We start from the raw sequence: 55,814 nt of genomic DNA on the forward strand, positions 1-55,814 counted from the left end.
ACTACATCGGCTGGCTGCACTTCCAGACCATCTGGAACGACCTCGTCGCCACGCAGCCCGACATGTTCGACTGATCCGCGCGCAGCGAGCGGATTCGAGCAATCCTTCGACACCGGTGCTGCGGGAAAGCGGCTTACAAAGCCGCGGGCGGCCCGACAGGCGCGTCCACTCGCCGCACCGCACATCACATGATCAGGAGACAGAACATGAGTTCCCACAGTCCGGTTGCGTATCTGGCGGGCGACGAATCGTCCACTTATGCGAAGGTGACATGGCGCCTGCTGCCGTTTCTCTTCGTGTGCTATCTCTGCGCCTATCTCGACCGCATCAACGTGAGCTTCGCGAAGTTGCAGATGCTGAGCGACCTGCATTTCAGCGAAGCCGTCTATGGTGCGGGCGCTGGCGTGTTCTTCATCGGCTATCTGCTGTTCGAGGTGCCGAGCAACCTCATTCTTCTGCGCGTGGGCGCGCGGCGCTGGATCGCCCGCATCATGGTGACGTGGGGAATCATTTCCGCCGCGATGATGTTCGTGAGGACGCCGGCGAGCTTCTACGTCATGCGCTTTCTGCTCGGCGTGGCCGAGGCAGGCTTCATTCCCGCGATCCTGCTCTATCTCACGTACTGGTTTCCGGCTTCGCGCAGAAGCAAGGTCACCGCGCTCTTCATGACGGGCATCCCGATGTCCGGCGTAATCGGCGGCCCGCTGTCGGGCTGGATCATGACGCACGTGGGCGGCGCGCACGGCGTCGCGGGATGGCAGTGGCTCTTTCTGCTCGAAGGCATTCCGACGGCGATCCTCGGTGTCGTCGCGTACTTCTATCTCGACGACAAGGTCGCCGACGCGAAGTGGCTCACCGATTCGCAAAAGGCCATGCTCGAAGCCAATCTGCGGGAGGAAAGACCTTCGCACGCGCTGCATTCGGTGAAGGACGGGCTGATGCATCCGAGGGTTCTGCTGCTCTCCGTGACCTACTTCTTCTTCACGATGGGGCTCTACGGCGTGAGCTTCTGGCTGCCGACGCTCGTGAAGGCGAGCGGTGTGACCGACCCGCTCAACATCGGCCTGCTTTCCGCGATTCCCTATGCCGCGGGCACGATCGCGATGCTGGCGGTGGGACATAGCTCGGACAAGCGTGGCGAGCGCCGCTGGCATCTCGCGGGCGCGGGCTGCATCGGCGCGCTCGGGCTCTACATGAGCGTGGTATTCGCGCATTCGACGCTCTTTGGCATGATCGGCCTCACGCTCGGGACGATGGGCGTGGTCACGACCATCTCCCAGTTCTGGGTCCTGCCGCCCGCGATTCTCAGCGGCGGCGCGGCGGCCGCGGGTCTCGCGCTCGCCAACTCGGTCGGCAGCATTTCGGGTGTCGTGAGCCCGTGGGTCATCGGCGTGATCCAGACGCATTCGGGCTCGACGGGAAGCGGCGTGCTGGGCCTCGCGGTGAGTTGCGTGATCGGTAGCCTGCTCGTTTTCACCGTGCCTGCGGCGCTCGTCAACAGCCGCCGCCGCGAAGACTGACGGCCGCGCACCGTGACGAACGGCCCTGTGAGAGCGGGGTCGTCGTCGGGGATGATGAGCGCGCGCGGTGCAAGTTATCACGTTGCTTCCGCGTCCCGTTCGCGTCGTTCGCTCAGCACGAGACCGAGCCGTTCGACGAGATTCTTGCGCGCGTTCGCGGTGTGCAGGTCCGTGAGCTCCGCCGCGCGTTTTCCGTCGCCTTCGGCAATGGCCGCCGCGATCGCCGCGTGTTCGTCCCAGATCGACTTGCGCTGTCCCGATGCCTGCAGTACCGCGCCCATCACTCGACGCAGATGCACCCAGTGCATCTGCGCGGTCTCGGCGATCAACGGATTGCCCGAGGCCGCATAGATCGCGTTATGGAAAGCCATGTCGGCATCGATCATCGCTTTCACGTCGTCGCTCTTCGATGCGCGCCGGCCATTGACGATGAGCGTCTTGTCGAGCTTCGCGCCGCGTTCCGCGGCAAGACGCGCGGCGAGCGAGTCCAGCGCGCCGCGAATCTCGTAGAGATGGCTGATCCATGCGGGATCGAGCGGCGTGACGAGCAGGCCGCGCCCCGGGGCGTCGACCACGAGGCCGTCCTTCTTGAGCAGGCGCAGCGCCTGCAAGACGGGCGAGCGCGATACCGCGAGTTGCTCGGCGATCTCTTCCTGCGTGATGCGCGTTCCGGGGGCGAGCGTTCCGGAGCTGATGGCGTCCAGCAAGACCTTGTAGACCTCGTCCACATAGTCCGTGCGGGCCTGAAGCTTGAGAAGTTTGGCGGGCATGATCTCGACCGTAATCTCTGGATACAGAATACGGCAAGGTTACAGCGCGCCAATACGGCGCGTCAACGCGCGAACTGCACCGTGCCAGACCGGATTCACGTTTACCCATAGAGACAGCGCTTACCGCCGCGATTAATCTTTGTATACAGAGTACGGAGTTCGGTAACCGGAATTCTGTAGCGATAGTGAAACAGGGCAAGGCGCGGATTTCGATGACAGCCGTGCCTGGCTCGAAGCGTCATGCAGCAAATGCACCCATCCACTTCAACCCCACTCAGAACAGGATTTCCCATGACCATCAAGTCGGACAAGCTGGAAGGACAGAAGAGCAGCGGCGGCGCAGCCGCGACGGTCAAGAAGCTGGTGCCGTACGGCGGCTACTACGTGAACAGGGTGCCGGGTCACGATCCGGAACTGACGGAAACCGGTCCGGGCACGCCGATGGGCGAATACATGCGCGCGTTCTGGCATCCCATCTGCATGTCGGTCGAGCTGACCGACACGCCGCGCTTCCTCAAGATCCTTAACGAAGAACTGGTGGCGTTCCGCGACGGCAGCGGTCGCGTCGGCGTGCTGCATGCGCATTGCGTGCATCGCGGCGCCTCGCTGGAATACGGCGCGATTCAGGAGCGCGGCATCATGTGCTGCTATCACGGCATGGTGTTCGACGTGGACGGCTCGTGCCTGCACGTGCCTTTTCCGAAGGGCGAAGAGAAAGAGGCCGAAAAGTACGCATGCTCCATTCGGCAGGGCGCATACAAGGCGGTCGAGCGTCATGGCCTCGTGTTCGCCTACATGGGGCCGCCCGAGAACGAGCCGCCGTTTCCCGAGTGGGAAGGCGACTACACGGTCCTGCCCGGCGACGAGCTCGTGCCGTACAGCAACTTCCAGCATTGCAACTGGCTGCAGGTGCAGGACAACGCGGCCGACAACTTTCACCCGACCGCCTTGCACGCCGCGAAGAACGTGGTCAAGGGCCAGTTCCAGGGCACGACCTTCGACGAAGTCGGCGCCGCCTCGATGGAAGTGGCGCCCGACATGCATTTCCAGCCGGTTCAGCAAGGCCGCAGCCTCGCTTGCGCGGGGGCGCGCCGCGTCGACAAGGACCGCCTGTTCGTGCGCGTGCAGCATCAGGTGCTGCCGAATCTGAGCCTGCATGCGTACACGTCCGAAGACGGCGCGAAGAAGAAGCTCTTCAGCCGCTTCCATATCATCCGCTGGACCGTGCCCGTCGATGACGAGAACAGCAAGATGATCGGCTGGCGCGTGATGGGCCCGGGCATCGACACGCGCGGCATAGGCAGGAAGGAACTGGTGGGCTACGAGTCGATCGACTTTCTCGACGGCCAGGTCGCGATGCGTCGTCCCGAGCGCTTCGGCGACTACAAGCTCGAGGACATCGTGCCGATTCCGCCGAATCATCGCGAGCGTGCGAACTACAAGCTGGCGCAGTACGCGCCGGGCGACTACGAAGCGATCATCAGCCAGCGGCCGATCGCCGTGCATGCGCTGGAGAATCCGACCAAGTTCGATGCGGGCCTGTTCATGTTCCGCAAGATGCTGCGCGACGCGGTGCGCGGCTCGAACCCCGCGGCATCCGCGCAGAACTTCGCTGAATGGTTCCGCGAGAACGCGGGCGCGCCGAACAGCTTCTGCTCGGGCAACGTGTTCGAGATTCCCGAGGGCGGCACCGTCGATGAAGAAGTCGTGCGGCGCCGCAAGGTGACGAGGCAAATCGTCGCGATCCTCGCGGAGAGCGAGACGCTGAAGGGTGAGGCGCGCACAGCGTTCGTGCGCGAGCGCTTCGAGGAACTCGAGCAATCGATGAAGGAGTGAGCGAGGCAAAGCGAGGGCGCATCGTGCGCTCTCGCGATGTCGGATCATCGATCGAGGACAGGCGACCATGTCAACCCAACCCATTTCAACTCAGGCAGATCGGGACACGCTCGATCTGCTCGTCAGGCAGATCCGCTTCGAAGGCCGGGGCATCCATTCATACGAGCTCGTCGATCCTGAAGGCGCGCCTTTGCCGCCCTTTACGGCGGGCGCACATGTCGACATTCATCTCGCGGGCGGCGTGGTGCGGCAGTATTCGATCAGCAACGCGCCGCGCGAGCGCCATCGCTATGTGATCGCCGTATTGCGCGATGAACGCGGACGCGGCGGATCGAAGGCGCTGCATGAGCAATGGCGCGTGCAGGACATCGTGCGCGTGAGCCGTCCGCGCAACAACTTCCGTCTCGTCGACGGTGCGCGCCGCGTGCTGCTGATCGCGGGCGGCATCGGCGTGACGCCGCTCAAGGCGATGGCGCATGAACTCGAGGATGCGGGCGTCGACTACGAGATGCACTACTGCGCGAAGGATGCGAGCTGCGCGGCATTCGCCGAAGAGTTCGAGCCGATGCGCGCGAACGGCCGCCTGCATTTTCATTTCGACGGCGGCGACCCTTCTGCCGGCCTGGATATACGCGACTTGCTGAACCAGCCGCGCGACGGCGAGCACGTCTACTACTGCGGGCCGGGCGGCTTCATGAAGGCGTGCGCGGAAGCGGCCGAGCACTGGCCTTCGGGCACGGTGCACTTCGAGCACTTCAAGGCGCCCGAGCGCGGTCCCGGCGAGCAGGCCGCCAACGATGCGCTCGACAGCTTCACCGTGCGCATCGCGAGCACGGGGCAGGACATCGAAGTCTCGAAGGAAGAGAGCATCGCCGATGCGCTCGCGCAGGCAGGCGTGGCGATGGAGACATCGTGTTGCGCGGGCTTGTGCGGTACATGCAAGGTGCGTTATCTCGAAGGGGAGGTCGAGCATAACGACTACATTCTGAGCGACGAGGAAAAGACCGGGTACCTGACGGCGTGCGTGTCGCGCGCGACCAGCAAGGTGCTCGTACTGGACCTCTGACGGCTGCCCGGGCGAAATGCTTTCGAAAGCTGAAGCAATGCCGGCATCGGCCTTTGAGCAGATGAATGAGCGATGCCAAACACAGGCCATGCGATATGCGCCAATTGATAGCTTCTTTAGGCATATTTGCCACGGCAGACCTCGTTACGTAGGGCACGCTTAATATAATTGCCGCAATACCTCGCGAACCCGCCGTGAGGAAGTCGAGCGGCTCGTAAGACAAGGCTGTCCATCTTGCCCCGTCATTCAGGCCCCGACATCGCGCGGGGCTTTTTTGCATCCGGGAACGTCGCTTGCGGCCACGCACTTCCGCAACTGAGTGCGCTCGGACGTTGACGGCCAGACATGGCAAGGCGAGACTTGCGGCAGGGGGATGTCGTTGCCGATTGCGCGCCACCAGAGACGAGGAAAATATCTAATGAGACCGGTTGTATTCGGGAATCGCTTCGGATGGCTGCACGCGGGGAACGGCACGCGCGGCGTGGTGCTCTGCAATACGTATGGCCACGAATACGTATGGACATACAGCGGCATGCGTCATCTCGCCGAGACATTGTCCGCGCGTGGCATCTGGGTGCTGCGCTTCGACTATCACGGCACGGGCGACTCGGCAGGGGCCGACTGCGCACCGGATCAATTCGCTTCGTCGGTCGACGACATAGAAGCGGCCATCGAGTGGTTCAGGAACGCGACGGGCATCGGGCATCTGACCTTATGCGGCTTTCGCGTGGGCGCGGCGTTTGCGCTCGAGGCCGCGTTGCGCAAGCCGGTCGATGAGCTCGTATTGCTCGCGCCGGTCGCGAGCGGGCGCATCTACATGCGCGAGCTGAGCATCGTGCGCAAGACCTGGCTCGAGCAGCTCGCGCCGCCGTTGCGCGAGATGCAGCAGAGCGATGCGCCCCTCAACGTGCTGGGCCAGGTCTATAGCCACGAATTCGAACGCTCGCTGGAAGAAATCGATCTCGTGGCGAGCGTGAAAAACGCAGCTTCGGTGCCGGCGCGCCGCGCATTGATCATGAACGCGCGCGCGGGCGGCAAGGATCCGTTGCGCGAGGCGCTGGCGGAACGTGGCGTCGAAGCGGAGGTGCGTCCGTTCGAGGATCTGATCGGCTTCATTCAGGAGACAGCGTTCAACGCATTGCCGCGCGCCGCTTTCGACGAGGCGGTGCGATGGATGGCGGGCAGCGCATCGCAAGAACCGCAGGAAGCGCCGGCCGTTGCATCGGCAGAGCCGGAAAGCTGGCCCGATCTGACGATCGAAACGCCTGAGGCAATCGAGCGTCCCGTATCCATCGGCGACGAAGCTCTCTTCGGCATCCTCTGTGAGCCGCGCACGGGCTCGGCGCGCGGTTCGGTATTTCTCATCGCGAATACGTCGGCGAGTTCGCGCGTCGGCGATAGCAGGCTCTCGGTGCGCATCGCGCGTGAGCTCGCGCGGCGCGGCGTGGCGTCGCTGCGCTTCGATGCGCGCGGCCGTGGCGACAGCCCCGCGGCGCCGGGCATCGTGCAATCGGATACCGCGTTCGGCCGCATTTACAACGCGGTCGCGACCGAAGACACCGCGTGCGCCGCACGCTGGCTCGCACGGCAGGGCTACAAGTCGATCTTCTCGCTCGGCGTCTGCTCGGGCGCCTATCACGCGCTCAAGGCCGCGCTGATCGAAGACTCGATTACGGGCGTGGTCACGGTGAACATCCCGACGTTCAAGAAGCCCGTGGACATCGCACCCGACGCGCTGCGCCAGTCGACGCGCAATTCCATGGCCGGCTATGCATTCTCGATGCTCGATCCGCAGAAGTGGAAGGCGATTCTGCGCGGCGAAAAGCATCTGACGCGCGTCCTGCGCTTCGTGATTGGCTACATGGTGACGCGCGCGCGTTCGCGCATCGTCGACATGTTGAGGCTCGATCGTCTGAGCCAGACGCCGCCCGAACTCGCGACAGAACCGGGTCCGATCATTCGCGCACTGGATGCCAGGCATGTGAAGACCGTGCTCGTCTATGGCGCTTACGATGCGGGCATGGATCTGATCGCCGCGCATTTCGGCAAAGGAGGTGCACGCCTGTCGCGCTTCCCGTCCGTGCGGATGGAGATCTTCCCGGATGTCGACCATTCGCTCTTCATGACGGCCGGTTCGGCGCAAGTGATTGCGCTGTGCGAGAACGTCGCCAAGGAAACGAGGGCCGCCGTTACGGACCCGATGTTTCCGGGCAGAGAGCCGGTCGTGCTCTGAGCCTTGATCGCTTCACGCGTCATCTCTTCGCCGTTTCGAGCCTCGGCTCGAAACGGCCATGATCCAATCGTGCGTTGCGCCAGCGCGCTTCGCGCGCCTTGAGTATCCTTCCATATTGGAGCCCGCCCCATGCGGGGCAGCGTTCCATCGAGAATCCATAGCAGGGTGCCCCGGCCGGCTCACCCGGGCCGCCAGGGCCGCTTTACCCCAACACACAGGAGTCTGACGATGTCGATTGAAAAGGTTCTATATCGCGCGCATGCTCATGTCACCGGCGGCCGTGATGGACGCGCGACCATCCCCGAAAGCAACCTGGATCTCAGGCTGACGACACCGAAGGAACTGGGCGGCGGGGGCGGGGACGGCACGAATCCCGAACAGCTTTTCGCAGCCGGCTACAGCGCCTGCTTCATCGGCGCGATGAAGTTCGTCGCCGCACGCGACAAGATCAATCTTCCGAAGGACGTGGCTATCGATGGAAGCGTGGGCATCGGCCAGATTCCCAACGGCTTCGGCATCGAAGTCGAGTTGAAGATCTCGTTGCCCGGCATGGACCGAGACGAGGCAAAGGCGCTGATCGACAAGGCTCACATCGTGTGTCCGTATTCGAATGCGACGCGCAATAACGTCGATGTCAAGCTGACGCTGGCCTGAGCCTGTCAAACGTTTGAGCGTCCGCGCTTCGGGACGCTCGAACACCGCCGTTCACCACGTTTCGCGCATCACCATCAGTCGCGCTTCGGTCATGTCCTCGATCGCATGGCGAATGCCTTCGCGGCCCAGCCCCGAGTCCTTCACGCCGCCATATGGCATGTTGTCGACGCGAAACGAAGGCACGTCATTGATCACGACGCCGCCCACTTCCAACCGATCCCACGCTCGATGCGCATGCGCGAGCGAATCCGTGAAAATGCCCGCCTGCAGGCCGAAATCGCTGTCGTTCACGGTGTCGAGCGCCTGGTCGAAATCGTCGAATTTCTCGAGAATCGCGACCGGGCCGAATGCTTCCTTGCGGTACAGATCGGTATCTCGTCCGACATTTTCCAGCAGCGTCGCCTCGAACATCGCGCCGTCGACCTTGCCTCCCGCGATGATCCTCGCCCCTGCCTTGACGGCGCTTTCCATCCAGCCGGCGAGGCGCTTCGATTCCAAACCGGAAATCATCGGACCGACGAAAGTCTTCTCGTTCTTCGGATCGCCCATTTTGAGCGACTTCGTTTTCGCGATCAGCTTTTCACGGAGTGCGTCGTATAGGGACGCATGCGCGAGAATCCGCTGCACGCCGATGCAGCTCTGCCCCGATTGGTGAAACGCGCCGAACGCGAGGCGATCGACGACATAGTCGAGCTTGCCTTCCTGATCGCTGTCCACGACGGCAGCCGCATTGCCGCCAAGCTCCAGCACGACCTTCTTCTTGGCCGCCCTGGCCTTCAGATCCCAGCCGACCGCAGGCGAACCCGTGAATGACAGGAGCTTGAAGCGTTCGTCGGTCGTGAACAGATCGGCGCCGTCGCGATGAGCGGGCAAGATCGAGAAAGCGCCTTTGGGAAGATCCGTTTCCGCGAGCACTTCGCCGATGATCAGAGCGCCCACCGGCGTGCGGCTCGCGGGCTTCATCACGAACGGCGTGCCTGCGGCGATGGCGGGTGCAATCTTGTGCGCCGCAAGATTCAAAGGGAAATTGAAAGGCGAGATGAACGAGCAGGGACCGATCGGCACGCGTTTCACATAACCGTGATATCCCTTGGCGCGCGGGGAGATTTCGAGGTTCAGTATTTCGCCGTCGATGCGCACCGATTCTTCCGCTGCTACCTTGAACGTATCGATGAGGCGCGTAACTTCGCCGCGCGAATCGTTGATCGGCTTGCCGGCTTCGATGCATAGCGCCATCGCCATTTCGTCGGCGCGCTCGCGAAAACGCTTCACGCAATGTTCGAGCACCGCCTGACGTTTGAATGGCGCGAATCCGCCGCGCATTTCGGGCATTGCAGCCACGGCGAGACCGATTGCCTCGTCGATGGCTTTCGCATCGGCGAGCGCGACGCGCGTCGCGACTTCACCGCTGAACTTGTCGGTGACCTGGAGGTCGGTATTGGCTGCGACCGGCTCGTTGGCGAGGTAATACGGGTAAGTCGTCTTTCGCATGGAACGCTCTCCTGGCGGGACGCCTGGTAGACAGGAACGAGATTACCGCTTATGGGAAGTGCGTGCAGACGAAGACGAGCAAGCCATGCGCCTGCACACGGCTGGCATGCGCATGGAAGCTTCATGAGAGGCGAGTGCTTCATATTTCAGCGCACGGAAAAGCAAGGCGCGCGATTGATGGTTATTCTTTGCTTCACGGGCATGCGCCCGTTTCGCTGGATCATTCCAATGTTCGAAGAAAGGAGGCTGTCGTGAGAATTCTCGTGGTTCTGACTTCGCACGATCAATTGGGAAATACGGGCCGCAAGACCGGCTTCTGGCTCGAGGAACTGGCAGCACCGTATTACGTGTTCAAGGATGCGGGACACGATCTTGTCCTGGCTTCGCCCAAAGGCGGGCAACCGCCTCTCGACCCCAAGAGCAATGAACCTGATTTCCAGACGGACCTGACGCGACGCTTCGAGGCTGACCCAGCGGCCAGGCAGGCATTGGCCAATACCGCCAGGTTCGCGGACGTAGCGAAAGATCAGTTCGATGCAGTGTTTTATCCGGGAGGACACGGGCCGTTGTGGGATCTCGCCGAAGACCGCGACTCGATTGGCCTGATCGAACGCACGATTGCCGGGGGCAAGCCGGTGGCGCTGGTATGTCATGCGCCGGGCATGCTTCGGCACGCCAGGACGCAGGACGGCAAGCCGCTGGTTGAAGGCAAATCCGTGACGGGCTTTACCGATAGCGAGGAGGAAGCGGTCGGACTGACGAAGGTCGTGCCTTTTCTCGTCGAAGACGAACTCAAGGCAAAGGGCGCGAATTTTTCGAAGGCCGGCGACTGGGAACCGTATGTGCGGGAAGACGGCTTATTGCTTACCGGACAGAATCCCGCATCGTCAGGTCCGACGGCGAAGGCGCTGCTGGCGAGGCTCGGCGCATCGTAATTCGACGATTGCAAAAAAGACCGGCGGAGTTGTCGATAAGCTGCGCCTTCGATAAGATCCGCCGCCACGATTTCCCGCAATGCCGACAATCAAGCTATGGCCTGCCCGCCCTCAGGCGATAAGAAACGGCGTGCGGTCTTCGACCGATGCCAGCCATGCGGGCGCGCGGCCACGGCCGCTCCATGTCGCGCCGGTTTGCGGATCGAGATAAAGAGCCGGTTGAGGACCGCGCGGCTGGCCCTTTCCTTTGCGCTTGCCCGCGACGCGTGTCTTTGCTTTGGCCTTGCTTTGGGTCTTGCTTTGAGTCTTGCTTGATGCCTTGCCCACATTCACTGCATATTTGCTGCGGTCTTTGGCCTTGGCGATCCATGCAGGCGCGCGCCCGCGTCCGCTCCAGGTCGCACCGGTTTTCGGATCCTGATAAGCCACGGTGCCTTGTTTGCGTGACGAGTTCGTCCGTCCTGATTTCTTTCCCGAACCCGTGTACTTCTCGATGTCCGAGATCGTCAGGCTATGGCGCGACATCAATTCATGGATCTTTTGCAACGCACTCTCGGATTGCTTTGCGACGAGCGCGTCGGCTTTCGCTTGAAGTGCTTCGATACGTGCCTGAATGCTTTCGAGCGTCGACATGATTTACCCCTATCGATTGTTGTTTCGCACTATGCCATGCACATGCGAGACGCGCTAGAGGTAATTCTTGTAAATGCGCCGAAAACAAGCGGCTAAAGCAATAGATAAGACTTTCCTGAGAATGTAAGCCGGGACACACATGATGGCTTTTTTCCATTCTTCATTCAAAGATGCGATGATCGCCTCAAGAGTGCTTTCGAATCTTCATCGCATGAATGGGTTCCGTTGGCTTTCGGCCAATTCTTCCAAACAAGCCAATCGAATCGGGCGCAATTCGAAAACATGGCGCTATTTCATGTTGGAGATCGAGTTTCGTTGCGGAGCAGGAAAACCGCGGGCTAACTTCCGCGATACGTCCCGAAGCTCCACGGCGAACACAGCAGCGGCACGTGATAGTGCTGCGTCGCATCCGCCAGCGTGAAGCGCACGGGCACGACGTCAGCGAAAACGTCCGGCGTCTTGAAGTAATCCGCCACCCAGAACCTCAATTCGAAATCTCCCGCGCGAGCCTGCGCGGCGGGCAGAATCGGCGCGTCGGTGCGTCCGTCGCGATTGGTGCGTGTGCGGGCGATGAGCGTCGGGGGCTGCGTGCCGATGTCGAACAGTTCGATCTGCATGCCGGCTGCGGGCTTGCCGAGCGCGACGTCGAGCACATGAGTGGTGATGCCTGCGGCCATGATGTTGAGTCTCCTGATCGAGCGTTTCGTTTCGTTCAACTGCCGCGGTAGTAGTTGTAACTCCACGGACCAAACAGTACCGGCAAATGAATGCGCTGACTGACATCGGTAATGCGAAAGCGCAGCGGGATCTTCGAGAGAAAGAGCGGCTGCGGCAGATTCGCCTTGCGCGCGGCGAAGTATTCGTCCGCGTGCAGCAGCAGTTCATACGTGCCGGCACGATACGTATCGCCGATCAGCAGCGGCGGCTCGCTGCGGCCGCTTGCGGCGAGCGTGATCGTCTGCAGGAGCTTCGAGCGGCCGTCTTCGATGGAGAAGAGTTCCACGCGCATGCCTGCCGCGGGCGCGCCGTGCCAGGTGTCGAGCCCGTGCATGGTCAGACGCGGGCTGAGGCCGTCCTGCTGCACCGGACCCGAAGTCTGATTCGGCGCGGGCGACGTCGGCGCATCGGCTGCCAGCGCGCTTTTTGCCATCAGCATGCCGCCGCCCAACGCGACCGATTGCAGGGCAAAGCGGCGGCGGCCGAGATCGAAATCGGGGAAAGTGTTCTTGTCGCTCATGTCATGCCTCCTGCCTGTTGCCGAGCTTGCGGACGCCCACGATCACGAGCACCGCGGCCATGATCTCGATGACGGCCACGATATAGAGTCCCGTCGTGACCTTGCCCGTTGCGTTCTTGATGAGGCCCATCACGTAGGGTGCGCCGAAGCCCGCGAGGTTGGAGACCGAGTTGATGAGCGCCACGCCGACCGCCGCCGCGCTGCCCGCCAGATAGCGGTTCGGCAACTGCCAGAACACGGGGATCGCGCTCATGGTGCCGACGAGCGAAGCGGTCATGGCCAGCAGTGCGATGACGGGCGATACCGTATCGGCACCCATCAGCACCGCGAGCACCGCCATCGATACGCCGCCCGCGATCGCCGCGCCGCTGAAGTGCCAGCGCACCTCGTTGCTGCGGTCGGAATGCGCGCCGTTGACGATCATGCCGAGCGCGCCGCACAGATAGGCCAGCGCGGCGATCCAGCCGACCGCCATCGGCGTGCCGATGCCGACATCCTTGATGACGGTGGGAATCCAGAACGTGAGCGTCGAGTTGGCGCAGAGCAGGCAGAAGAAGATCGCGATGAGAAGCCACACCTTGCGGTTGGTGAACAGCGTGCGCCAGTCGTGGCCGCGTTCGCCCATGGCGGCGTTGTCGCGTTGCAGTGCCTCGAGCACGACGCGCTTTTCATCGTCGCTGAGCCAGCGCGCCTGCTCCGGCTTGTCGGTCATGTAGAACCACGCGAAAATGCCGGCGAGTACCGAGGGGATGCCTTCGAGCACGAAGAGCCACTGCCAGCCGTGCATGCCGTGCACGCCGCCCATCGACGTCATGATCCAGCCCGCGAGCGGGCCGCCGAGCACGCCCGCGATCGCCGACGCCGACATGAACGTGCCGAAGGCTCGCGCGCGGCGCTGCGACGGATACCAGTAAGTGAGGTAAAGGATCACGCCCGGATAGAAGCCGGCCTCGAACGCACCGAGCAGAAAGCGCAGGATATAGAACTGCGTGGGCGTGGCGACATGCGTCTGCAGCATGCAGATGACGCCCCAGCAGATGGTGATGCGCATGATCGTCTTCTTCGCGCCGATCTTCTGCAGCAGCATGTTCGACGGCACTTCGAACAGGAAGTAGCCGAGAAAGAAGATGCCCGCGCCGAGACCATATACCGCCTCGCTGAAATGCAGGGTGTCCAGCATCTGCAGCTTGGCGAAGCCGATGTTCACGCGATCCAGCCACGCGAGGACCCACAGCACGCCGAGAAACGGCAGCAGGCGCCATGAGACCTTGCGATAGACGCCTGCTTCGGCGCTTTCCGCCTCGCTCGCGAATGCCGGCATCTCCTGTTTGATAAGCGACATGGTTTCTCCTTTCCAGTCGGATTGGGTCGCGCGGGGCAAGCCGTGCGCTCGGTTGCAAGCAAGTATAGAAACGGCCAAAAAATCGGGAACGGGGGACGGGCCAATAGGCCCCATAGCAACGCGTATATAGCTTGCAAAGCCTTGTGCGGCGCGGCTTCGCGGGTTCCTGAGCGGGGCCTTTCCGGACCTATGGATTACCCTAGCGTCGTGCTTGCGAAGCGGCTCGAACCGCGCCGGCTGGCAGAATAGCGGCGCATCCTTGCGCATCAACCGGGCACGGAACTCATCATGAATCGCACCGACGATCCATTCGATACTTATCTGCTGCGCGTGCTGTGCACGCTGATCGCCGAGCGCAGCGTGTCACGCACGGCGATTCGTATGAACCAGTCGCAGCCGGCCATCAGCTCGGCGCTCAAGCGGCTGCGCGCGATCTTCAACGACCCGCTGCTCACGCGCGAAAAGAACGTGATGGTGCCCACGGAGCGCGCCATTCAACTGGCACAGAGCGCGCAGGCCGCATTGAGCGCGCTCGACAACCTGCTCGTATCGGATGACCATTTCGATCCCGCGACCACGGAGCAAAGCTTCACCGTGGGCATGCCCGACTATCTGGCGCCGCCTTTTTTCGCCCATGTAGTGCGTGAATTCAGGCGCGTTGCACCGCGTGCGCGCCTGATCGCGGTGCCGCTCTCGGCCGCGTTCAACTACGAACAGGCGCTCTCGGAGGGTTCGCCCGATATCGTCATCGGCAACTGGCCCAATCCACCCGAGCATCTGCATCTGTCGGTACTGCTGGAGGACGACGTGGTGTGCGTCGTCGCGCGCGACAGCGTCTACGCCCAAGCGGGCAAGTTCGATGCCGATGACTATCTGAGCGCATCGCATATCGTGCCGGTGCCGTATTCGCGCGATCAGCGCGGCGTCGTCGAAACCGGGCTCAGCACCATGCGCGTGCATCGGGACAATCGCGTGAGTTGCCCATACTTCAATCTCGCGCCCAGCCTGATTCCGGGCACGGACCTGATCCTGACGACGGGGCGGCACTTCGCCAACTATCACGCGCAGCATCTGCCGCTCGCGGTGCTCGATCCGCCCATCGAATTTCCGTTCATGCGCTTCTATCAGCTGTGGCATCCGTCGCGGCATCGCACGGCTTCGCATGTATGGCTGCGCGGTATGCTGACGGCAGCCGCGCAGGAATTGCGCGCGCTGCGGGACATGCATCGCACGTAGCGGCGCCTCAATGCGTTCGCCGGCGCTATCGCATTCTGTTATGCGGCCAATAGGACCGGGGTTCTCGCCGCCGGGCCACGCGCTTCCTATACTCGGCACGAATCGCCTTCGACGCCAGGCGAATGCGGCGTGCCTTATAGGAGAGAGCAGTTCATGTCACAGTCGATCAATCTGGAACCGGTCAACGCGCTGGATCACACGGCCTTCGTCGGCGCGTTTGCAAGCGTGTTCGAGCATTTTCCGCGAGCGGCGGAAGACGCGTGGAACGAGCGGCCATTCGCATCCGCGACGGCTTTGCATGATGCGATGATGGACGTCATCCGCAAGCTCGATACTCAAGGCCAGCGCGATTTCCTCAACCTGCACCCGCTTCTGTCCGGCGCGAACATTCGTGCCGGAACGATGACGGCGGATTCGAACGCCGAGCAAAAGAGCGCGGGACTCGACGCCATGTCGAACGAGGACGAAGCCACGCTCGACAAGCTCAACGCGGCCTATCTCGAGCGGCATGGCTTTCCGTTCATCATCTGCGTGCGGCATTACACGCGGGAAGGCATATTCAGCGCGCTGGAACGCCGCATCACGCGCAACACGCAGCAGGAGATGGATGAGGCGCTCGCGCAGATCGCGGCGATCACACGGGCGCGCCTGAATGCGCGTCTGAGCACGCTGAACCTAATGGAGCTCAGGCGAGCCTGACGGCGGCTCAGGCTCGCTTTCACGTTATTGAGCCGCGTTCCAGGTATGCGCGGTGGTTCGCCACTTGCCGTCCGCGCCCTTGATCATCACCTTGAGCAGCACGCCTTTATAGGGCGTCTTCTTGCCGTCCTTCTCCACGACGGCGGTCCAGTTCGCGGTTTCATACATGACGTTGCCCACGCGTTTCGCGTGAACGACGTCGATCGTATGATCGTGCGCGCCGGCATCGAAGTAGCTTTGAAAAAGCTTTTCGATATCCGCGCGTCCCTGAACCGTCTTGCCGTTGCCCGGCGAAACAACGGCCTTCTCGTCGTACATGACGGCGAGTCCGTGAGCGTCTCCCTTGTTGAATGCCGCATTCCAGCTAGTGTTCGCCTCGTCGACTGTCTTGTCGTGCTGGGCGAAAGCCGGTTGCGAAGCGACGAGCGCGAACAGCACGCACGCGCCACAATGCCTTAAGGACTTGTTCATCACGTATCTCCAATGGCGAAATCGCAGATCCGGACGATGTGCGGAAGCGCGCGCGGGCGGCGAAAAACTCGAGCACCGCGTGGCCGGCGCGGGTATTCGAGTTGGTTTCAGTCGCCCGTCTGCGCGTGGAGTATAGGAAGCGGCGTCGCCGTAATCAATTAACGGAGAGATGTCATTCGCCCTTGCAGGGAACGTCACCGAGCGGCGCACACGCGCGGCACGCGATGAAAATTGCGATCGAAATAGATGAGGCCGTCGCCATCGTCGCGTACGCGGACCGCCCTGGCTTCGACGAACATCACCGAGTGCGATCCCACTTCCTTCGCTTCGACGATGGTCCCTTGCAGGCTCGCAAGCGCATCGCGCAAAACGGGTACGCCGTGGGTGCCTTCTTCCCAGACGGGCAAGGAGAAGCGCTCCTGCATCGACAACTGCGTGAGGCCGGCGAAGTGCCGCGCGATCTCTTCGAAGTGGCCGGGCAACACGTTCACGCACACGTGACGATTGCCCACGAACGCCGCGTGCATCGTGCTCGAGCGATTGATGCACACGAGCAGCGTGGGCGGCGCATCGGTGACCGAGCACACCGCACTCGCGGTGATGCCGCAGCGTCCCTGTGAGCCGGCTGTCGTAATGACATTCACGGCGGCGCCGAGGTGTGCCATAGCCTGACGAAACTGCTTGCGCACGGGCTCGATATCATCGCGTGCTGCGTGGCTGGGCTTGGCGGACATCGCTTCGTCTCCTGTTCGTTTCATGTTTGTACTGTGTATATCAAGGCTTGATTCAAGCGTACGCGCGAGGCCGCACAAAGAGAATCGGCACGATCCGCAGACGTGCCTGGCGTCGTTACCGAGCGCACTAAAGGTTTTACCGATCCGGCGCATTCGCGGTAGGAAAGTACTTTCTCCGCGAATTTCGGCCGATGGTCCGGGCGCATGAGCTCACGATCGGCGCTACGATCGCGGCATGAAGAATGAACTCGACGCACAAGCCGATTTGTTCGGTGTCGACGGTTGCAGGGCGGGCTGGTTCGTCGCGAAGCAGTGCGGGCGCACCGGCTATATTTCGACGCGCGTCATCGGTCGCTTCGAAGACCTGCTCGACTGGGCGCGCGATCGTGCGGTCGTGGCCGTCGACATTCCGATCGGCCTTGCTTCCAACGGCAGTCGCGCCTGCGACACACACGCGCGCAGGCTGCTCGGGCGTCCTCGCGCGAGTTCCGTTTTCTCTCCGCCGACGCGCGCGGCGCTCACCGCATCGACCTACGAAGACGCGTGCGCGATCAATCACGCCGAGTCCGGCAAGCGAATCTCGATTCAGGCCTTCCACATCAGAAGCAAGATTGCCGAAGTCGATGCCGTGTTGCGCATGCGCGCCGGCTCGCGTGCCCGTGTGTTCGAAGCGCATCCCGAGCTGAGCTTCATGCATCTGCGGATGCAAGAGGGCGGACCCGCGCACGGACTTCGCGAGAGCAAGGCGCACGCATGCGGATTCGCGCTGCGTCACGCGATGCTCGTGCGGTGCTTCGGCAGCGCGATCGACGCGGCGCTGGCCACAAGAAAACCGGCGCAAGCCACTCGAGACGACGTGCTCGATGCCTTCGCGGTGCTATGGAGCGCGCGCCGCATTGCCCTGAGAGAAGCGCTCCACGTTCCCGAAACGATCCAAACCGATGCGGCGGGCATTCCAATGGCGATCTATTGCTGACTGCTCGCGCGGCGATAGTCCTTCGCGACCAGCATCGAGCCGAACGGCTCGTCGCCATCGTCGAGCGCTTCCTGCGCCAGTTCGATGCAGCGCATCAGGTGCTTCCCGTCGGTATCGTCGATCATTCCGTGTCCTCCTTGTTTGACTGCCGGAGCATGATGCTAGCGGACTAGCGAAATGCCCGCATCTGCGCCGTCATGAACTGCAGCATCTTGTTCGATGCGACCGACAGCCGGCGTCCCGCGCGCGTGACGAGATGCGCTTCGGCATCGGCCAGAATCGGATGGTTGATGTCGATCGCGAACACTTCGCCGGCTTCCATCTCGCTCGTCACGGCGAACGCGGGCAGCACCGTGATGCCGAGCCCCGACTTCACGAACTGCTTGAGAATGGCGATCGAATTCGTCGTCACCACCGGATCGAGCCTGAGCTTCTCCGCATATTCGACCGCCTGAAGCATCTGCCGCGTGCCGTATGAAGCGTGCGTCATCGCGAGCGGATATTGCGCGAGCTCCTGCACGCTCATCGATCTGCGTTCCCTGCGCGGAAAGCTCGCGCCGACGATCGCCATCATCGGCTGGCGCTTGATCGCGCGCGAGACGAGCTTCGGCTCCTGCGGCGGGTTGTAGACGAGGCCGATCTCGCCCTCGTCCTCGGAGATCTTGCGGATCACGTCGTTGGTGCCGCCGAGGTCGAGATTCACCTTGATGCCGGTGTATTGCCGGCAGAACTGCTGCATCGGCCCGGAAAGAAGATCCGACACGAAACCCTCGCCGAGCACGATGTTCACCCGGCCCGTGCGCAGTCCGCGCAATTCCTGAAGGCGCGAGAGCAGGTCGTCGCGGTGCGCGAGTTGTTCGCGGAAATATTCGATCACGCATTGGCCGGCCTCCGTCGGCGTCACGCCGCGCGCGTGCCGCTCGACGAGCGCCGCATCCAGCTCTTTCTCCAGCAGGCCGATTTGCCGGCTCACCGCCGAGGGCGCGACGTTGAGAAAGTCGGCCGCGGCGCGAATGGTCCCGCAGCGCACGGCCTCGAAGAAATACACGATGCGGCTGTCGGTGAGATTGTCCGTCATGACGATCCAGTGTTCTAAAAATTAGAACAATTTCAATATTGGCGTTGATTGATTGTACGGCTTCACGAGCCGAATATGACGGGAACGCACAACGCGCGGCGCGGCGGGCAGACGGGCTGCCTCGGACCGCTCCGCGCACGGGAAGGAGAGTTTGCTGATGAAGACGGTGGGTGTGATCGGTTTGGGGAACATGGGGCGCGGCATGGCGCGCTCGGCGAAGCGCGGCGGTTATCGCGTGCTTGGTTTCGATGCGGCGCCGGGCGTCGCACAGGCGCTTCAGGCGGACGGCGTCGAGGCGCGCGCGTCGATCGCGGCGATCGCGAGCGAAGTCGACGTGCTGATTCTCTCGCTGCCGACTTCCGCGATCGTCGAAGAGGTCGTGCTGGGGCAGGGCGGCGTGGCGTCGAGCGGCAAGCGCGGCCTGATCGTCGTCGATACGACGACCGCCGATCCCGACAGCACGAAGAAGGTAGCCGCGGCGCTCGCGGAATGCGGCATCGGTTTCGTCGACGGCCCGGTGAGCGGCGGCCCGAAGGGCGCTGCGACCGCCACCATGACGATGGTCCTCGGCGGCTCGGAAGCGGATATCGCCGCGGTCGAGCCGATCCTCGCCGTGATCAGCGCGAAGCGCGTGCATGTCGGTCCGGTCGGCGCGGGGCACGTGACGAAGATCATCAACAACATGCTGACGGGCGTGCATCTGCTTGCAGCCAGCGAGGCGGTGCGCGCGGCGCAAGCGTCGGGCGTCGATCCGGAGAAGCTCGTCGAGGCGCTCAATGGCGGCTCGGGACGCAACAGCGCAACGCTCACCAACTACCCGACATGGATCTTCAACGGCAGGTTCGACTCCGGCTTCACGATGAAGCTCATGCGCAAGGACGTGCGTCTCGCGATGGCGCTGCTCGACGGCGTGCACGCGAGCGCACCGATCGCGAAGGAAGCGGGGCGGCTGTGGGCGGCGAGCGAGGCGAGCATCGGCGACGCGGAGGATTTCAACCGCATCGTGCAGTTCACTGAATCGAAGTAAGGGGAATCTCCGGACATGGAATACAACGCAGCAGAACAGCTTCTTGCCGCCTTCGCGCATTTCTTTCCGGGCGCGAAGACCATCGGCTCGTTCGTCGGCGGGGAACTGGTCGAAGGAACGGGCGAGACGATCCAGCTTTTCGACGCCGCCACCGGCAAGCCGAGCCTCGCCTACAAGGACGGCGGCGCGGCGGTCGTCGAGCAAGCGGCCGCCGCCGCCACGCGCGCGCAGAAGCAATGGTGGGCGCTCACGCATGCGGCGCGCGGGCGCGTGATGTTCGAGATCGCGCGGGAGATCCGCAAGGAAGCGGAGCCGATTGCCCGGCTCGAAGCGCTCGGCTCGGGCAAGCCGATCCGCGATTGCCGCGGCGAAGTGGCGAAGGTCGCCGAGATGTTCGAGTACTACGGCGGCTGGGCGGACAAGTTCTACGGTGACGTCATCCCCGTGCCGACGACGCATCTGAACTACACGCGCCGCGAGCCCGCGGGCACCGTGCTGCAGATCACGCCGTGGAATGCGCCGGTCTTCACCTGCGGATGGCAGGTCGCGCCCGCGATCTCGATGGGCAATGCCGCGCTGCTCAAGCCGTCCGAACTCACGCCGTTCACCTCGCTCGTGATCGGCTTGCTGGCGGAGCGCGGCGGCGCGCCGAAAGGGCTCATCAACGTGCTTGCCGGGCTCGGGCATACGGTCGCGCAATCGGCCATCGCGCACAGGGCGGTCAAAAAGGTGGTGTTCGTCGGCTCCCCGGCGACGGGCGCGCGCATCGCCGAAGCCGCGGCCAGGCGTGTGCTGCCGTGCGTGCTGGAACTGGGCGGCAAGTCGGCTAACATCGTCTTCGCCGATGCCGATCTGAAGCGCGCCGCACTGACCGCGCAAGCGGCGATTTTCGCGGGCGCGGGGCAGAGCTGCGTCGCGGGCTCGCGGCTGCTCGTGCAGCGTTGCGTCTACGACGAATTCGTCGCAATGGTCGCGGCGGGTGCGAAGAAGATCAGGGTCGGCGCGCCGCTCGACGACGCGACCGAAGTCGGCCCGATCAACAATCGCAGGCAATACGAGCACGTGATGTCGATGATCGAGAAGGGCGTCGCTGCTGGTGCGACGCTCGCGGCGGGCACGGCCGGGCGTTCGGACGGGGGTTACTTCGTCCCGCCGACGGTGCTCGCCGGCGTCACCAACGACATGGACGTGGCGCGCACCGAAATCTTCGGGCCGGTGGTCGCGGCGATTCCGTTCGACACCGAAGAGGAAGCCGTCGCCATCGCCAACGATACCGAGTTCGGACTCGCCGGCGCCGTGTGGACCAACGACGTCGCACGTGCGCATCGCATCGCGGGGCAGGTCGATGCGGGCACGTTCTGGGTGAACGGCTACAAGACGATCAACGTCGCGTCGCCGTTCGGCGGCTATGGACTCTCCGGCTACGGACGCTCGAGCGGCGTCGAGGCGCTCCATGAGTACACGCAGACCAAGAGCGTGTGGGTCGAAACGGCGAAAGAGCCGGCAACCACGTTCGGCTATCTGTGACCGAAGCGCCCGTGCCTCGTCATGCGGACTGGCACCGGCGCAAATCAAGGGGAGAAGGGAATGGAAGGCACGTTGAGCGCGGAGAGCGCACAAAGCAGTGGCTTGAGAACCGCGAAGCTCTTTTTCTATGCCGCGGTCATTCTGCTGATCGCGGAGTTCATCGGGTCGTATACGTTCAGGATCGGCCCGGGCAAGGTCATTTTGCTGCCGATGATCTGGGCACTCCTGCTCGGCGCCGCGCTCGGGCTCGTTTCCGAGCGCTGGAAGAGCGGGGCGCGGCTCGACGTGCGCAGCCAGTTCTACGCGGCGGCCATTCTCCAGCCCGCGCTGCTCCTGTTCGTCGCGAAGCTCGGGCTGATGGTTGGCAGCGCGCTGCCCAAGCTCGCCGCCGCGGGCTGGGCGCTCGCGTTTCAGGAGCTGGGCCATTTCGTCGGCACGATTCTGCTCGGCCTGCCGCTCGCGCTGCTGCTCGGCATCAAGCGCGAGGCGGTCGGCGCGACGTTTTCCGTCGGGCGCGAGCCGAGCCTTGCGATCATCGGCGAGAAATACGGCATGGACTCCGCGGAGGGGCGCGGCGTGCTCGCCGAGTACCTGACGGGCACCGTGTTCGGGGCGGTGTTCATCGCGATCTTCGCGGGCTTCGTCGCGAGCTTGCATATCTTTCATCCGCTCGCGCTTGCGATGGGCTCCGGCGTCGGCTCCGGCAGCATGATGGCGGCGGCATCGGGGGCGATCGCCGCGCAGCAGGATCCGGAGACGGCCAAGTCGGTGCTGACGTTCGCGGCGGCGAGCAATCTCATCACGACGACCATCGGCACGTACTTCACGCTGTTCATCTCGCTGCCGATGGCGGTGTGGGGCTATCGTCTGCTGGAGCCGCTCATCGGCCGCACGACGAAGGCGTCGAGCACGCGCGACGAGGCTTCGTCGGCCCCGAAGCTCGGCGACGTGAAGACCGAGGCGCCCGAGCTCGGCTACGGTGGCAAGCTGCTGGCGTGGGGCGCGACCGCGGCGATGGCGCTCGTCGCCGACTGGATCACGCACGGCACGACGCCGCTGCAGGCCTTGCCGGGCATGGCGGTGATGGTGCTCGCGACGATCGTCGGCGACGCCATTGCGCAGGCGACCGGCCGCAAGATTCCGGCGGTGTGCTGGGTGTCGATCGTGGCGATGTTCCTGACTTCGCCGTGGTGCCCGTGGGGCGCGCAGATCGCGACGCTCAGCGCACAGAACGACTTTCTCGGGGTGACGACGCCGATGCTGACCTTCGCCGGACTCTCGATCGCCAAGGACATTCCGGCGTTCAGGCGGCTCGGCTGGCGCATCGTGCTGGTGTCGTTCGTCGCGAACGCGGGCACGTTCCTGGGCGCGGCGCTGGTGGCGCAGCTTTTCCACATCTGAAGACCCATCGAAACCCGGGACACGGCGGCGGGCCGGGCGGTATAAAATTGAAGCGTACCTGTCTCGCGCTCGAATGCGCTCGCCGCCATGGAAACTTCTTCGGGCAAGGAAACCTCCCGCAAGCGGATGTCGCCCCGCACGCTCAACGTGCTGACGGCGCTCATCGGCATTGCCACGCTCGCGCTGGGCGTGGCCTGGCTGATCTACACGTGGCTCGTCCACCTGGAAGTGCCGTACTTCGCCATTCCACTCGTGCTTACCGTGCCGGTGATCGTCGCGGTGGCATTCCGCAATTGCTGGGACTGAAGCGCGACAGAATCGCAATCGAAGGTCGCGCACCAATGAAAAACGCATCGTCGCGATGCGATTCGCGACGATGCGTTCGAGAGAAATGCGTTGGTAGGCTCGATTGGACTCGAACCAACGACCCCCACCATGTCAAGGTGGTGCTCTAACCAGCTGAGCTACGAGCCTACGGAAGCCGCGCATTATAGGGGAAAGTTTTGCGTTGTGGGAAGCCCCGCGCAAAAATTTCTTCGAGCCGCGCTTTTCGGGCTACTTGGGCATCGGCGTGTTTCCCGCTTGTCATGCTCGCTTCGCTTCCGCCTTTCCCTCGCTTCCCGGCGACAGCCCAAGGTAAGAATGCTGTCGCCTGCGTGCAATTCGTGCGATTCGACATCGGTTCTGGCGTCGAATCGCCGGGCGCAACGATCAATATTCCCTTGAATGCAGCTTGCCGATAGGCCACTCGAATTATTTCGGCTTCCAATCTTCGTCGCTAGATATTCTCCCGGTTGGTATCACCGGACGCTTTTCACTTCATTTTCATAGTCAGAGCGGCGAACAGATTGAAGTCGCCACGATCGAGATATCCGAATGACTAACTGACGAACGCGATTCATAAAGGAATCCAAAAAAAGAAGGAGATACCGATGCAATTACGGAACCGGTTAGCGATCGCGATGTTCGCTGCCGCGGGTTCCAAGCTGCGGCAAGGGGACACGCCGGAGACGGGGCATCACAACGATGCGCTCGATGAGAGGGGAGTTGGAGGACATCGTTTTGTAAGCGCGCTTATGTTATTTGACATAACGCTAATTATCAACATATTTCATTGTAGCGGCTAAGTTGTAATGTCCGCTTTTAGCCAAAAGTTCAAATGTCCGCTTCGCGTTCATCGTAAGCTTGCCAGCCCGCTGGAGGTCCAGCTTCAGGAACTTCGATGGCAGACGCAAGAGAACGGATAACAATGACCACGCGCGAACGAGACAGACTGAAGATCATTGCGCCGGCCCGGACAACGGCTTCGTCGCCATCGCTCTGGTGAGGCCATGTACGGGACGACGCACGGCCACATCGAACGGATTGATCTGCGGACCAATCGTCTCCGCCTGGCGCTTCAACAGTTCGACCACCATCGGCAGGCGGTCTTCGCCGAGGCGCGTCGACAGCGTGCCCACGCTCAGCGCGCCGACCGCATGCCCCGAGCGATCGAGAATCGGCACCGCGACGCCCGCCATTCCATCGATCAACCCGCTGTTGCGCCCCGCATATCCCTGCACGCGCACACGCTCGATCTCGGTGCGCAGATAAACCTCGTCGAACACGCCATAGCTGTACAGCCGCGGCACGTTGAAGCGGATGATCTCCTCGCGCTCCGCTTCCGGCTGAAACGCGAGAATCGCGAGGCTGCCCTGCCCGACGCCCAGCGCGACGCGTCCGCCCACATCGCCGGTGAACGAGCGGATCGGATACGGGCCCTCGCACATGTCGAGACACACCGCATCGAAGCTGCTCTTCACGAGCAGGAAAATGGTGTCGCCGAGACTCGCGCACAGCCGCAGCAACGCAGGCCGGCACAGTGCGCGCATCCGGCTCGGGTTGCCCGCCTGCGCCGCCAGCGAGAAGAAATCGACGCTCAACCGGTAGCGCTTGCTGCTTTCATCCTGTTCCACGACGCCTTCCGCGATCAGCGCATGCAGAATCCGATGCACGGTGGCCTGCGTGAGGCCGACGGCTCTCGCCAGCGCGGTGACGCGGCTGCCTTCTCCCTGGTTGTCGCCGAGCGCGCGAATCACCGCGAACGCGCGCTGGAGCATGCCCGCGCCGGGCGCGTCAGGGGGCGTTCCGTTTTCTTCGTCCAATGCAATCATCGTCGCCTCATTCATTCCACTCAGCGGAATCTCCGCGCTGCTGGATATCTGCGCCACTATTCGACCTCATGCTGTCGCGACGCGCAACCGCCCAGAATATAGGGGATTACCCAAACCTCAGCCAGCGAAAGATCGACGCCATTTCGATGACGGTTATTCCGATCACCGGAATCAGGTGCCATTTTCCAACCATTGGATGGAATTTCAAATTGACGCCGCAAAATTTGGCTGGCTAGAGTTGGCTCATCGGAATCAGTCGTACTCAGCCGGTGCATGACGCACCGAAGGGACAGGCCATGTCGTTCCTCACCTTGACGGATCTGTCGAAATCGTTCGGCGATCTGCACGCCGTCGCCGACGTCAATCTGTCGGTCGAGAAAGGCGAGTTCGTGTCGTTGCTCGGGCCGTCGGGCTGCGGCAAGACCACCACCTTGCAGATAATCGCCGGCTTCATCGAGGCCACGCGCGGCCGCATCATGCTCGACGGCCGCGACATCACGCACATGCGGCCGAACCGGCGCGGCCTGGGCATCGTGTTTCAGAGCTATGCGCTCTTTCCGCATATGAGCGTCGAGCAGAACGTGAGCTTCGGTCTCGAGATGCGCGGCATCGACAAGGCCGAGCGCAAGCAGCGCGTGCACGACGCGCTCTCGCTCGTGCGGCTCGATGCGCTCGCGCATCGATTTCCGCGAGAGTTGTCGGGTGGCCAGCGTCAGCGCGTGGCGCTCGCCCGCGCGATCGTCATTGCGCCGCCCGTTCTGCTGCTCGACGAGCCGATGTCGAACCTCGACGCGAAGCTGCGCGAAGACATGCAGTTCGAGTTGCGCGCCATCCAGCGCAAGATCGGCACGACGACGATCATGGTCACGCACGATCAGTCCGAGGCACTGTCGATCAGCGATCGCGTCGTCGTGATGGAAGCGGGCCGCATCACGCAGGTCGATACGCCCTATCGCGCGTATGAACGTCCCGAGACGAGCTTCGTGTCGCAGTTCATCGGCAAGGCCAACATGCTGCGCGGCACGATCGTCGCGCGCGACGGCGACGCCATTCGCATCGATCTCGGCCACGATCTCGCGGAAACCGGCTCGACCTCGCAACTGCCGGAGCGCGAGCGCGCGATCGGCGTCGGCGATGCAGTCACCGTGTGCATCCGCCCGGAAAAGCTGAAGCTCGGCACGGCGGGCAGCGGACGCCTGCCCGGCCGCGTGACGAGCCGCTTCTTCCTCGGCAGCCAGTGGCTTTACCGGCTCGACAGTCGCGCGGGCGAAATGCTGGTCTGCTGCCAGAACCACGGCGACGAACCGCTCGAGGAAGGCGCGCAAGTGGGCATCGACTGGAACACGGAGTCGATCCGCTTCATCCAGCAGGAGGCCGCCCGTGGATAGCACGCTGCCCTCTTCCGAACACGCCGCGCAGGACGCGACGACCACCGCGCCGCGCGCGCCGTGGCACGCCTATCTGCCCTTGTGGATGATGAGCGCGCCCGCGCTGCTGCTCTTCGCGGCGCTGGTGATCGTGCCGCTCGCGATGACGCTCGCACTGACGTTCTATCGCTTCGATCCGTCGGCCGGGCCGATCGCCGCGTTCGATCTGCACAACTATGCCGAAGTGCTCGGCTCCTCGTACTTCCACACGATCTTTCTGCGCACGTTCGGCATCGCCGCGCTGGTCACGCTCCTGTGCGTCGTGATCGGCACGCCCGAGGCGTATATCCTGTCGCGCATGGGCGATCCGTGGCGCTCCATCTTTCTGCTGACGATCCTCGCGCCGCTGCTCGTGTCGGTGGTCGTGCGCGCATTCGGCTGGAGCATGCTGCTCAACGTGAACGGGCTGGTGAATCAGTTGTTCGGCGTATTCGGCATGGGCCCGTACAAGCTGCTCTATACGACCTTCGCGATCGTCATCGCGCTCGTGCACGTCATGCTGCCGTTCATGGTGATTCCGGTCTGGACCGCGCTGCAGCGTCTCGATCCGCAGACGGAAAATGCCGCGCTCTCGCTGATGGCCTCGCCCGCCGTCACGCTGCGGCGCATCGTGCTGCCGCAACTGGCGCCGGGCATTCTGTCCGGCAGCCTGATGGTGTTCGGCCTTTCGGCGAGCGCCTTCGCGATTCCCGGCCTGCTCGGCGGGCGGCGTCTGAAAGTGGCGGCCACGACCGTCTACGACCAGTTTCTCAGTTCGATGAACTGGCCGCTCGGGGCAACCATCGCGGTGCTGCTGCTCATCGCCAATCTGGTCGTGATGCTTACCTACTACCGCGTGCTCGAGCGGCGCTACGCGCGCAGCATGGGTTGAGGAGGCGATATACATCATGCGCAAAAACGGTCCCGTCGCGCTGGCGTTCCATACGATCGTGATCCTGTTCGTGCTGGCGCCGCTCGTCATCGTCGTGCTGGTCGCGTTCACGCCGGAAGAGACCTTGACGCTGCCCACGCGCGGCCTCTCGCTGCGCTGGTTCCGCGCGATTCTCGATTATCCCGACTTCATCTCGGCGTTCCTCAACAGCGTGAAGCTCGCGTTCGCGTCGGCGACGCTGTCGCTCGTCATCGCGCTGCCGGCGGGACTCGCGATCGGCCGCGCGCGCTTTCCGGGGCGCGGTTTCCTGAACGCCCTGCTGCTCTCGCCGCTCGTGATTCCCGGGCTCGTGCTCGGCATCGCGATGCTGCGCTTCTTTGCGCTGATCGGCGCGACCGGCTCGTTCACATGGCTGATCCTCGCGCACATGGTGGTCATCACGCCGTTCGTCATGCGCCTCGTGCTGGCCTCGGTGAGCGGCATGGACCGCAGCATTGAACACGCCGCGGCGTCGCTCGGCGCGAGCGCGTGGACGACCTTCCGCCGCGTCACCTGGCCGATGATCCTGCCCGGCATCACGGGCGGCTGGCTGCTCGCCTTCATCAACAGCTTCGACGAACTGACGATGTCGGTCTTCGTCACGTCGCCGCAGACCGTCACGTTGCCGGTGCGCATGTACATGTACGCGACCGAATCGATCGATCCGATGATGGCGTCCGTGTCGGCGCTCGTGATCTTCATCACCGCGGGCGCGATGCTGATTCTCGACCGCGTCTACGGGCTCAACCGCATTCTGATCGGCCAGCACTGAACGTTCATCGCCCAGAGATCCCATGAGCACCGTCACGCAGCATCATGCGCCGCAATTCGTCCGTCTCGCCGAGACGGAACGCGCGCGCATTTCCTTCGTACTCGACGGCGTCCCGACGCAGGCGCTCGCGGGCGACACGCTTCTGACCGCCATCCTGATGCAGCAGCGGCACGTGCACCACAGCGAATTCAGCGGCCAGCCGCGCGCGGGCTTCTGCCTGATCGGCGCGTGTCAGGACTGCTGGGTGCGCGGCGAGGACGGCAAGCGGATGCGCGCGTGCTCGACGCGTGTCGAAGCCGGCATGCGTGTCCTGACGAACATGGCGAACGCGGGAGACGAACGATGAGCGATGGGCATCGCGTGGTGATCGTCGGCGCGGGGCCGGCTGGAATTCGCGCGGCGGAAACGCTCGTCGCGGCGGGCATCCGTCCGGTCGTCATCGACGAAAATGCGCGCTGGGGCGGGCAGACCTATCGCCAGCCGCCGGCCGATGCAGGCTTCGCGCGCACGAAATCCGCGCTCTACGGCTTCGAGGCGAGGAAAGCCGAAGCCGTGCACGACACGATGGCGAAGCTGCTGCCGAAAATCGACTACCGCCCCGACACGCTCGCCTGGGCGTGCGAGCAGAATCGGCTCGATACGATCCACGCGGGCCGTGAAGCGAGCGTGCCGTTCACGCATCTGATCATCGCGAGCGGCGCGACCGATCGGGTCGTGCCGCTGCCCGGCTGGACGCTCGCCGGCGTCTATACGCTCGGCGGCGCGCAGGTCGCGCTGAAGGCGCAAGGCTGCGCGATCGGTTCGCGCGTCGTGCTGGCGGGCACCGGTCCGCTGTTGTATCTGGTCGCCTATCAATACGTGAAAGCGGGCGCGCAGGTCGCGGCCGTGCTCGATACGAGTCCGCTCTCGCGTCAGATCGCCGCCGCGCCACGCATGCTGAACCAGCCTGCGACGTTCGCCAAAGGACTGTATTACGTCGGATGGCTGCAGGCGCGCGGCGTGCGCGTCGAGCGCGGCGTGACGCTGCTTTCGATCGACGGCGACGATGCGGTGCGCGGCATTCGCTGGCGCGCGCGTCGCGGCGCGCCGCGTACTCTCGACTGCAGTGCCGTCGGCCTGGGCTTCGGCCTGCGCCCCGAAACGCAGCTCGCCGATCTCGCCGGATGCCGCTTCCGCTTCGACGCGCCGAATCGCTGCTGGCTGCCCGAGCGCGACGCCGCCGGCCGCAGTTCGGTGCGCACCGTTTATCTGGCAGGCGACGGCGCCGGTATCGCGGGCGCGGATGCCGCCGAGCTCGCTGGACGTCGCGCCGCGCTCGCGCTGCTCGAGGACATCGGCATGGCGTCGAATCAACGAGAGGCGAAGCAGCTCGAACACGAACTCGACCGCATCGCCGCTTTCCGCGCCGGAATCGAGCACGCATTCGCGCCGCCCGCGAACGCCGCGCAAGGCTGGCCCGACGATCTGACCGTCTGCCGCTGCGAGGAAGTCACCGCCGGCACGATGCGCGCGTGCGTCCGCAGCGGCCTTGCCACGGAAGTCAATCGCCTGAAGGCGCTCACGCGCATCGGCATGGGCCGCTGTCAGGGCCGCATGTGCGGCGAATCCGCCATCGCCCTGCTCGCGGCCGAAACCGGCAGACCGCTCGCCGATGTCGGCCGCGTGCGCAGCCAGGCGCCCATCAAGCCGATTCCGATCACGCCGATGCTCTACGACGACGGCGTGCAGGTGCAGCCCGAGGAAGCCCACGATGAGTGACACGCGCCCGGGTCTGCGTCATTACGATGTCGTCATCGCGGGCGGCGGTCTCGTCGGCTCGTCGACGGCGCTGGCGCTCGCGAAGCAAGGCATGCGGGTCGCGCTCATCGAACGGCGATTTTGCGGCGCGCAGGCGAGCGGCGTGAACTACGGCGGCGTGCGCACGCAGGGACGCACCGTCGAGCAGATGCCCCTCGCCGTGCGCGCGCGGCGCGTCTACAGCCGTCTGCCCGAGCTGATCGGCATCGACGGCGAACTCGTGGTGTCGGGTCATCTGCGGCTCGCGCGGCGCGAAGCCGATCTCGACGTGCTCGATCGATGGTCCGCGATGGCGCGCGAATACGGCGTCGAATCGCTGGTGATGAGCGGCGCGGCGTTCCGCAAGCGCTATCCGTGGCTCGGGCCCGCGGCGATCGGCGGCTCGCTTTGTCCGACCGATGGCCATGCGAATCCGCGTCTCGTATCGCCGGGTTTCGCGCATGCCGCGCGACGCGCGGGCGCGGACGTACGCGAGCAGACGGAGCTGGCCGATATCGTCTTCGACGGCGCGCGCTTCCAGATGCGCGCGGGCGGCGAGCGCATCAGCTCCGACTGGCTCGTCAACAGCGCGGGCGCGTGGGCGAATCGCATCGCGGGCGGCTTCGGCGAAACGGTGCCGATGAAGGCCATCTATCCGAACATGTGGGTGACCGAGCCGCTGCCGCGCTTCATCGGCCACAGTCTGGGCGTGGTGGGCGGCGGCATCTATGCGCGCCAGGTCGAGCGCGGCAACTGCGTGATCGGCGGCGGGCGCGGACACGGCGACGGCGAGTACGCGCAGCCGTCCACGGCCACCACGCGCGCCGTCATGCGCGACGCCTGCGCGCTCCTGCCCGCACTGCGCGACGCGCTCCTGATCCGCACGTGGAGCGGCGTGGAAGGCGAGACGCCCGACAGCAATCCCGTGATCGGGCCGAGCCGCACCACGCCGCGTCTTCTGCATGCGTTCGGTTTTTCGGGCGGCGGCTTCCTGCTCGCGCCCGGCGTCGGCGAAGTGCTCGCCGAGCTCGTCACGCAAGGCGAAACCGGTACGCCGATCGACGCGTTTTCGATCGGACGGTTCAGCCTGACGCCTCTCCCCGCCACTCACTAGCCATAACAAGGAAAACTCACGATGAAGCTGCCCCGCACTCTCGCCTCAGTTGCTTCCATCGCCGCGCTCGTCGCGTTCGGCGTCGCATCCTCCTCCGCCTGGTCGCAGAGCAAAACGCTATACATCGGCATGAACGGCGGCCCGATGGAAAAGGCCTATACGAGCCAGGTCCTGCCCGACTTCGAGAAAGCCAACAACGTAAAGGTCGTCGTGGTGCCGGGCACTTCGTCCGACGTGCTCGCCAAGCTGCTCGCCAACCGCAACAGCCCGCAGATCCACGTCGCGTTCCTGGATGACGGCGTGATGGCGCGCGCCGTCAGCATGGGCGTGTGCCAGAAGCTCGACGACTCGCCGGTGCTCAAGGATCTGTATCCGTTCGCGCGCCTGAAGGACGACATGGGCGCGGGCGTGCAGCTCGGCATGACCGGCATCGGCTACAACACGAAGCTCTTCAAGGAAAAGGGCTGGGCGCCGCCGACCTCGTGGATGGATTTCGCCGATCCGAAGTACAAGGGCAAGGTGGTGTTCCAGTCGGCGTCGAGCAGCACGTTCGGCCTGCACGGCTTTCTCGCGATCAACCGCCTCTTCGGCGGCAGCGAGAAGAATGTCGAGCCGGGCTTCACCAAATGGGCGACGACGGTCGGTCCGAACGTCGTCGAGTACATTCCGAACTCGGCAAAGCTCTCGGAGATGATCACGACGGGCGAAGCGGGCATCTTCCCGCTCACGCCGACCGCGATCGGCGATCTGAAGGACAAGGGCCTGCCGGCCGGCTACGTCGCGCCGAAGGAAGGCGCCGTGCTGCTGCTCGTCGATCTGTGCGTGGTAAAGAACAATCCGGATCCGGTGCTTGCGCAGAAGCTGGCGCAATACCTGTTGTCCGCGCCCGCGCAAACCAAGGCGGCCCAGGCCGGCAAGCAGATTCCCACCAACACGCAGGCGAAGATGACGCCGGACATGGAAAAGAATCTCGGCGATCTGAACGCGCTCGTAAAGAAAGTGACCGTCGTGGACTGGGACACGATCAACGCGAATCGCGCGCAGTGGGATCAGCGCTGGAATCAGCAGATCGAGAAATAGGCTTCGGTCGCGGTCGCCGCCTGGCTGTCGCTGCTCATGCGGATTGTTCCCGTGGTGCGGGCGGCGCGCCTTTGAAGCTGCAAGGGGCCGCCATATTCCCGCATTTCCGGTGCCCCCTACTATCCTTCCAGTGCGCGATACACGCCGGGCGGATCGTTGTCCATAGGGACCTTCCTCAAAGTTCCCGGCCGATCATTGTGCCGCTCGCAATGTCCTCGACCGTGTTGCATCACCCCAAGCGACTGCATATCCTCGACCGCATGGTCGCCGGATTCAACGGGTCTTGTCCTGCTTCACTCTGACTCCCGGGATTGTGCGTTCGGTTGCGCGGGCGTGCGCAGATAGGTGAGCAACATGTCGACATGCATGGAGGAAATCGACTCGTGGTTGACCTGCTCCGCGTAATTCCGACCCGTGAACGCCTCTATCGTGAAACGGTTGGACACGACGTAATAGCCCATCCCAACGACGGTAACGTAAAAGTCCAGCGGATCGACGCCCTCGCGGAATTCTCCGGTCGCCGTGCCACGCGCCAGTGTTGAACGCACCAGTTCCACTACTGGCGAGATGGTCTCGCGCAGTTTGCTCGAGCGCTCCAGATACCGTCCCTGATGCAGGTTTTCGTTGTTGATGAGGCTCAGCCACCGCGGATTGTTCCGAAGGTGCGCCCAGATCGACAGCACGAGCGTGCGCATGGCATCGGCAGGCACGAGATCTGCCAGGTCGAGCTGGCCCTCCTGGTCGGCGAAGTGCGCGTACATTGCCTCGAGCACCGCGACGTATAGCCCTTCCTTGCTTTGAAAATAATAATAGAGCATCCGCTCGTTGGTGCCTGCCGCAGAGGCGATAGCGTCGACGCGCGCCCCGGCGAGGCCCAGCGTCGAAAACTGGTCGGCGGCAGCGTCGAGAATACGCCGGCGTGTGCCTTCTGGGTCTCGTTTGACTCGTTGTTCGCTCATATGCTCGATGATGTTATAGCAACAGGCTCCGTTGCGGCGATGACTTGACAGCTTCCATTATGCCGCCGCCATCGGACGAACATTCCGTGCCTCTCGTGCGCGACTCTATGAGTCCGGATTGCGGCTGGCGCCGAGGTGTCTTGAATAAGCGCGGGCCTGGCTGGCGAGAGGCATTGCGTCCCCACCGATGCATTCTACGGAAATTATCACCCGCCGTGGCACACGTACAGTGGAGCTGGTCTCTTGTCAGGCAGATCAGCACATCGGCGGACCGCGCTCTCCCGTGTCGCTCGTCGACGAATGAATACCTGGAAGCACGCGAGGGAAGTTTGCCTCCGTGCCACTTGCAGCCATCGGTGCACGATTCATCGCGACGGGCGCAACCATGGCGCGGATCGAAAGACGTCGAACATGAATGACATGGTTCAAGTGAACGACTCCTGCAGCGCATGTGCTGCGGTCCTCGTGTTCCCGAACCCCGGGCAAGCCAGCGAGATCGTGCACGGGCGCGCGCAGCGCACGCCTGCCGGCCTGACGCTCAAACGTCGGAGCTTTGCCGTGCGATGGAAGTGGTTCTTGCGAATGCCCGCGGCCTTCTTGACCGGTGGCAAGGGCGACGCCCTGTCTTCAGCCACCCGATCCGGGTGGTCACCCGCTTCCCCACATCCCGTACCGTGACCACGACAAATCCGTCAACCAGGAGACGAAATGGACCGTGGCCAGGCATTCATCCAGAGCGCTTCCAGCGAAGCTCACCCGCGTGCTCACGCAATCGATGCTCCCAGCGAAAACTGGCCCTTCGAGGTCGCGCGCTGCTCGCCCGCGATCGGCGCGGAGATAGGCGGACTGGATCTGCGCCAGCCGCTCGGCGACGACACGTACAAGGCGCTGCGCCGCGCGCTCGTGCATTACAAGGTGCTCTTCTTTCGCGATCAGGACATCACGCCCGCGCAGCACGTGGCGCTCGCGCGGCGCTTCGGCGATCTGGAGATCCATCCGGCATTTCCGCATCACGCGGATCATCCCGAACTCGTGATCCTCGGCCGCAACGACACGAAGCGCGGACACGAAAATCTCTATCACAGCGACGTCTCCTGGCGCGAGATACCGTCGATGGGGTCGATCCTGCGCTGCGTGACGTGCCCCGAGGTCGGTGGCGACACGATCTGGATAAACATGGCGGCCGCCTATGAAAATCTGCCCGCCGACGTCAAGCACACGATCGCGAACCTGAAGGCCGTGCATGATTTCATGCCGCTCTTCAGCATTGCGGTCGATGAGGCGCGCCATGCCGCCCTGCGCACGCAATTTCCGCCCGTCCTGCATCCGGTGGTGCGCATGCATCCCGAATCCGGCGAAAAGATCCTCTATGTCAATGAGGCGTTTACCACGCACATTGACAATTTCGGCATTCACACGAAGGAGCACTATCGATTCGGCTTCGACTTCAAGCTCGCCGAAATGGATCTGCTCCAGTATCTGTTCCGTCAGGCGCAAGCGCCCGAATATCAGGTGCGGCTGCGCTGGAAGCCGAATACCATCGCGTTCTGGGACAACCGCTCGTGCCAGCACTACGCGGTGCAGGACTATTACCCCGCCGTACGGCACATGATGCGCGCGACGATCATCGGCGACCGTCCGGTCTGAGTCGATTCAAATCTTCACGACAGGAACACGATGAAAAACATCGGCACCTTCTATATCGACGGCCGCTGGGTCGAGCCGTGCGCGGGCGGCGCGCGCGTGGACATCGTCGATCCGGCGACCGAGACCCGCATCGGCCAACTCGCGATGGGGACCGCGCCGGACGCCGATCGCGCCGTCGCCGCAGCGCGCATGGCCTTCCCCGCCTGGTCCGAATCGACGCGCGGGACACGCATCGCGCTTCTGGAGCGCATCATCGCGTGTTATCGCGACCGCATCGAGGAGATCGCGCAGGCAGTGTGCGCGGAAATCGGCGCGCCCATCGCGCTTGCAAGAACGCTGCAGGCACCGATCGGGCTCGCGCAATTGCAGGCGGCGCTCGAGACACTGCGCAGCTTCGAATTCACCGGGACACGCGGCAAGAGCGAACTGCGCAGGGAAGCGATCGGCGTCGTCGCGCTGATCACGCCGTGGAATTGGCCGCTCAACCAGATTGCCGCCAAGGTCGCGCCCGCGCTGGCCGCGGGTTGCACGGTGGTGCTGAAGCCGTCCGAAATCGCGCCGCTCGACGCCGTCATTTTCGCCGAAATCATGCATGAAGCCGGCACCCCGCCTGGCGTATTCAACATGCTCTTCGGCGAGGGCCGCGTGGTCGGCGAGCGACTGGCGTCGCATCCGGACGTCGACATGGTGTCGATCACCGGATCGACGCGCGCGGGCGTCGAAGTCGCGATCAGCGCGGCGCCCACCGTCAAGCGCGTAGCGCAGGAACTGGGCGGCAAGTCGCCGCTGCTGATTCTCGACGACGCCGATCTTCCTGGTGCCGTGACGACGGGCGTCACACAGTGCATGACAAACTCAGGGCAGACCTGCATCGCGCCGACACGCATGCTCGTGCCCCGCGCGCGCTACGAGGATGCCGTCGCGACCGCCGCCGCCGCCGCGAACGCGATCACCGTCGGGGCGCCGACCGATCCGGCCACGAAAATGGGGCCCATCTCGAACCGCGCGCAGTACGAGAAAGTCCAGCGCATGATAGCCGCCGGCATCGAGGAAGGCGCGCGCGTCGCAGCGGGAGGCCTCGGCCGCCCGCTCGGTCTCGAGCGCGGCTTCTACGCGCGTCCGACCGTGTTCGCCGACGTGCGCAGCGACATGACGATCGCGCGCGAGGAAATCTTCGGGCCCGTTCTCGTCATCATCCCGTACGACAGCGAAGCGCAAGCCATCCAGATTGCCAACGACTCGATCTACGGGCTCTGCGCTTACGTCGCGTCGGGCGACACGGAGCGTGCGCGGCGTGTGGCCGCGAAACTGCGCGCGGGCTCGGTCCGCATCAACGGCGCCATGCTCGACATCACCGCGCCCTTCGGCGGCTACAAGTCGTCGGGGAATGGCCGCGAGTATGGTCCGGAGGGCCTCACCGAATTTCTCGAGTGCAAGTCGGTGACTGTCTGAAAGGATCGGGCGCGTGCTCGGCGAAGGCGGCGTTTCGCGCTCTCGACCGGCACCTGCGAATATCATTCGTATGACTGAGAAAGCCGGCATGCACGGCGACACGCGGGCCACCCTACCCGAACGCCTGCACGTCCGATATCGGTATCGCCACTGAGCCGATGCGCGCGGCGAGTGAGCTAGAATCAGCCGGTCTCAATTTGTCTTGCCGCGTCGTCCGAAATCGGCGATGCGGGCAGGAGCAAGGCGCAGGTTGATATGCAGCAGATCCCGGTTTCCGCCACGACGTGTCCGCGCAATACGGACGACCAGAAATTCAGCGCCGATCCACGATGGACGCCCCCGCGTTCCGGCGCCCGCGTCGTGGCCCGCGAAAGGCTGATCACGCAATTGCTCGATGCGCGGCGCAAACGTTGCATCGTCGTGCAGGGGCCGGCGGGCTCGGGCAAAACCACCGCATTGGTTGCCTGGCGGGAAGCATTGCTGCCGCTCGGCTTCGATATCGCCTGGCTCACTTTTTCGCCCGACGCCGATGACTCCACGCACTGCGTCGATTATCTGGTGACGAGTCTCGCGCAGATCGACCCGTCGATCGGCCGCGAGGCGGCGCTCCTCGGCGGACGCGGCACGGACGACGAAGCCGTCGAGCGCACCGTGATCGCGCTCGTGAACGGCATCGCGAATCATCCGACCCAGGTGGTGCTCGTGCTCGACGATGTGCACCATCTCGCCGATGCCCGCAATCACGAGGCCTTGCAATGGCTGCTGGACTATGCGCCGCCGAATCTGCATATCGCGCTGTTGTCGCGCACGATGTTGCCGCTGGCCCTCGGACGGCTGCGCGATCAGGGGCTCGTCCTGGAGCTGGACATGCGCGACCTGCGCTTCACGGCGCAGGAGTCCGAAGTCTTCCTGAAGGCGCAGATCGGCGAAATTCCGGCAAAAGAGGCGCGGCGCCTGCATCAGCTCGCCGACGGCTGGGCGGCCGGCCTGCAACTGTTCGCAATCCATGCGAAGCTCAGACAGAAGGCGGGCTGCGCTGGCGCACCGCAAGAGGCCGCATCGCAGATTCAGTTGCACGATCCGCAAGCCTTCGCGGAGTATTTCGACCGCGAAGTGCTGTCGCGGCTCGAAGCCCCGGAAGTGGAGCTCCTGATCCGCATGGCCGTGTGCACGCGCGTCTGTGCATCGTTGTGCGTGGCGCTGGTCGCGAACGAACAGGACGCGGCCGAGGTCGTCGCCCTCCTCTCCCGGCTCGATAGCGACAATCTTTTCGTGGCGCCCATCGAAGCGGCGACGGGCGCCGAAGTCTGGTATCGACTCAATCCGCTTTTTCGAGAGACGCTGCTCGGGCGCTTTCGCGCGCGCAGCCAGCGCGATCAGCGCGACGTCCATATGAGGGCATGGGCCTGGTTTCGCGATCACGGCCACCCGGACGAAGCCGTGCATCACGCGTTGCTCGCGGGCGATACATCGGCGGCGGCCGACCTCGTGCTGCAAGTCGCGCGGCCGCTGCAGGTAAAAGGCGATCTGCGCAAACTCGTCGCGCTGATGCGCATGCTGCCCGAAGCTGAAATCGAGACGCGTCCCGGCTTGCGGATGTGGATGGCGCATCTGCATCTCTATGCGCGGCGCTTCGATGCGTGCGCGGCGGCCATTGCCGCGCTGAAGCGCGACACCGGCGAGAACGACACGCGCCCGCGCTACCGGCTGACGCTGCTCGACGCCGCGCTCGCGGCGCAACGCGACGACCCCGATGGCGCCATGTCGATCCTGCCGGAGTTGCTGCGCACGCCTGAGCATTCCGACGGATGGATTATCGGCGCGCGCAACAATCTGCTTTCCTGGCTCTACATGCATCGCGGCCACTACGAAGACGCGCGCCGCCTGCAGCTGGACGCCCCGCCGCTCATCGTCGATGGCGCACCGCTCGTCGGCACCAATGTCGGCACGCTGAGCGGACGATGCTTCGTCGGCTTCAGCTATGCGCTCGAAGGAAAGTTCACGCAGACGGAGCGTATCTGCCGCGACGTGCTGTTCGAGGCCGAGCAATACGGCCACGCCGCCGCGGATGCCAGTTGCTTTGCATCGGCGCTGCTCGCGGAAGTGCTCTACGAATTCAACGAACTGGATGCCGTGCGCAAGCTTATCGAATCGCGAGCCGACCTGCTCGAACGCGTGTCGATTCCCGATTCGGTGCTGCGCGTGCATACCGTGCTGTCGGCGACGCATTGGCTCCTGGGCCATCGGCTCGATGCCTTCGCCTATCTCGAGCGTCTGGACGAGTATGCGTCGCAGCGCGATCTGCCGCGTCTCGTCGCGTGGGCGCTCGCGGAGCAGGTTCAGCGGCATGTTTCGATCGGTCAGATGGATGCCGCCGACGCCACGCTCGCACGTCTCGATGCGCTGGCCGCATCGATTCCGGCGGAACGGCCCGGCACGCGCGCCGAAGTGCTCGTCGCGGCCGGGCAGGCTCACGTCGACTGGTGCGTGGCGCATGAAGACTTCGAGGCCGCCGCGATACGGTTACAACCGCTGATCGCGCGCTGCGATGAGCGCGGCTGGCAGCGGCGCGCGGTCCGGTTCGGGATGCAGGCTGCCGTCGTCGCCGCGCGGCTCGGACGGCTCGACGCCGCGCGCGACGGCGCGCTGGCCGCATTGCGCCGCGGGCACCGGCTCGGGCTGCTGCGGACCCTGCTCGATGCGGACCCGGGCGCCGCCGAACTGATCCGGCGCGTGCTCGCTGACGAGCGCGATGATCCCGTGCTCGCCTTCTACGGCGCGCGCATCGACGCCGCCCGGAGCGCTGCGCCCGCCAGCCCGGCGCGCGCCGCGACACAGGCCGACGCGCGCCGCGCCGAGGTACTGAGCGAGCGGGAGACGGAGGTCGTACGGCTGCTGTCGCAGGCGCTGCCGAACAAGAAGATCGCGCGCACGCTCGGCTTGTCGCCAGAAACCGTCAAGTGGCATCTCAAGAACATCTACGGCAAGCTCGGCGTGTCGAGCCGCGACGAGGCGGTCGCGCGCGTGCGTGATTTCGAACTCGGCTGCGCTTCGGGCGAAGCCGTCCGATAGCGCCTTCGCGTGCCTTTTCCGGCGCCGTCGGGGAAAGCCGCGCGCTTCCCGCGAGTCGTCGGTCTCGAGCCGTTCCGTCCAACGATAACCATCAACGGGCGCCGTGACATGGGCCGGACGTGTGTCAGGCGACGAACCCGAGCCCTTGCGCTTTCATGCAGTCAATGGCGCGATCGTCGAAGCCCCATTCACGCAACGCGCTCGAACCGCCCTCGCCGCGCTGCGGCTTCGGCCCTCTGATTTCCGACGGCGTGGCCGAGAAGCGCGGCGCGGGCGCGGGTTGGACGACGCCCTCCACTTCGACGAAGCTGCCCCGTGCGCGATGATGCGGATGCGCAGGCGCTTCGGAGAACTTGAGCACGGGCGCGACGCAGGCATCGCTGTCGGCGAATGCCGTGCACCATTCGTCGCGCGTGCGGGACGCGAACGCGGCCGCGAAGGCTTCGCGCAGTACCGGCCAGCCCGCGCGGTCGTGCTGCTTCGGCAGTTGCGCGCCGGCAAGGCCGAGCTTATCGAGCAGTTCGGCATAGAAGCGCGCTTCGACGGCGCCCACCGCCATGTAGTGACCATCGCGCGTGCGGTAGCTGTCGTACCAGGGCGCGCCGCCGTCGAGCAGGTTGGCGCCGCGCGCTTCGGTCCAGTTGCCCGAGGCGAGCAGTCCCCAGATGATGGCGCCAAGCTGCGCGGCGCCTTCGGTCATCGCGGCGTCGACCACCTGGCCCTTGCCGCCGCGCGCCACGTTCAGCAGCGCCGCGACTACCCCGAGCGCGAGCAGCATGCCGCCGCCGCCATAATCACCGACGAGGTTGAGCGGCGGCACCGGCGCACCGTTCGCGCGCCCGATGCCCGACAGCACGCCCGACAACGCGATGTAGTTCAGGTCGTGCCCCGCGCGCGCCGCGAGCGGTCCGGTCTGTCCCCAGCCGGTCATGCGTCCGTAGACCAGCTTCGGATTGCGTTCGAGCGCCTCGTCGGGGCCGAGCCCGAGCCGCTCCATCGTGCCGGGCCGGAAGCCCTCGATCACGACATCGGCACGCTCGACCAGTTCGAGCAGCACGCCCGCCGACGCCGGCTGCTTCAGATCGATCGTGACCGAGCGCCGTCCGCGCCCGCTGATGTCGATGCGCTTGCCGGCCATCCTGATGCCGAGATCCTCGGGCGGCAGCGGCCGGTCGACGCGCAGCACGTCGGCGCCCATGTCGGCCAGCAGCATCGCGCCGAACGGGCCGGGCCCGATGGCTTCGAATTCAAGCACGCGGATTCCGCTCAATACGCCCATCGTCTTCTCTCCTGTCGATTTCGCGCGCATGCAACGCGCAATGAGGCGAACCGTCGAACGCCTTGCCCGAGAGAGAAGTAGAACCTGTCGTCAAAAGCGGTGGACCACCCCGCGCGGGTGGCGCACGGTGCGCGCGCGAACCGGTCACATGCCCCAGCGCAGCCCCGCCGTATGCACCGGACTGTCCCAGTGCCGGGTCATTTCGTCGTCGAGCGTGCAGAGCGTGATCGATGCGCCCGCCATCTCCAGCGAGGTCGTGAGGGCGCCCACCTGCGAGCGGGCGACGTTCAGGCCGCGTCCGTCGATCCACGTGCGCGCCGCGTTGTAGAGCAGATAGAGCTCGGAGAGCGGCGTGCCGCCGAGCCCGTTGACGAGCACGAGCAAAGGCGCATCGGCGGCGGGCTTCAGATCCTGGACGATCGCCGTGAGCAGTTCGTCGGCGATGGCGTTCGCCGTCTCGAACTTTGCGCGCCTGCGCCCCGGTTCGCCGTGTATGCCCACGCCGATTTCGATCTCGTCCGCGCCGAGCGTGAAGGTCGGCCTGCCCGCGGCGGGCACCGTGCAGCTCGAAAACGCGACGCCCATCGAAGCGATGCGTCCCGCCACGCGTTCGCCGAACGCCCTGCACGCCTCCAGATCCGCGCCGCTTTCCGCGAAGCTGCCGACGAGCTTCTCGACGATCGCCGTGCCCGCGACGCCGCGCCGCCCCGTCGTGAAGCTGGAGTTCTCGACGGCCACATCATCGTTGACGAGCACCGTCGCGTTCGGCATTTCGCAGAGCTCGGAGGCCATCTCGAAGTTCATCAGATCGCCGGAGTAGTTCTTCACGATGAACAGCACGCCCGCGCCGGTGTCGGCGGCCTGGGCCGCGGCCATCATCTGGTCGGGTGTCGGCGAGGTGAAGACCTGGCCGGGGCAGGCGGCGTCGAGCATGCCGTATCCGACGAATCCGCCGTGCAGCGGCTCGTGCCCCGAGCCGCCGCCGGAAATGACCGCGACCTTGCCCGGCTTGAGCGACTTGCGCATGATGTAGACCGGATCGACGTTGAGCGTGACGAGATCCGCATGCGCCGCGGCGAAGCCCGCGAGGCTCTCGGCCAGATAATCGTCCACGCGATTGATGAACTTCTTCATGTCCCCGCCTCCTTGTGCGTTCAGGCTTCGTCCTGCGCGAGGCGCGCGCAGACGGCTGCGATCATGAGCTGGCTGGAGCGTGCGCCCGGGTCGATGTGTCCCCGCGAGCGTTCGCCGAGAAACGACGCACGGCCTTTGGTGGCGAGCATGTCGCGCGTCGCGAGCATGCTTTCCTCGGCGACGCGCGGCAGTTCCGCGAGTGCGTCCTGCTTCGACGCGCCGGCATCGGCCAGTGCCGAAAACCGTTCGGCGACGGGAATGAGCACGTCCATCATCGTCTTGCTGCCGGCGCCGGTCTTGCCGCGCTGTCCGACCGCCTCGACGCCGGCCGCGAATGCACGCGCGAAGCCGGCCGCGCCGCCATCGTCGGACGAGGCCCGGGCCATGCCCGTCAGCATCGAGAAGAAGAGCGGCCCGGACGAGCCGCCGACCGTCGACAGCACCTTCGTCGCCGCGAGCTTGAGCGCGGGCGCGAACGCTTCGGCCTCGATCTGCGCGCGCAGCGCGGCGAGCGCATCCATGCCGCGCAGCAGGTTGATGATGTGATCGCCGTCGCCGATCGCCTGATCCAGCGATGCGATTTCGTCGGCATGCGCCTTGAGCGACGCGTGCGCCGCATCGATGCACGCCATGACCGTCTTGCCGTTCATGCGCCGATCCTCCGTTGCGGGCAGAGTGAACAGAAAGGATACAGCGTCGCGCGGGCGCGCGTTATCGGGCGACGGTCTGCTCGCCCGGCGTCATTTTCGCTTCGCCCGGCGCGACGCCGAAGGCAGCCGCGCTCGCCGTGGCGTCCTGCGTGGCGGCGAGCGCGGACGTGCTCGGCACGGGCGCATCCGCATGGCGCGACTTGCCGAAGCTCGCGATGTAGAGCACGGCGGCCACGGCAACGCCCACCAGCACCGCCGCAACCGCCACGCCCGACGACTTTCGTCTCATCTTCCCTCCCGATCGGATACGATGACCCGGGCTCGCGGCCCGGCCCCCGTCGATGGTAGCAGCGCATGGCGCCGTACCTGCGTGGGCCGCCCCGCATTGCAGCACAGGCCATTCAATTCGAATCGAGGAGAACTCAACTCATGCACGCCGCCACGGCATTCAATCTGGTGCTCGTCTCGCTCATTGCGATCATCGCGCTCGAAGTGCTCGCCAAGCGTCTGCGGCTGCCGCCGGCCGCCGCACTGCTCGTCGGCGGCGTCGCGATGGCCTTCGTGCCGGGCCTGCCGAACATCGAACTGGACCCGGAGCTCGTGCTCGTCGTGTTCCTGCCGCCGCTCCTCATGTATGGCGCGTATTTCTTCGTGTGGGACGACTTCAAGCGCAATCTGAGCGGCATCCTGCTCCTCGCGATCGGCGCGGTGGCGTTCACGACGTTCGTCGTCGGCGTGGCCGTGCATCTCGTCGTGCCCGAGCTGCCCTGGGCCGCGTGCTTCGCGCTCGGCGCGGTGGTCTCGCCGCCCGACGCCGTCGCGGCCAAGGCCGTGCTCGAACGCGTGGCGCTGCCGCGGCGCCTCATGGTGCTGCTCGAAGGCGAAAGCCTGCTCAACGACGCGGCCGGCCTCGTGCTCTTTCGCTTCGCGCTGGCGGCGGCCTTGAGCGGCGTGTTCAGCGCGCCGCGCGCCGTGGCGAGCTTCGCGGGGCTCGCGATCGGCGGCATCGTGGTCGGGATCGTCGCGGGCTTCATCGCCGTCAAGCTCATGCGCGCGCTCGAGGACGACTATCTCGTCATCACCACGTCGATGCTCACGTCGTGGGTCAGCTATATCGCGGGGGAAATGCTCGGCGTGTCGAGCGTCATTGCGACGGTCACGTGCGGCATGGTAGTCGGCTGGCATCAGCACGAGGTGTTCACGGCGGCGCAGCGCATGCGCGGCACGGCGTTCTGGCAGGTCGTCGTGTTCGTGCTGGAGGCGCTCGTGTTCGTGCTGATCGGGTTGTCGCTGCGCGGCATCGCGGTGCGGCTGGGCGGCGTCGGCGATGCGTTCTCGCTGCTCGGCCCCGCGACGGCCGCGGTGATCGTCGTCGTCATCCTGTCGCGCTTCGTGTGGGTGTTCGCCGTCGAAGCGGTGAAATGGATCGCCTGGGTGGCCGGGGGCCGCAATCGCGCCGGTGACGACAGGTCCGGCACCCCCGCCCCGGACTGGCGCGCGGCGACCGTGGTGAGCTGGGCGGGCATGCGCGGCGTGGTGACGCTCGCGGTCGCGCTCTCCCTGCCCGAAGCGATGCCCGGCCGCGATCTGATCCTGTTCGCCGGCTTCGCGGTGATTCTCGTCACCGTGCTGCTGCAGGGCGCGACCATCGGCCCGCTGATCGCGTGGCTGTCGCTCGCGCGCGGGCACGAACGCTCGTCAGGTCATCTCAGCGAGCCGCAGGCCTGGGCGCGCGTGGAGGCGGCGCAGCTGGCCGCGATCCAGCCGCTCGTGCACGACGCGGACGGCAACGTGATCCATCCGCGTCTGCTCGAGCAGTATACGTATCGCGCGGCGCTCACGAAGCGCTTCGAGGACACGGAGGATTTTCCGCTGGACGCACGCCACGCGCATTACGACGTCGTGCTCGCCGCGATCGCGGCCGGGCGCGCGGAGCTGCTGCGGCTGCATCGCGGCGGGCAGATCCACGACGAGCAACTGCATTCGATGGAGCGCGATCTCGATCTGCAGGAGATCATGGCGCTTCATTCGCGCGGCTGAGCGAGCCAGGTCCCGCCGCCGCGCGAATGCGACGGCGCGGCGAGCGGTGTGTCGTCGGATGATTCGTCGCACTGCATCCACGTATGCGCGGTCACGCTCGCGTCCGCGTTGTTCCGCAGGCGGATGAGCCATTGGCCCGCGCTCGCGCGGCGCGTCCGCCCGCGCGCGGCGGTCGGTGCGAGCGCGACGAGGATCATGTGCCCGTCGCCGCGCGCGCCTCGTCCGAGATGCACGACGGTGCACAGCGCGTCGCCGCCGCGCGTGTAAGTGCCGATCTCGCCGAGCGTGAGCCACGCGCTCTCGACGCCGTCGGGCGGCACGATCTGCACGTCGACGCTCGGCTCGGCGCCGTCGCTCGACAGCCAGATTTCCGCGAGACTGGGCGAAGCGCAATCCGCGCGCACCGGCCAGCGCAACGCCGCTCGGTCCGCGATCGTCAGCTCGCCCCGGCAGCGCGACGGATCGTCGTTGGCGGATGGCAGCACGATGGAGCACGCGCCCGTGTCCATGAGCTCGCCGAGCGCGCTTTCGATGAGCGAGCTGCCGTCCTGTCGCCATGCGGCGTTGCCTGTGTTCATGCTGACGAGCGCATGACATTCCGCGCCGCCGGTGTGCTGCGCGCGTTGCACGATGTAGCGGACTGCGTCGAGCACGCCGGCGTCGGGGGAAGGTCCGAACGCATCGCGCATGATGCGGTGGCGCCGCCTGAGTTGCACGCCGATCATCGGCAAGGGCCGATCGTGCTCCCCGGCGCCCGGCAATGCGGACGATGGATAGCGGCCCGCGCGTGCGGCGGCCGCTGCGCCGTGGTCGGCGAGCCGATGGATGCGCGCGTCGCCGGCGGCGCGAGATACATCCGTCGATGCGGCATCGCTCAGCATCGCGTCTATCCGGGCTTTCATCAGTTCGCTTCCGTAACCGAGACCCGTCGCGGAATTCGCCGCATCGTTCTGATTCCAGAAGCACTGAAAGCGCGTGCTCGTGCCGAAAGCATCTTCCGCATAGCGTCGATGCAGAAACGAAAGACCATCCTCGCAGACGCCGACGATCACGCGCCCCACTTCGGGATGCATGGGCGCGGGCGCGAGCGGCGCGCGATCGAACCGCATCGGACGCACGCGCGCATCGCCGCGCGACGCGATCGCCAGCGCCTCGGTGAAGCGTTCGAACCTGCCTGCAAGCTCCGTGTGCAGATGCGCGAAGAACGCGCGCGTCACGTGGGCGGTGCAAAAGCGCGTGGCTTCGAGCACGGGCGGCGGATCGCGATAGAGCGCGGACATCCAGATCCAGTCACGCCAGCCGTTGCGTTCGATGGCGTGCGCGAACTGCCGGGCGGTGTCGCCACCTTGCTTCATTTCGATGATGATCGGAATGCGTCCGCGCGGCATGCCGCCCAAGTCACGATAACGCGTGATGTTCGCCCAGACGATGTAAGGATCGAGCCGCGTCACGGACGCAAGCGCCTGCTGCGCGACGGGCCCGAATCCGTCGCTCGCGGCCCGGGTCTCCCAATGCGGGCTCATTTTTTCCTCCCCTCCGTAACGTTCCGAGGGAGCAAGACCGCAAGCATCGCGGCCCGATGCGATGGCCGCGCCGGTCGAGCGCATCTTTCTTCATATCGCCGCCGGTGCTTCTGGTTCTTTCTGATGACGATTGCGTATGGTGGACGGGGTTCGTTTCATCGGAATATTTTGGAACCCGAAAGGAATGAGGTCGTCGCCACAAGCATACCGTAGTCACTGGCCGGGAGATTGGCAAGCCGAATCACCGCGCGAATGTTCGTCCCATATCGCAGCGCGCGACGCACGCCGATCAGTTCGATGCGTGATCCAGACGGGCGGCGCCCCGCGCCTCGCCCTGCGTCCGTGCATTCGCTTCACGCGTGAGCCTGGCGCGCCGCGCCAGCAGATTCAATCCTTCGACGAATCCGGCAAAGCCCATCGCCGCGTAGATGTAACCCTTCGGCACGTGCGTGCCGAAGCCTTCGGCGATCAGCGTCATCGCGATCACGAGCAGGAACGAAAGCGCGAGCGTCACGACCGTCGGATTGCGCTCGATGAACCGCGACAGCGGCTGCGCGGCGAACAGCATCGTGGCGACGGCGAAGATCACCGCGACGTACATGATCGGCAGATGCTCCGTCATGCCGACTGCCGTGATGATGCTGTCGACCGAGAACACGAGGTCGAGCAGCAGTATCTGGCCGATCGCGGCCCAGGCCGTCATCGCGCCTATGCCCGATGCGCGGCCGGGCGCATCATGCGCATCCTTCCCGACGTGATGATGCATTTCCTTCGTCGCCTTCCATACGAGGAACAGGCCGCCCGCGAGCAGGATGAGATCGCGCCAGGAGAATGCGTGATCGAACATGGAAAACACCGGCTCGGTCAGACGCGCGATCCATGCGACGGTGCCGAGCAACGCAAGCCGCATCACCAGCGCGAGCATGATGCCGATACGCTGCGTGCGCGCGCGTTGCGCGACGGGCAGCTTGTTGCTGAGAATCGAGATGAACACGAGGTTGTCGATGCCGAGCACCACTTCCATCACGATCAGCGTGACGAGTGCGGCCCACACGGCGGGATCGGCGGCAAGCGAAAGAAGATATTCCATGAGCGCGGAAGGTCTGAATCGACTGGGTGATTCCCCCCATCATCGGCGGATCGCGCAGTGGAAAAAATCAGCGATAATCGAAATCAGACTTCGGTTTTTCCGAAGCTTCCCGAACCGCTGGAATCCTCGAAGGAACAACGCGCATGCTCAACTATCGTCATCTGCACTACTTCTGGGTGGTCGTGAAGGAAGGCGGATTCGCCCGCGCGGCCGAGCGCCTCGACATGGCCGTGCAAACCATCAGCGCGCAAGTGCGCGAACTGGAGAAAGCGCTAGGTCACCAGTTGCTCAAGCCCGCCGGGCGCGGCGTGACGATGACCGAAGCGGGACAGGCCGCCTTCGCGCGCGCCGAGGAGATCTTCCAGATCGGCCAGTCGATCCCGGACGAAGTGCGCGAGGCGGCGAGCGGCACGCTGGCGCGTCTCGCGGTCGGATTGTCCGACGGCATCTCCAAGCTCGCGGCGCATGCGCTGCTCACGCCCGTGCTCGGCAATCCCTCGCTGCGCCTGCTCTGTCACGAAGGCGAGACCGACGAGCTGCTCGGCGAACTGGCGCTGCACCGGCTCGATCTCGTGCTCGCGAGCCATCCTGCGCCGCACAATCAGAACCTGCGCCTGACGAGCGAGCGGCTGATCGCCTCCCCGGTGGATTGGTACGGACCGGCGTCGATCGTGCGCAAGAGCGCCATCGACCGATTCCCGCAGAGTCTCGCCGCGCTGCCGATGCTGCTGCCGACGGGCCATTCGTCGCTGCGCGCGCGGCTCGACCGCTGGCTGGAGGCGCAGCGCATCACGCCTCGCATCGTCGGCGAATTCGAGGACAGCGCGCTCATGGCCGTGTTCGGCGCGCGCGGGCTCGGCGTGTTTCCGCTCGCCGAGTTCGGCGCGGGCGACGCTCCCCTGTTGCGCGGCCTGCGCTGGCTCGGCCGCTCGCCCGACGTGAAAGAGGAAGTGCACGCGATCGTCTCGCGGCGCGGGCGGCATCATCCGCTGACGCAACAGGTGCTCGCCGGCGCGGCAGGATGAACTTCGGTTTTTTCGAAGTTCGTGTTCCGCGCATTCTGCTTTTTGGTACGTCCCGAACGCCTTAGGCTGAACCCATGTCCAACAAGGAGACGTACATGAAAGTCCTGTTCAAGTCCCGCGACCCCGAAGCCATCGCGATGCACGCGCTCGCGAAGGCGCGCAGCGAATTCGTGTTTCGCCGCCTCGCATGGCTCATTTCGAAGGCGACGGTCAGCTTGTCCGACATCAACGGGCCGCGCGGCGGCGTCGACAAGCGGTGTCAGGTGGAGGTGCAGATGAGCCGGGAAAGCAAGGTCGTCGCGACGTCGATCGCGCGCGACTGGCGCGGCGCGCTCGATCTCGCGCTCACCCGCGCCGTGCGCACGCTGGTGCGGCGGCGTGAGCAGGTCAAGCCGACGCGGCGCGTGCGTGCCCGCGGCCTGGCATGGCAGCTCGCGCCGGAGCCTGCGCTGCAGGAAGCCGTCGCACCGCCCCTGCGGCTGGTGAGCAGAATGACGGGCCACGGCGCGTAACCGGGCGGCGCGCGTCTAGCGCGTGCGCACCACCCGCACCACCCGCACCACGCCCACGATCACGCCGAGCGCGGCCGACACCGCCGCGCCCACGAGCGCGACCTGCGCGCCGCCCTGCCCGTACAGGCCGAACGCCACCGCGGCGAGCGCGGCGCCGAGAGAGAGCCCGATCATGCGCGCCATCGTCATCAGGCCGCCGGCCGCGCCGCTGCGTTCATGCGGCGCGGCCGTCAGCATGATCCGGTTGTTGGGCGTCTGGAAAAAACCGAAGCCGATGCCGCACAGCGCGACGCGCCACACGATATCTGCATTCGACGGCGACGCGGGCAAGCCGATCAGCAGACACAGGCCCGCTGCCATGATCGCGAGCCCGATGCCGCCGATGAGCCCCGGCGCGTGACGATCCGAGAGCCGTCCCGCGAGCGGCGCGACGAACACGATCACGAGCGGCCACGGCGTGACGAGCAGCCCCGTCGTCGTCGCCGTGCGGGTGAGCTGATGTTGCAGCATGAACGGCAGCGCGACATAAGCGAGCGTCTGCGCCACGTACGAGCAGATCGACGTCAGCCCCGACAACGCCAGAATCGGAATGCGCAGCAGATCGAGCGGCACGAGGGGCGCGCTGCGTCCGCGTTGCTGCCTGATGAGCGCGAAGCCCGCGATGCACGCCAGCGCGATCTCGATCAAGGGCAGTGCGTGAAGCCTCGCGGCGCCATCGGTCACGTGCGCGGCGGCCGTTTCGCCCTCGCCCGCGCCAAGGCCGCCGACGCCGAGAATGAAGAGCGCGATCGCCCCCGCGCTCAGGAGCGCACCCGCGAAATCGAAGCGCCGCGCCGCCGTGACCGAAGGCGCGATGCGCGGAAGCATCGCGCTCGCGAGACAGAGCCCGAATATGCCCAGGGGCACGTTCACGGCGAAGAGCCAGCGCCACCCGGCCACCGAGAGAATGCCCGCCGCGACGGTTGGCCCCAGCGCCGCCGACAGCGCCACGGCCAGACCCAGCAGCGCGATGCCGCGCCCGACGAGCTTCGGCGGATAGACCTGTCGCAGAAGCGCGGGCACGACTGTCGACATGCTCGCGCCGCCGACGCCCTGCAGCGCGCGCGACGCGATGAGCAGCGGCAGGCTGGGCGCCGCAGCGCATGCGAGCGAGGCGGCCGTGAAGACCACGACGCCGCCGAGAAACACGCGCCTGAAGCCGAACATCTCCCCGAGCGACGCGAGCGGCAGAACCGACATCGCGACCGCCAGCTGATATGCCGTGACCACCCAGACCGTCTGCGCAGCGGGGCGCGACAGGTCGTGCGCGATGGTCGGCAATGCGACATTGGCGATCGACGAATCCAGATTGCCGAGAAAGGAGCCGAGCAGGACGGACAGCACGGCCCAGTAGTTGATGCGGTGCGCGATATGTTGTTGTGTTTGAGTCGTCATCGATCGAATGTGCTTCATGCCGCCCGCTGCTTCTTCTTGATGAGCGGCGCGCGCGCATGGTAACGGACGCGGGCATCGTCGCGCAAAAGAGCCCTGATGCGCGCCGGCGATTCCCTAAAAAGACGCGCACGCCGCGTGTCGCACGCGCAACGTCGACTCCTGCTCGAAGCGAGCCCGGTAGCGTTCTCGGATGGCGCCAACGGCTGCGTCGCTGGCTTCGTCGTCGGGATGCACGAGGCTCAGCACGTATGACGCCTCGCGCACGATCGAACCGTCCGCCGTGCGCCACTGCCCGTTCGCGCGCCATACCGTAAAACCTTGCGCGAAGCGCGGCGTGACTTCGGTACGCAGGAAGTCGTCCCATTCCTCGGGCGCAACCGTGCCCGTCGGCCTTGCCGTGCCGAAATAGACCATATCGCTCACGATGCGCTGCTCGCCTGGGGCGCATGCCTGCTTCGCCGTCGCCGCGCACGCCGAGAGCATGACGGAGAGGCACACCATCGAAATCGTTCGATATCCGAACATAATTGATATTAAATAGCGAAGAACGCCATGTTATAGCGCCGTTCCCGATTGTGTTTTCCGTTCACGATGCTATTTTCGTCGCCGGACACTTATAAGAGCGCCGCGCAAGGCGCAGGAGACACACATGACCTCGCGATCCGCCACGCTCGCCGTGCAGACCCTGATCGACGAAGCGCCCCTCTCGCGCTTTCAGATTGCAACCTTCCTCCTGTGCTTCGCGATTCTGGTGCTCGACGGTTACGACACGGTCGTCGTCGGTTATATCGCACCGGCGCTCAAGGCGCACTTCGGCGCGGCGCCCGCGCAACTCGCGCCGATGTTCGGCGCTGGCCTCTTCGGTCTCACCGTCGGCTCTTTCGTGTTCGGGCCCGTGGCGGACCGCTTCGGGCGCAAGCCGACGCTGATCGCATCGATCGCGCTCTTCGCGCTTTTCAGCCTGATCTCGGCATGGGCGAACTCGCTCGGGATGCTCATCGTGCTGCGCTTCATCACGGGACTCGGGCTCGGCGGCGCGATGCCCAACGCGTACACACTCGCCGCGGAATATTGCCCCGAGCGGCTGCGCTCGACGCTCGTCGCGCCGATCGGCTGCGGCATCGCGGCGGGCGGCGCGCTCGGCGGGCTCGCCGCGCCCCATCTGATCGGCGCGTTCGGCTGGCAGTCGATGCTCGTCGCGGGCGGCATCCTGCCGCTCGTCCTGATCTTCCTGCTGGCGCGCTGGCTGCCGGAATCGGTGCGGTATCTGGTGGCGCACGGCGCGCGGCAGGACGAGGCGCGTGCGATCCTCGCCCGCATCGCGCCGGGGGCGGATCTGTCGCGCGCCCGGTTGACGCTCGCGGAAACGTCGGCGCGCGGCTTTCCGATCGGCCAGTTGCTGCGGCCGGGAATCGGCGGCGGCACGCTGCTGCTCTGGATCACCGCGTTCATGGCGCTTCTGGTGATCTATTTTCTCGGCAACTGGCTGCCGATTCTGATTCAGCAAAGCGGCGTGCCGTTTCGCGAGGCATCGCTGATGACGGCGCTCTATCTCACCGGCAACAGTCTCGGCGCGATCCTGCTCGGCGTGCTGATGGACCGCTTCAATCCGCAATACGTGCTCGCGGTCGCGTTCGTGTGCGCCGCGGCGAGCCTCGCCTCGTTCGGGCATCTGACGGGGCATCCCGCGCTCGCGTGGCTCTCGCTCGTCGCGCTCTTCGTGACGGGCGTCGGCACCGGCGGCACCATGACCGGCACCAACATCCTCTCGACGGGCTATTATCCGACGGCCACGCGCGCGACAGGCGTCGCGTGGACGCTCGGCATGGGGCGCGTCGGCTCGATCGTCGGTTCGATGATCGGCGGCGCGATGCTCGCCGCGCACTGGCTGCCGCCGCGCATCTTCGAGGCGGTGGCCGTGCCGATCGCGCTCGCCGCGGTGAGCGTGTGCGCGCTCGCGGCTTATCGCGCGCGGCATCCGGCGCAGCATGCGCAAGCGGGTGAAGCCTCAGGCGAGGCGCCCGCTCGCAGCCTGTAGGCGGGAAAACGACCTCAGCCCGAAACCGCGACGCGCGGCCCGCGCACGGCGAGCCGGCCGTCGAGTTCCGCCTTGCCGTATTCGATCGCGAAATGCTCGGCGGCCAGCGCCGTCGGGAACGAGCGGAACGGCCCGATCGCGCGCCGCACGCCGCCGGGGCGCTCGATCAGGAGCGTGGCCACGAACTCGCCGGACAAATGGCGCACGATGGCTGAAAGCTCGCAGCCTCGATATTCAACTGGGGTGGAGTCCATCGCTGACCTCGCTTGCCTGAATGGACGGGGGAGATGTGATGAATTTACTGAAGCGTCAAAAAACGCGTAACCCCGCGTGTGAGTGGCTTCGAACGTAGGCCGACCGATTGTCCGTTCCGATGGCGGCTGCAAACGCGCGCAAACGTTTCACAGTCGGCTTCGGAAAAATCCTAAATGAGAGCGATTTCAGCATGAATTTTCTTAAGCCAGTATTCTCCGACGGACAGGCCCCGACGACAGATACCCGACGCTCCCGCAATCCGAGTTCGCGTAATGACAACCACCAAAGAACGACAGTGGAGAATCGTCGCCCCGGTGATCGCCTGCGCCGTGCTGGGCGTCGCGAGCAAGGCGGCTCATGCCCAGGAATTCTCCTTCCTCGCCGGACCGCTCAAGAGCAGCAGCCAGAACCCGTATTCCTGGGAAGCCAGCTATCGCGAAGGGCTCGGGCGTTATGCCGCGTGGAGTTTTTCCTGGCTGAACGAAGGCCATATTCCCGATCATCATCGCGACGGGCAGACCGTGCAGCTCTGGGGACGCCTGCCGCTCTGGGGCGACCGGCTCGAGCTCTCGGCGGGCGCGGGCCCGTATCGCTATTTCGACACGAGCCAGGCGCAGGCCGGCGGCAACTATTCGAACACGCACGGCTGGGGCGGCATGTTCACGCTGCGCGCGGCATACTACTTCGACAATCGCTGGATCGCGGAGATGAAGCTGAACCGCGTGCAGGCGTTCGGCGGACCCGACACGACCGCGCTGCTGTTCGGCATCGGCTATCAGCTCGACGCGCCCGAGAGCCGCGGACCGCGTGCGCGCGCCGTGCCGCGCACGACGAACGTCACGAACAACGAAGTCACCGTGATGGTCGGCACGACGATCCTGAACAGCCTCGACTCGGAATCGAATGTGGCGGAAAGCATCGAATATCGCCGCGGACTGTGGCATCACCTCGATGTGACCGCGTCCTATTTGCACGAAGGCGGACATGTGCAATCGCGCCGCGACGGCATCGCCGCGCAGCTCTGGGCCACGCGCGCGTTCTTCAACGACAGGCTCACGCTCGGCGTGGGCGCGGGCCCGTATCTGTCGATCACGCAGAACGACGACCTGCCGCGCAACCGGACGGGCGACGGCCGCTTCGCCGGCCTGGTATCGGTATCGGCGAGCTATCGCCTGACCGGCCGCTGGCTCGCGCGCGTGACGTGGAACCGCATGGTCACGCGCTATGACCGCGATGCGGACATCATCGAGGCGGGCGTGGGCGTGCGCTTCTAGGCGCCTAGAAGAGCGCTTTCTGTCCCGACATCAGCACGGTGAAATCGTCGCGCATGAAGGGCAGAATGCCGTCCGCCACCGGCTGAAGCTGCTTGCTCACGTAGTGTTCGTAGTCGATCGGCGCATGACGCGCTTCCACCGGCTCGGGACCGGCGAGCGTCATCACGTAGCTGATCCAGCCGCCGTTCTGATATTGCAGCGGACGGCCTTGCCGCGCGTTGTGCTCATCGGCGATGCGCGCGGCGCGCACGTGCGGCGGCACGTTGCGATGATATTCCCCGAGCGTGCGGCGCAGGCGCTTGCGATAGACGAGCAGTTCGTCCATCTCGCCCCGCCGCGTACGCCCGACGTAATCGCGCACGTAATCCTCGTAGGCTTCACCCTTGAAGATGCGCATGTAGAGCTCCTGCTGGAAGCGCTGCGCGAGCGGCGTCCAGTCGGTGCGCACCGTTTCCAGCCCCTTGTAGATGATTTCCTCGCTGCCGTCCGCGCGCGTCGTCAGTCCCGCGTAACGTTTCTTGCTGCCCTCTTCCGCGCCGCGGATCGTCGGCATCAGGAAGCGCCTGAAGTGCGTCTCGAACTGCAATTCGAGCGCGCTGTCGAGCCCGAACGTCTCGCGCAGATGCTCGCGCCAGTACTCGTTCACATGGGCGACGAGCGCCCGGCCGATGCGCGCCGCGTCTTCCTCGCCGCGTGCGCGGCGCAGCCAGACGAAGGTCGAGTCCGTATCGCCGTAGATCACGCCGTAGCCGCGCGCCTCGATCAGCTCGCGCGTGCGATGCATGATCTCGTGGCCGCGCATCGTGATCGACGACGCGAGACGCGGATCGAAGAAGCGGCAGCCGCTCGAGCCGAGCACGCCATAAAACGAATTCATGATGATCTTGAGCGCCTGCGACAGCGGCTTGTTGCGCTGGCGCTTCGCGGCCTCGCGCCCTTCCCAGACCTGCGCGACGATCGCGGGCAGACAATGCTTGTCGCGCGAGAAGCGCGCGCCGCGGAATCCCGGGACGGTATCGGCGTCGTCGGGCATGCTCGTGCCTTGCGCGAGCCCGGCCGGATCGATCAGGAACGTGCGGATGATCGACGGATAGAGGCTCTTGTAGTCGAGCACGAGCACCGAATCGTAGAGACCGGGACGCGAGTCCATGACGAAGCCGCCGGGGCTCGCCTCCTCGGGCACGTCGCCGAGATTCGGCGCGACATAGCCCAGCCGATGCATGCGCGGCATGTACAGATGCGTGAACGCCGCCACCGAGCCGCCGCTGCGATCGGCCTGCAAGCCCGTCACCGTCGCGCGCTCGAGCAGGAATGGCAGCAACTCCGTCTTCTCGAAGACCTTCGTGACGAGCTCGCAGTCGCTCAGGTTGTAGCGCGCGAGCGCGGGCTTGTCTTCGCGGAAGCGGCGCTCGATCTCGTCCATGCGCGCATAGGGACTGTCGATCGCCTTGCCCTCGCCGAGCAAGGACTGCGCAACGTATTCCAGGCTGAACGACGGGAAATTCCACGTCGCCGAGCGCAGCGCCTCAATGCCGTCGATCACGAGGCGCCCCGCGATCGATATGAAAAAGTGGTTCCGATTGATGCCGTGCTCGCGCCATTCGACCGCGCCGCCGTCGCGGCCGAGCGCGAGCGGCACGCCGTGGTCGTCGGCGTGCCGCTGGAGCACGCGCAGGTCGAATTGCACGACATTCCAGCCGATGATCGCGTCCGGATCGCGCTCGGCGATCCACGCGTTGAAACGGCGCAGCATGTCCGCGCGGGTTTCGCAATAATCGAGCGCAAAATCGCTTTGCGCGGCGTCGCCATTCGGTGGGCCGAGCATATAGACCTGACGCGCGCCGCAGCCTTCGAGCGCGATCGAATACAGCTCGCCTTTCACGCTCGTCTCGATATCCAGCGACACGACTTTCAACGACGGCCGGTAATCCGGCGCCGGCCTCAGTTCGCTCGAAATGCAACCATCGCGTTCGACGCCCTCGAAGGACACCGGCGCCGTGATGAAGCGCTCCATCAGATAGCGCTCGTGCGGACGGATATCGGCTTCGAAGACGTTGACGCCCGCGCTTCGCAGATTCTTCTCGAGCGCGAGCAACTGGCGGTATTGCGGGCAATAAAGCCCGAGCACCGGCTTCTGGCGGAAATCCCTGAGCGGCAAATCGCGCAATTGCGCGTCGCGCACGGCCGCTACGATGGGTTCGGCCCTTGCGCGATCCTCGGCGCGAATGAAGGCGACGCTCGTCTGCCGCGCGATGCGGATTTTCTTCGGGCCGTCGCCGGTGGCGAGCCAGAAATCGACTTCCGTCCCGGCCGCGGTATCGCGCCAGTGACG

General features: G+C 65.0%; 49 protein-coding genes, 1 tRNA gene and 1 pseudogene (1 of these 51 running past the window's edge). 28 read left to right on the plus strand and 23 right to left on the minus strand.

Annotation, left to right across the window (positions count from 1 at the left end):
- Positions 1-206: 206 nt before the first annotated feature.
- On the plus strand, positions 207-1,520 hold the full coding sequence (locus tag AWB83_RS26945) for an MFS transporter (RefSeq protein WP_087048680.1): 1,314 nt from the start codon (positions 207-209) through the stop codon (positions 1,518-1,520).
- Between the two features lie 77 nt (positions 1,521-1,597).
- Here AWB83_RS26945 and AWB83_RS26950 read toward each other — a convergent pair whose 3' ends face one another.
- A complete protein-coding gene (locus tag AWB83_RS26950) occupies positions 1,598-2,290 on the minus strand; it encodes a GntR family transcriptional regulator (protein WP_087048681.1) in 693 nt (230 codons plus the stop codon).
- 291 nt (positions 2,291-2,581) lie between these two features.
- On the opposite strand from AWB83_RS26950, the gene AWB83_RS26955 reads away from it, so the two are divergent.
- The 4 genes from AWB83_RS26955 to AWB83_RS26970 all read left to right on the plus strand — a co-directional run bounded on the left by AWB83_RS26955 (position 2,582) and on the right by AWB83_RS26970 (position 8,079).
- On the plus strand, positions 2,582-4,126 hold the full coding sequence (locus AWB83_RS26955) for a Rieske 2Fe-2S domain-containing protein (protein ID WP_087048682.1): 1,545 nt from the start codon (positions 2,582-2,584) through the stop codon (positions 4,124-4,126).
- Between the two features lie 67 nt (positions 4,127-4,193).
- On the plus strand, positions 4,194-5,192 hold the full coding sequence (locus tag AWB83_RS26960) for a PDR/VanB family oxidoreductase (RefSeq protein ID WP_087048683.1): 999 nt from the start codon (positions 4,194-4,196) through the stop codon (positions 5,190-5,192).
- Positions 5,193-5,610: 418 nt separating this feature from the next.
- Positions 5,611-7,425, plus strand: coding sequence for an alpha/beta fold hydrolase (locus AWB83_RS26965; RefSeq protein ID WP_167389174.1), 1,815 nt, complete (start codon positions 5,611-5,613; stop codon positions 7,423-7,425).
- A 228-nt stretch (positions 7,426-7,653) separates the two neighbouring features.
- On the plus strand, positions 7,654-8,079 hold the full coding sequence (locus AWB83_RS26970) for an organic hydroperoxide resistance protein (protein ID WP_087048684.1): 426 nt from the start codon (positions 7,654-7,656) through the stop codon (positions 8,077-8,079).
- 51 nt (positions 8,080-8,130) lie between these two features.
- On the opposite strand, the gene AWB83_RS26975 is transcribed toward AWB83_RS26970, so the two are convergent.
- On the minus strand, positions 8,131-9,570 hold the full coding sequence (locus tag AWB83_RS26975) for an aldehyde dehydrogenase family protein (protein WP_087048685.1): 1,440 nt from the start codon (positions 9,568-9,570) through the stop codon (positions 8,131-8,133).
- 251 nt (positions 9,571-9,821) lie between these two features.
- Here AWB83_RS26975 and AWB83_RS26980 point away from each other — a divergent pair, with 251 nt between their 5' ends.
- Positions 9,822-10,505, plus strand: coding sequence for a type 1 glutamine amidotransferase domain-containing protein (locus tag AWB83_RS26980; RefSeq protein WP_087048686.1), 684 nt, complete (start codon positions 9,822-9,824; stop codon positions 10,503-10,505).
- Between the two features lie 111 nt (positions 10,506-10,616).
- Here the strand turns inward: AWB83_RS26980 and AWB83_RS26985 are convergent, their stop codons facing one another.
- The 4 genes from AWB83_RS26985 to AWB83_RS27000 form a co-directional block, all read right to left on the minus strand.
- Complete coding sequence (locus AWB83_RS26985) at positions 10,617-11,138, minus strand: H-NS family nucleoid-associated regulatory protein (RefSeq protein WP_087048687.1); 522 nt, start codon at positions 11,136-11,138, stop codon at positions 10,617-10,619.
- A gap of 338 nt (positions 11,139-11,476) precedes the next feature.
- Complete coding sequence (uraH, locus tag AWB83_RS26990; RefSeq protein WP_087048746.1) at positions 11,477-11,815, minus strand: hydroxyisourate hydrolase; 339 nt, start codon at positions 11,813-11,815, stop codon at positions 11,477-11,479.
- A gap of 35 nt (positions 11,816-11,850) precedes the next feature.
- Positions 11,851-12,375, minus strand: coding sequence for a hydroxyisourate hydrolase (locus AWB83_RS26995; protein ID WP_087048688.1), 525 nt, complete (start codon positions 12,373-12,375; stop codon positions 11,851-11,853).
- Between the two features lies 1 nt (position 12,376).
- On the minus strand, positions 12,377-13,717 hold the full coding sequence (locus tag AWB83_RS27000) for an MFS transporter (RefSeq protein ID WP_087048689.1): 1,341 nt from the start codon (positions 13,715-13,717) through the stop codon (positions 12,377-12,379).
- 288 nt (positions 13,718-14,005) lie between these two features.
- On the opposite strand from AWB83_RS27000, the gene AWB83_RS27005 reads away from it, so the two are divergent.
- A complete protein-coding gene (locus AWB83_RS27005) occupies positions 14,006-14,953 on the plus strand; it encodes a LysR family transcriptional regulator (protein WP_087048690.1) in 948 nt (315 codons plus the stop codon).
- A 153-nt stretch (positions 14,954-15,106) separates the two neighbouring features.
- The gene (gene uraD, locus AWB83_RS27010) at positions 15,107-15,652 is read left to right on the plus strand and encodes a 2-oxo-4-hydroxy-4-carboxy-5-ureidoimidazoline decarboxylase (RefSeq protein WP_087048691.1); all 546 of its coding nucleotides are present in this window, start codon (positions 15,107-15,109) and stop codon (positions 15,650-15,652) included.
- 24 nt (positions 15,653-15,676) lie between these two features.
- Here the strand turns inward: uraD and AWB83_RS27015 are convergent, their stop codons facing one another.
- Positions 15,677-16,123: a YybH family protein gene (locus tag AWB83_RS27015; protein ID WP_087048692.1), complete on the minus strand. Its 447-nt coding sequence runs from the start codon at positions 16,121-16,123 to the stop codon at positions 15,677-15,679.
- Positions 16,124-16,317: 194 nt separating this feature from the next.
- A complete protein-coding gene (hpaC, locus tag AWB83_RS27020) occupies positions 16,318-16,857 on the minus strand; it encodes a 4-hydroxyphenylacetate 3-monooxygenase, reductase component (RefSeq protein WP_087048693.1) in 540 nt (179 codons plus the stop codon).
- A gap of 235 nt (positions 16,858-17,092) precedes the next feature.
- On the opposite strand from hpaC, the gene AWB83_RS27025 reads away from it, so the two are divergent.
- Positions 17,093-17,833 (plus strand): DUF429 domain-containing protein, encoded by a 741-nt coding sequence (locus tag AWB83_RS27025; RefSeq protein WP_087048694.1) that lies wholly within the window; start codon positions 17,093-17,095, stop codon positions 17,831-17,833.
- On the opposite strand, the gene AWB83_RS37565 is transcribed toward AWB83_RS27025, so the two are convergent.
- Positions 17,824-17,958, minus strand: coding sequence for a hypothetical protein (locus AWB83_RS37565; protein WP_279629098.1), 135 nt, complete (start codon positions 17,956-17,958; stop codon positions 17,824-17,826). The two genes, AWB83_RS27025 and AWB83_RS37565, sit on opposite strands and share 10 nt — an antisense overlap.
- Positions 17,959-18,002: 44 nt before the next feature.
- Positions 18,003-18,911, minus strand: coding sequence for a LysR family transcriptional regulator (locus AWB83_RS27035; RefSeq protein WP_087048695.1), 909 nt, complete (start codon positions 18,909-18,911; stop codon positions 18,003-18,005).
- A gap of 139 nt (positions 18,912-19,050) precedes the next feature.
- Between AWB83_RS27035 and AWB83_RS27040 the strand changes: the two are divergent.
- From AWB83_RS27040 to AWB83_RS27055, 4 genes and pseudogenes are all read left to right on the plus strand, one after another.
- Positions 19,051-19,938: pseudogene (locus AWB83_RS27040) on the plus strand (NAD(P)-dependent oxidoreductase); the annotation flags it as partial.
- A gap of 15 nt (positions 19,939-19,953) precedes the next feature.
- Positions 19,954-21,465, plus strand: a complete 1,512-nt coding sequence (locus AWB83_RS27045) for an aldehyde dehydrogenase family protein (RefSeq protein WP_087048697.1) — start codon at positions 19,954-19,956, stop codon at positions 21,463-21,465.
- A gap of 60 nt (positions 21,466-21,525) precedes the next feature.
- Positions 21,526-22,866 (plus strand): DUF3100 domain-containing protein, encoded by a 1,341-nt coding sequence (locus tag AWB83_RS27050; protein ID WP_087048698.1) that lies wholly within the window; start codon positions 21,526-21,528, stop codon positions 22,864-22,866.
- Between the two features lie 87 nt (positions 22,867-22,953).
- On the plus strand, positions 22,954-23,172 hold the full coding sequence (locus tag AWB83_RS27055; protein ID WP_087048699.1) for a hypothetical protein: 219 nt from the start codon (positions 22,954-22,956) through the stop codon (positions 23,170-23,172).
- A gap of 91 nt (positions 23,173-23,263) precedes the next feature.
- Here the strand turns inward: AWB83_RS27055 and AWB83_RS27060 are convergent.
- Positions 23,264-23,340, minus strand: a tRNA-Val gene (locus AWB83_RS27060).
- Positions 23,341-24,146: 806 nt separating this feature from the next.
- On the minus strand, positions 24,147-25,019 hold the full coding sequence (locus AWB83_RS27070; RefSeq protein ID WP_087048747.1) for an IclR family transcriptional regulator: 873 nt from the start codon (positions 25,017-25,019) through the stop codon (positions 24,147-24,149).
- Positions 25,020-25,315: 296 nt separating this feature from the next.
- On the opposite strand from AWB83_RS27070, the gene AWB83_RS27075 reads away from it, so the two are divergent.
- From AWB83_RS27075 to AWB83_RS27105, 7 genes are read left to right on the plus strand one after another with little or no spacing between them, the layout of a single operon-like run.
- A complete protein-coding gene (locus AWB83_RS27075) occupies positions 25,316-26,407 on the plus strand; it encodes an ABC transporter ATP-binding protein (RefSeq protein ID WP_087048748.1) in 1,092 nt (363 codons plus the stop codon).
- The gene (locus AWB83_RS27080) at positions 26,400-27,317 is read left to right on the plus strand and encodes an ABC transporter permease (protein WP_087048701.1); all 918 of its coding nucleotides are present in this window, start codon (positions 26,400-26,402) and stop codon (positions 27,315-27,317) included. Before AWB83_RS27075 ends, AWB83_RS27080 begins: the two co-directional genes overlap by 8 nt.
- 16 nt (positions 27,318-27,333) lie before the next feature.
- Positions 27,334-28,128, plus strand: coding sequence for an ABC transporter permease (locus AWB83_RS27085; RefSeq protein WP_087048702.1), 795 nt, complete (start codon positions 27,334-27,336; stop codon positions 28,126-28,128).
- A gap of 22 nt (positions 28,129-28,150) precedes the next feature.
- Positions 28,151-28,474 (plus strand): (2Fe-2S)-binding protein, encoded by a 324-nt coding sequence (locus AWB83_RS27090; protein ID WP_087048703.1) that lies wholly within the window; start codon positions 28,151-28,153, stop codon positions 28,472-28,474.
- A complete protein-coding gene (locus AWB83_RS27095) occupies positions 28,471-29,886 on the plus strand; it encodes an FAD/NAD(P)-dependent oxidoreductase (protein ID WP_087048704.1) in 1,416 nt (471 codons plus the stop codon). Before AWB83_RS27090 ends, AWB83_RS27095 begins: the two co-directional genes overlap by 4 nt.
- Entirely contained in the window at positions 29,879-31,018 is a 1,140-nt protein-coding gene (locus AWB83_RS27100; protein ID WP_087048705.1) for an NAD(P)/FAD-dependent oxidoreductase, read from the plus strand. Before AWB83_RS27095 ends, AWB83_RS27100 begins: the two co-directional genes overlap by 8 nt.
- Before the next feature lie 21 nt (positions 31,019-31,039).
- Entirely contained in the window at positions 31,040-32,098 is a 1,059-nt protein-coding gene (locus AWB83_RS27105; RefSeq protein ID WP_087048706.1) for an ABC transporter substrate-binding protein, read from the plus strand.
- A 293-nt stretch (positions 32,099-32,391) separates the two neighbouring features.
- Here AWB83_RS27105 and AWB83_RS27110 read toward each other — a convergent pair whose 3' ends face one another.
- A complete protein-coding gene (locus AWB83_RS27110; RefSeq protein ID WP_087048707.1) occupies positions 32,392-33,057 on the minus strand; it encodes a TetR/AcrR family transcriptional regulator in 666 nt (221 codons plus the stop codon).
- A 708-nt stretch (positions 33,058-33,765) separates the two neighbouring features.
- Here AWB83_RS27110 and AWB83_RS27115 point away from each other — a divergent pair.
- From AWB83_RS27115 to AWB83_RS27125, 3 genes are all read left to right on the plus strand, one after another.
- Positions 33,766-34,704 (plus strand): TauD/TfdA dioxygenase family protein, encoded by a 939-nt coding sequence (locus AWB83_RS27115; RefSeq protein ID WP_087048708.1) that lies wholly within the window; start codon positions 33,766-33,768, stop codon positions 34,702-34,704.
- 30 nt (positions 34,705-34,734) lie between these two features.
- The gene (locus AWB83_RS27120) at positions 34,735-36,156 is read left to right on the plus strand and encodes an aldehyde dehydrogenase family protein (protein WP_087048709.1); all 1,422 of its coding nucleotides are present in this window, start codon (positions 34,735-34,737) and stop codon (positions 36,154-36,156) included.
- Between the two features lie 255 nt (positions 36,157-36,411).
- The gene (locus AWB83_RS27125; protein WP_087048710.1) at positions 36,412-39,228 is read left to right on the plus strand and encodes a winged helix-turn-helix domain-containing protein; all 2,817 of its coding nucleotides are present in this window, start codon (positions 36,412-36,414) and stop codon (positions 39,226-39,228) included.
- Between the two features lie 124 nt (positions 39,229-39,352).
- On the opposite strand, the gene AWB83_RS27130 is transcribed toward AWB83_RS27125, so the two are convergent.
- From AWB83_RS27130 to AWB83_RS27145, 4 genes are all read right to left on the minus strand, one after another.
- Positions 39,353-40,507, minus strand: a complete 1,155-nt coding sequence (locus AWB83_RS27130; protein ID WP_087048749.1) for a CaiB/BaiF CoA transferase family protein — start codon at positions 40,505-40,507, stop codon at positions 39,353-39,355.
- 144 nt (positions 40,508-40,651) lie between these two features.
- Positions 40,652-41,641, minus strand: coding sequence for a dihydroxyacetone kinase subunit DhaK (gene dhaK / locus AWB83_RS27135; RefSeq protein WP_087048711.1), 990 nt, complete (start codon positions 41,639-41,641; stop codon positions 40,652-40,654).
- Positions 41,642-41,661: 20 nt separating this feature from the next.
- Entirely contained in the window at positions 41,662-42,291 is a 630-nt protein-coding gene (dhaL, locus tag AWB83_RS27140) for a dihydroxyacetone kinase subunit DhaL (RefSeq protein ID WP_087048712.1), read from the minus strand.
- A 61-nt stretch (positions 42,292-42,352) separates the two neighbouring features.
- Positions 42,353-42,580, minus strand: coding sequence for a hypothetical protein (locus AWB83_RS27145; RefSeq protein WP_087048713.1), 228 nt, complete (start codon positions 42,578-42,580; stop codon positions 42,353-42,355).
- 140 nt (positions 42,581-42,720) lie between these two features.
- Between AWB83_RS27145 and AWB83_RS27150 the strand changes: the two genes are divergently transcribed.
- Positions 42,721-44,331: a Na+/H+ antiporter gene (locus AWB83_RS27150; protein WP_087048714.1), complete on the plus strand. Its 1,611-nt coding sequence runs from the start codon at positions 42,721-42,723 to the stop codon at positions 44,329-44,331.
- On the opposite strand, the gene AWB83_RS27155 is transcribed toward AWB83_RS27150, so the two are convergent.
- Both AWB83_RS27155 and AWB83_RS27160 read right to left on the minus strand, forming a co-directional pair.
- Positions 44,316-45,854 carry a hypothetical protein gene (locus AWB83_RS27155; RefSeq protein WP_087048715.1) on the minus strand — a complete coding sequence of 513 codons (1,539 nt, stop codon included), beginning with the start codon at positions 45,852-45,854 and terminating at the stop codon, positions 44,316-44,318. The two genes, AWB83_RS27150 and AWB83_RS27155, sit on opposite strands and share 16 nt — an antisense overlap.
- 289 nt (positions 45,855-46,143) lie before the next feature.
- Positions 46,144-46,944, minus strand: coding sequence for a TerC family protein (locus AWB83_RS27160; protein ID WP_087048716.1), 801 nt, complete (start codon positions 46,942-46,944; stop codon positions 46,144-46,146).
- 143 nt (positions 46,945-47,087) lie between these two features.
- Between AWB83_RS27160 and AWB83_RS27165 the strand changes: the two genes are divergently transcribed.
- Together AWB83_RS27165 and AWB83_RS27170 are read left to right on the plus strand one after the other, a co-directional pair.
- Positions 47,088-47,969: a LysR family transcriptional regulator gene (locus AWB83_RS27165; protein WP_087048717.1), complete on the plus strand. Its 882-nt coding sequence runs from the start codon at positions 47,088-47,090 to the stop codon at positions 47,967-47,969.
- A gap of 95 nt (positions 47,970-48,064) precedes the next feature.
- The gene (locus tag AWB83_RS27170; protein WP_087048750.1) at positions 48,065-48,481 is read left to right on the plus strand and encodes an HPF/RaiA family ribosome-associated protein; all 417 of its coding nucleotides are present in this window, start codon (positions 48,065-48,067) and stop codon (positions 48,479-48,481) included.
- Between the two features lie 15 nt (positions 48,482-48,496).
- Here AWB83_RS27170 and AWB83_RS27175 read toward each other — a convergent pair whose 3' ends face one another.
- Complete coding sequence (locus tag AWB83_RS27175) at positions 48,497-49,933, minus strand: MFS transporter (RefSeq protein WP_244197903.1); 1,437 nt, start codon at positions 49,931-49,933, stop codon at positions 48,497-48,499.
- A gap of 96 nt (positions 49,934-50,029) precedes the next feature.
- The gene (locus tag AWB83_RS27180) at positions 50,030-50,416 is read right to left on the minus strand and encodes a DUF3574 domain-containing protein (RefSeq protein ID WP_244197904.1); all 387 of its coding nucleotides are present in this window, start codon (positions 50,414-50,416) and stop codon (positions 50,030-50,032) included.
- Positions 50,417-50,564: 148 nt separating this feature from the next.
- Between AWB83_RS27180 and AWB83_RS27185 the strand changes: the two genes are divergently transcribed.
- Entirely contained in the window at positions 50,565-51,953 is a 1,389-nt protein-coding gene (locus AWB83_RS27185; RefSeq protein ID WP_087048719.1) for an MFS transporter, read from the plus strand.
- Between the two features lie 14 nt (positions 51,954-51,967).
- Here the strand turns inward: AWB83_RS27185 and AWB83_RS27190 are convergent, their stop codons facing one another.
- Positions 51,968-52,207 carry a hypothetical protein gene (locus tag AWB83_RS27190; RefSeq protein ID WP_167389175.1) on the minus strand — a complete coding sequence of 80 codons (240 nt, stop codon included), beginning with the start codon at positions 52,205-52,207 and terminating at the stop codon, positions 51,968-51,970.
- A 273-nt stretch (positions 52,208-52,480) separates the two neighbouring features.
- Between AWB83_RS27190 and AWB83_RS27195 the strand changes: the two genes are divergently transcribed.
- Positions 52,481-53,482, plus strand: coding sequence for a hypothetical protein (locus AWB83_RS27195; RefSeq protein ID WP_087048721.1), 1,002 nt, complete (start codon positions 52,481-52,483; stop codon positions 53,480-53,482).
- 4 nt (positions 53,483-53,486) lie between these two features.
- On the opposite strand, the gene AWB83_RS27200 is transcribed toward AWB83_RS27195, so the two are convergent.
- Positions 53,487-55,814: the 3' portion of a DNA polymerase II gene (locus AWB83_RS27200; RefSeq protein ID WP_208636810.1), read on the minus strand. 60 nt of this gene lie beyond the right edge of the window; the window shows 2,328 of its 2,388 coding nt (coding positions 61-2,388); its start codon lies off the right edge, out of view; it ends in the stop codon at positions 53,487-53,489.

Source organism: Caballeronia ptereochthonis, from assembly GCF_001545075.1.
GTDB lineage: Bacteria > Pseudomonadota > Gammaproteobacteria > Burkholderiales > Burkholderiaceae > Caballeronia > Caballeronia ptereochthonis.

Excerpts from the sequence above, each read along its gene's own strand:
- AWB83_RS26945 (WP_087048680.1), top strand. The coding sequence starts at position 207 with ATGAGTTCCCACAGTCCGGTTGCGTATCTGGCGGGCGACGAATCGTCC.
- AWB83_RS26950 (WP_087048681.1), bottom strand. The coding sequence starts at position 2,290 with ATGCCCGCCAAACTTCTCAAGCTTCAGGCCCGCACGGACTATGTGGAC.
- AWB83_RS26955 (WP_087048682.1), top strand. The coding sequence starts at position 2,582 with ATGACCATCAAGTCGGACAAGCTGGAAGGACAGAAGAGCAGCGGCGGC.
- AWB83_RS26960 (WP_087048683.1), top strand. The coding sequence starts at position 4,194 with ATGTCAACCCAACCCATTTCAACTCAGGCAGATCGGGACACGCTCGAT.
- AWB83_RS26965 (WP_167389174.1), top strand. The coding sequence starts at position 5,611 with ATGAGACCGGTTGTATTCGGGAATCGCTTCGGATGGCTGCACGCGGGG.
- AWB83_RS26970 (WP_087048684.1), top strand. The coding sequence starts at position 7,654 with ATGTCGATTGAAAAGGTTCTATATCGCGCGCATGCTCATGTCACCGGC.
- AWB83_RS26975 (WP_087048685.1), bottom strand. The coding sequence starts at position 9,570 with ATGCGAAAGACGACTTACCCGTATTACCTCGCCAACGAGCCGGTCGCA.
- AWB83_RS26985 (WP_087048687.1), bottom strand. The coding sequence starts at position 11,138 with ATGTCGACGCTCGAAAGCATTCAGGCACGTATCGAAGCACTTCAAGCG.
- uraH (WP_087048746.1), bottom strand. The coding sequence starts at position 11,815 with ATGGCCGCAGGCATCACCACTCATGTGCTCGACGTCGCGCTCGGCAAG.
- AWB83_RS26995 (WP_087048688.1), bottom strand. The coding sequence starts at position 12,375 with ATGAGCGACAAGAACACTTTCCCCGATTTCGATCTCGGCCGCCGCCGC.
- AWB83_RS27000 (WP_087048689.1), bottom strand. The coding sequence starts at position 13,717 with ATGTCGCTTATCAAACAGGAGATGCCGGCATTCGCGAGCGAGGCGGAA.
- AWB83_RS27005 (WP_087048690.1), top strand. The coding sequence starts at position 14,006 with ATGAATCGCACCGACGATCCATTCGATACTTATCTGCTGCGCGTGCTG.
- uraD (WP_087048691.1), top strand. The coding sequence starts at position 15,107 with ATGTCACAGTCGATCAATCTGGAACCGGTCAACGCGCTGGATCACACG.
- AWB83_RS27015 (WP_087048692.1), bottom strand. The coding sequence starts at position 16,123 with ATGAACAAGTCCTTAAGGCATTGTGGCGCGTGCGTGCTGTTCGCGCTC.
- hpaC (WP_087048693.1), bottom strand. The coding sequence starts at position 16,857 with ATGTCCGCCAAGCCCAGCCACGCAGCACGCGATGATATCGAGCCCGTG.
- AWB83_RS27025 (WP_087048694.1), top strand. The coding sequence starts at position 17,093 with ATGAAGAATGAACTCGACGCACAAGCCGATTTGTTCGGTGTCGACGGT.
- AWB83_RS37565 (WP_279629098.1), bottom strand. The coding sequence starts at position 17,958 with ATGATCGACGATACCGACGGGAAGCACCTGATGCGCTGCATCGAACTG.
- AWB83_RS27035 (WP_087048695.1), bottom strand. The coding sequence starts at position 18,911 with ATGACGGACAATCTCACCGACAGCCGCATCGTGTATTTCTTCGAGGCC.
- AWB83_RS27045 (WP_087048697.1), top strand. The coding sequence starts at position 19,954 with ATGGAATACAACGCAGCAGAACAGCTTCTTGCCGCCTTCGCGCATTTC.
- AWB83_RS27050 (WP_087048698.1), top strand. The coding sequence starts at position 21,526 with ATGGAAGGCACGTTGAGCGCGGAGAGCGCACAAAGCAGTGGCTTGAGA.
- AWB83_RS27055 (WP_087048699.1), top strand. The coding sequence starts at position 22,954 with ATGGAAACTTCTTCGGGCAAGGAAACCTCCCGCAAGCGGATGTCGCCC.
- AWB83_RS27070 (WP_087048747.1), bottom strand. The coding sequence starts at position 25,019 with ATGATTGCATTGGACGAAGAAAACGGAACGCCCCCTGACGCGCCCGGC.
- AWB83_RS27075 (WP_087048748.1), top strand. The coding sequence starts at position 25,316 with ATGTCGTTCCTCACCTTGACGGATCTGTCGAAATCGTTCGGCGATCTG.
- AWB83_RS27085 (WP_087048702.1), top strand. The coding sequence starts at position 27,334 with ATGCGCAAAAACGGTCCCGTCGCGCTGGCGTTCCATACGATCGTGATC.
- AWB83_RS27090 (WP_087048703.1), top strand. The coding sequence starts at position 28,151 with ATGAGCACCGTCACGCAGCATCATGCGCCGCAATTCGTCCGTCTCGCC.
- AWB83_RS27095 (WP_087048704.1), top strand. The coding sequence starts at position 28,471 with ATGAGCGATGGGCATCGCGTGGTGATCGTCGGCGCGGGGCCGGCTGGA.
- AWB83_RS27100 (WP_087048705.1), top strand. The coding sequence starts at position 29,879 with ATGAGTGACACGCGCCCGGGTCTGCGTCATTACGATGTCGTCATCGCG.
- AWB83_RS27105 (WP_087048706.1), top strand. The coding sequence starts at position 31,040 with ATGAAGCTGCCCCGCACTCTCGCCTCAGTTGCTTCCATCGCCGCGCTC.
- AWB83_RS27110 (WP_087048707.1), bottom strand. The coding sequence starts at position 33,057 with ATGAGCGAACAACGAGTCAAACGAGACCCAGAAGGCACACGCCGGCGT.
- AWB83_RS27115 (WP_087048708.1), top strand. The coding sequence starts at position 33,766 with ATGGACCGTGGCCAGGCATTCATCCAGAGCGCTTCCAGCGAAGCTCAC.
- AWB83_RS27120 (WP_087048709.1), top strand. The coding sequence starts at position 34,735 with ATGAAAAACATCGGCACCTTCTATATCGACGGCCGCTGGGTCGAGCCG.
- AWB83_RS27125 (WP_087048710.1), top strand. The coding sequence starts at position 36,412 with ATGCAGCAGATCCCGGTTTCCGCCACGACGTGTCCGCGCAATACGGAC.
- AWB83_RS27130 (WP_087048749.1), bottom strand. The coding sequence starts at position 40,507 with ATGGGCGTATTGAGCGGAATCCGCGTGCTTGAATTCGAAGCCATCGGG.
- dhaK (WP_087048711.1), bottom strand. The coding sequence starts at position 41,641 with ATGAAGAAGTTCATCAATCGCGTGGACGATTATCTGGCCGAGAGCCTC.
- dhaL (WP_087048712.1), bottom strand. The coding sequence starts at position 42,291 with ATGAACGGCAAGACGGTCATGGCGTGCATCGATGCGGCGCACGCGTCG.
- AWB83_RS27145 (WP_087048713.1), bottom strand. The coding sequence starts at position 42,580 with ATGAGACGAAAGTCGTCGGGCGTGGCGGTTGCGGCGGTGCTGGTGGGC.
- AWB83_RS27150 (WP_087048714.1), top strand. The coding sequence starts at position 42,721 with ATGCACGCCGCCACGGCATTCAATCTGGTGCTCGTCTCGCTCATTGCG.
- AWB83_RS27155 (WP_087048715.1), bottom strand. The coding sequence starts at position 45,854 with ATGAGCCCGCATTGGGAGACCCGGGCCGCGAGCGACGGATTCGGGCCC.
- AWB83_RS27160 (WP_087048716.1), bottom strand. The coding sequence starts at position 46,944 with ATGGAATATCTTCTTTCGCTTGCCGCCGATCCCGCCGTGTGGGCCGCA.
- AWB83_RS27165 (WP_087048717.1), top strand. The coding sequence starts at position 47,088 with ATGCTCAACTATCGTCATCTGCACTACTTCTGGGTGGTCGTGAAGGAA.
- AWB83_RS27170 (WP_087048750.1), top strand. The coding sequence starts at position 48,065 with ATGAAAGTCCTGTTCAAGTCCCGCGACCCCGAAGCCATCGCGATGCAC.
- AWB83_RS27175 (WP_244197903.1), bottom strand. The coding sequence starts at position 49,933 with ATGAAGCACATTCGATCGATGACGACTCAAACACAACAACATATCGCG.
- AWB83_RS27180 (WP_244197904.1), bottom strand. The coding sequence starts at position 50,416 with ATGGTGTGCCTCTCCGTCATGCTCTCGGCGTGCGCGGCGACGGCGAAG.
- AWB83_RS27185 (WP_087048719.1), top strand. The coding sequence starts at position 50,565 with ATGACCTCGCGATCCGCCACGCTCGCCGTGCAGACCCTGATCGACGAA.
- AWB83_RS27190 (WP_167389175.1), bottom strand. The coding sequence starts at position 52,207 with ATGGACTCCACCCCAGTTGAATATCGAGGCTGCGAGCTTTCAGCCATC.
- AWB83_RS27195 (WP_087048721.1), top strand. The coding sequence starts at position 52,481 with ATGACAACCACCAAAGAACGACAGTGGAGAATCGTCGCCCCGGTGATC.